We start from the raw sequence: 57,671 nt of genomic DNA, 5'->3' as shown, positions 1-57,671 counted from the left end.
TAGTCCCCGACCAAATAGTTGAGCCCATACGCGATTAACTAAGGTTCGCGCTGTCAAGGGGTTTTCCTTGCTGACAATCCACTGCGCAAACCCCAGACGGTTGCGCGGAGCGCCTTTCGGGAAACTATTCAGTGAAGCCGGAACTGTAGGCTGTACTTCCGCCCCCAGAGACAGACGGTTACCACGTATAAATACATTTGTTTTACGATGCATGTCTTTGGGATTTTCAATCATGATTGGCACACCTTCGGGTTGCATGTTGACCAACTGGAGAAAAGTCTTTTGAAAATTCATATTATCCAGTGACTTTTCATGTGGAAAGTTCTCACGAAATGCAAACCATTCAATCATGCAGATCGGCTGCCCATGCGCCACAGATGGATTTTTGAAAACCAGATATAAGTCATGTACACCGCGAGTCGGGAGTATGGGAGACTGAATAACCTGTCTTCCATTTGTACTCGGCAAATCAATAACGGCGAGAATTGGTCCTGTAGGTTTATCCACGTGAATTTCTAATTTTCCACCTAACGCGCCTGTCCAGAAATTCATAAAAAATTGCTGTTTATTATCCAAGTTTATTGCCCTTAACCGAGCCGATCCTCCAGTTCTAACCCCCAACCATTTCGTATCATAAAGCGCACCATCTACTATTTGATCGCTGTAATGCGCATGTATTTTGGGTTCAAGAGTGTGAAGGAATAGATCTGTTGATTTTACCAAGCTTGCATTTCCTGTCGTCGACAACCACCTTTTTATACTGTCAATTCGCTTTTCATCTTGTGCCGTATAAAAACGAAGTTTAGGATGGTCACCTTGGGTGTCTTCATCTCTGGTGTTGTTAAAAAAAGCTAACGATTTATAATACTCTTCAAATTTAAAGGGATCATAAGTATGACTATGGCATTGCACGCATTCGAAGGTTGTACTCAACCATACTTGATAGGTTGTATTTAAGCGATCCAAAACCGCAGCCATCCGAAATTCCTCACTATCGGTCCCCCCTTCATCATTATTCATGGTATTGCGATGGAAGGCGGTTGCGATAAGTTGATCCTTGGTTGGCTCCGGGAGCAAATCCCCAGCGAGCTGTTCAATCGTAAATTCATCATAAGGCATATCCTTGTTCAAGGCCTTAATGACCCAATCCCGATAGGACCATATCGTGCGCGAACCATCCTTCTCGTAACCCTTCGTATCTGCATATCGCGCCATATCCAACCACCAACTCGCCCACTTTTCGCCATATTTCTGCGACGCTAGCAAACTATCTACACGCAAGGTATAAGCATCATCACGCTGATCTGCTTCAAAGGCTTGAATTTCTGCCAACGTGGGTGGAATACCAATCAGATCTAAATACACTCTCCGTAGCAACAGTGCTTTATCGGCCTCATCAGCAAAGGATAATTTCTTCTCTTTCATTTTATCCAAAACAAAAAAATCAATCGTATTATTCACCCCTTTAGGTTTGACACCAAATATACCGAGCAATGAAAAAGGTTTAGGTACCTCAGTCTCCTTGGGCGTTGTATATGCCCAATGCTCTCCCCATTTGGCACCTTCATCAATCCATCTTTTGAGTATATCAATTTCATCATCGTTCAGTTTAGGGGCATTGTAAGGCATACGCAATTCAGGGTCATCGGAAATCAGTCTCTTCACCAATTCACTATGTTCGCCATCGCCACGAATAATTGCTGGTTTGCCAGACTCGGCTTTGGCGAAGGCCTCATTTTCAAAAAGAAAACTCAGTCCGCCATTTTTTTTAACCCCACCATGGCATGTGATACAATGTTTATTCAATATCGGTTTAACATCAGCGCTAAAATCAATTGGCTCTTTCTTTCCAAAGGTCAAAATGCTCGTACCAATAAGCACAAGCGCCAATAATGTTAGCACCACAATCTTTTTTCTCATAGCATTGGGATATATCTACTCTATAATATTTTAGGTTTATGCACTACAACGAAATAAATAATGATTGTTTTTTTCGTTAAGTGGAGCCGAAACTATCCGATAAATGTGCTAGTTTCGAGTAGGATAAAATTAGATAACAACACTGGATTATACTAAAACTGGATTAACAGAAACATAAACAATATTACCCTTTGCTCTTGCAAGATTTTCTGGATACTATATTCCCACTTGCTCAAAAGATTGATTTAAAACAGCATGATGTACTTTTTTCGGTTAAACTGCAGACCCTAAAAACGGTACTTTTATACCATATTCTTTTGTCTCAAAAAGTATAACAATTTCGATACGAACTCACTTTTTTGATTTCATACACTGTATACATCTCAATTAAATTTGCTTAAACGTGATTCCAGGATCAGGGCCATCGCTTTGCTAAAATAGTATGCAAAAAAGTAACAATAGTGTCAGTACCTCCCCATCCAGAGTTTTAAATTTACAAGCTAACCCTTTCAATTATGAAATATCTTTATTTAATACTATGCTGTTCGTTTACCCTGTTCTCTTTCGGGCAACCAACACCTGACAACAACCTCCATTTCGATCACTTGGCTTCGCGATGGGATGAAGCCATTCCCTTGGGAAATGGTCAATTGGGTGCACTGATCTGGAAAAAAGACAATACGATTCGATTTTCACTTGATCGCGCAGATCTATGGGACGAAAGAAAGGCCTTTGCAATAGAAAACCACAATTTCAATTGGGTCCAACAACAAATAAAAAACAACAGCTACGGCATTGTACAACAGTGGGGAGACGCTCCTTATGACAGATCCCCCTATCCCACCAAGCTTCCAGCAGCGTCGCTGTTCTTTGACTTGGCGAAATTTGGCACTGTCGTTTCAAACGTACTTGATCTGGAACAGGCCACCAATATTCTTAGATTTAAAGATGGTAGGATATTAAAAACCTTCATACATGCCTATAAACAATTTGGCTATTTTGAAATCACAGGAAACAATGTTAGTGACCTTTTACCTCAATTAATTCCACATCAATATGAAAATAACGCAAACAAAGACGAAAACAAAAGCGTTGTCGAAGGTCAAGATTTAGCAAGATTAGGGTATAAGCAAGGAAATATAATCCGCACCAGCAACTATGAAGTGCTGCACCAAAAAACGTATGATGATCATTTTTTTGAAGTTGTATTGAGGTGGGAAAAAATATCAGCTAAAAAGCTGATTGGTTATTGGACAATCGTCAATGATCAAAAGGCAAGCCCTTCTGCACTTTCTCTCAAAAAATACACCGAAGAAAAAGCAAGCCATTTGCAGTGGTGGTCAAACTATTGGTCCAAATCAAGTATAACCATTCCTGATAAAAATCTTGAAAAACAATATTATCTTGATATGTATAAACTCGGTGCTGTCGCAAGAGAAGGTGCTCCAGCAATTACGCTTCAGGCCGTGTGGACGGCGGATAATGGTGGTCTTCCTCCTTGGAAAGGCGACTTTCACAATGACCTTAATACACAATTAAGCTACTGGCCAGCCTATTCGGGAAATAGATTGGCCGAAGCCAAAAGCTATACGGATTGGCTCTGGAAGATCCGCAAAAAAAACAAGGACTTTACAAAGCAATATTTTGGTGTCGATGGGCTGAATGTACCCGGTGTCCTCACATTAAATGGAGACCCTATGGGTGGATGGATTCAGTATTCTCTTTCTCCTACTATTGGTGCATGGGCGGCCCAGCATTTTTATTGGCAATGGAAATATAGCATGGATAAAACCTTTCTAAAAGAACAAGCCTATCCCTATATCATGGAATCTGCAACTTACCTTAAAAATATAACCACACTAAAAAATGAACGCCGTTACCTGCCCTTGAGCAGCAGTCCCGAATACAACGACAATAGTGTATCAGCATGGTTTGACAATTGGACTAATTTCGATCTTAGTTTAGCGCATTTTCTTTTCCAAGCTGCTACAGAGGTGAGTACAGCAATGGGCAAACCGCAAGAAGCAGAGAATTGGTTAAAATGCAAGGCGCAACTACCTCACTATGCGACCGATGAAACTGGGCTACAAGTTGCTGTAAATCTTCCAATGAAACATTCCCACCGTCATATGTCTCCCTATATGGCAATTTATCCATTGGATTTATTAGACATCAATAATCCGCAGGAAAAAGAGCTCATTGAGAGCTCCCTAAATCACATTGAAAAACTGGGTACACGAGCGTGGGTTGGTTATTCCTTTGCATGGATGGCTTGTTTACACGCGCGCGCTAAACAAGGAAAGGAAGCCGTAACCAATCTTCGAAAATTTGCGCAGAACTTTTGTTCCTCGAATTCCTTTCATTTGAATGGCGACCAAAAAGGCGGGCAATTTTCAGACTTTACGTATCGACCATTTACCTTAGAAGGTAACTTTGCATTTGCACAAGGAATACACGAATTGCTCATTCAGAGCAAAAATAACTATGTAGAAGTTTTTCCGGCTTTACCTGCTGAATGGGCAACAGCATCTTTCAAAAATTTGAGAACGATGGGTGGATTTATCGTAAGCGCTGAAAAAAAAGAAGATAAAATTGTTCTGCTGAAAATAACTGCTACCGAAGACGGTACCTTTCGAATTTTTGAACCCAAGGCACTCATGCACATCAGCACTAGGAAGCTCATACAGAGAGATAACACCATACAATATGTGAAATTAAAAAAGGGACAAACAGTCAACTTATGTAGCCTATAAAAACAATGGATTTGCCTTACCAAATTAAAAAAACACATTACACAGTACCGATACAATCAATTTAAGTCAACTGATAGCGTGCAAACAATGCAAAGAGCCCAAATCATCCAAAGCGATAATTTGGGCTCTTTGCATTGTTACATTACATTATTTAGAATGATTATAAAAAATAATAGATAATCCTTTGAAAAATGCAATAGGACCAATAACTTTACCTCTGTTTATAATTAATCTAAATAAAATATTCAATGAATCGCATCATCATCTACCTTATGTTGCTTGTACCAGGAGCTCTACTTGCGCAAGCACAGCACAAAGCAGAAATACTGGGTAAAATCCTTTCGTCCGACGGAAAGCCCATTGAAGGGATAACCGTCAGACTACAACCGCAAAACATAACAACTTCTACACGATCTAATGGTTCATATCAATTTAAATCACTTAAGCCGGGTCAGGCAAAATTAGCCATCTCAGCCATAGGTATTCAACCACATGAGCAGGAAGTCGAAATTACGGATGGTAAAAATAGGGTTCCTGATATTTACTTAATTGAAAATCAATCGACACTGCAAGAGATCGTTATTAATGGTAAAGGAAATAACAAATTCACACGGAAACAGAGTTTATATGTTTCCAAAATGCCACTGAAAAATATGGAGAACGCACAGTCGTATGCTGTCGTTACCAAAGAGTTGCTAAAAAGTCAGGTGAATACAAATTATGATGATGCATTAGCCAACGTTTCAGGAATTGATAAGCTTTGGTCGGCGACTGGACGGCCCGGAGACGGTGTTAGTTACTACACGTTGCGCGGTTTTAGTACGCAGGCTGCCATGATTAATGGTGTAGTCGGTATTTCCAGTACAAGTCCAGACCCTGCGAATCTCGAAACAATTGAAGTGATTAAAGGGCCCTCTGGTTCATTATATGGCGGTGCGGCTGTTGGTTTCGGTGGATTAATCAATAATATCACGAAAAAACCTTTAGATACCGTGGGCGGTCGGGTAAATTATATTTTTGGAAGTTTCGCACAACATCGCCTTACGGCAGATATATATGGCCCATTAACAGCAGATAAAAAATTGCTCGGACGAATCAATACAGCATTATCCCATACAGGTACCTATCAAGACGCAGGATTTAATAAGTCGGTGTTTATTACACCTTCACTAACCTATAAACCAAACGAGAAACTGGATATCCAACTCGATGTTGAACTTTACCAAAACAAGGCTACTAATCCACTGATGGTTTTTCTCAATCGTTCACGTCAATTATTTGCCAGAACCCCCGAGACACTCCAATTCGATTTTGATAAGTCCTATACTGCTAACGACGTCACATTCAAAAACCCAACCACCAACCTCCGCGGAAATGTAGTGTACCGGTTTAATGAGCGGTGGACGTCCAATACCACTGTAAACTGGAACAACCGGAAGGCCGATGGCTACTTTCAATATGTGATGTACCTACAAAACAGCAATGACACACTTATTAACAGATATGCTGGTAAACAAAATTATGCTGCAAAAAATATCAATGCTCAACAGAACTTTATTGGTGATTTTCATATCGGTGAGCTTCGCAATAGACTACTTGTCGGTCTGGATTATTTATACCAGCAAACAGAAACACATAATTCGCCCTATGTCCTTGTAGACCAGATCAACACAGCAATAGATGATCCAGATTACTATAAATTTAATGCAGGAACCATTGACGCAGCCATAAGCGCTTCAACGGCAGCCAAAACGAACAATAGAGGTCGAAATCAAGTATTGGGAGCCTATGTTTCAAATGTATTGGATCTCACATCGCAGCTACATCTAAACCTAGCGTTGCGTATGGATTATTTTGATAATAAAGGAACCTACAACTTCGATAAAGACACAACGACTGGGACTTACCATCAGACTGCTTTCTCACCCCGTTTTGGCTTGGTTTATGAAGCTGTAAAAGGTCAGGTATCACTATTCGCCAATTATCAAAATGGGTTTAAAAATGTATCTCCAGTTGTACAGCCACATCCCAGCATCTCGGGAGACTTCAAGCCCCAACAAGCCAAACAATGGGAAGCCGGAGTCAAATTAGACCTTTTAAACAACAAATTAGGCCTGACAGCAAGTTACTATGACATTTCAGTAGATAATATGCTTCGTCCTGACATAGTCACCATTGACGGACAAACCTATAATATTAGTGTACAGGACGGCACGCGCTTGAGCCGGGGAGTTGACTTTGATGTAACATTGGCCCCTATTCAAGGTCTAAACCTCGTTATGAGCTATAGTTATAACAATAGTAAGATGACTAAAGCAGACAAGAATGTCAACAACCTACGTCCGACAGAAGCTGGGCCTAAACATCTTTCCAACATCTGGGCAAACTATAGCTTACAGCAAGGAAAACTAAAAGGACTAGGATTTGGTATCGGCATGAATTATGCAAGTGAAAATGTAATTACCAATAGTGTTGCAACTGGCACATTTACCCTTCCGTCTTACACACTCCTGAACGCGAGTCTATCTTATGGATTTAAACATTTTGAATTCGCCTTCAAAGCAAACAATTTAGGAAATCAAACTTATTTCAAAGGATGGACAACGGTAAACCCGCAAATGCCTAGAAATGTACTTGGAAGTGTTGCCTATCAATTTTAAAAATATTTTCTATAAAAAAAGCGTTTCGACAATGGTGGAAACGCTTTTTTTAACGTGAACTACAATTTATGCGAGCTCAATCAAAAATTCCTCTTTTGGAAGTCTAAATTTTTTCAGCTTCAACAACCAATCTTGTTCTTCCATCCGATAACCCAACGGAAGCATAACCGCACTCTTCAATCCTAGCTTATCTAAACCAAGTAATTCATCCAATTCGGCATTTGAAAAACCCTCCATAGGCGTTGCATCAACGCCTAGTTCTGCTGCCTGTGCAATTGCCAAACCAAAAGCAATATAAGCTTGCTTCGCCGCATGTGCCGCTTGTTGTTCTTCTGTAAAACTTGCTAATTGGCCTTTCAGCCTATTTTTATACTCGTCAGTGGTGTCTAAAGGTAAACCTCTCAAGGTATTCATCTTGTCGAAGGTTTTATCAATGCGTTCGTCGGTGTATCTATCCCATCCTGCAAACACCAATAGATGTGAACTATCAGCCACTATTTGTTGCCCCCAAGCCACAGGCACAATTTTTTCTTTTAATTCCTGATTCGTAATCACAATTACACGGAACTGTTGAAGTCCAGAAGAGCTAGGTGCCATCCGTGCTGCCTCCAAAATCTTATCCAAGTCTTCCTGAGCGACCTTTTTTGTGGGGTCGTATTTTTTTGTGGCATAACGCCATTCTAGGGTATCCAATAAAGCCATTTTGTTCTAGTTTAAATGATCAATAGCAACTTTATAAAGTTATGTAAAGATACATAAAAAAATAAATGTCTAAACATCAAAATCAAGAACTAAGGCAATAAAATTAGGACAAAACAGATTGTTATTTAGCACTTGCTACTAAACTTTTAAGGCTAAAATACTGTACATTTACTTCTAATCGCAAACAAATGCCTATTTTATTCAATTTTATTAGGACCTTTGTATTAGTTTGCATCGGGTATAACAAAATGACCTTGAACCATTTGTTCTCGGTGGTAATACCTTAACAAAATAGAAAACAGGGCTTACGTGCTCCACAATAAAAACATCAGCAATGTCTATAACGAATGAAACTGAGCTAACAGGCATACAAAAAGCGAGCGATGCTGTTGCCATCACCTTAAAAGCTATGATAGAACATGCTCAAGTGGGCATGTCCACGAAGGAGCTTGACGAATATGGAGCCGAAATATTAAAAAGCATGGGTGCAAAATCTGCTCCCGCTCTCACTTATGGTTTCCCAGGTTACACGTGTATCAGTATAAACAACGAATTTTGCCACGGAATACCTACGGCGGAAAGGATATTGCAAGAAGGCGATTTGATCAATATCGATGTATCTGCCGAATTAGATGGATATTGGGCTGATAATGGTTGTTCCTTTGTTATAGGAAAGGACATCTTTGAACACGAAAAATTGGTCAATGCATCGAAAGAAATTCTTCAAAAGGCAATCAATAATATTCGTGGTGGTGTGAAAATAGCGGATATTGGGCATCTAATCGAAACTGAGGCGAAAAAAAGAGGGTATAAAGTCATCAAGAACCTTGGCGGACATGGTGTAGGAAAAAGTCTGCACGAGGAGCCCGACGAACTGCTTAACTATAAAAACCGCTTCGACCAACGAAGATTTCGAAAAAATACCGTTGTTGCTATTGAAACCTTTATTTCAACGACCTCCACATACGCAACCGAACTCAACGATGGCTGGACAATGGTTGGTGACAAGGGTGGATTCATGGCACAACACGAACATACGATTCTCGTTACCGATGGCTATCCCGTTATATTAACTGCACAGAATGCAATTTACTAGCCCGTAATAAGAAAATCCTTATAGATCTTTTCGAACAAGTTATTGAAAGCTATCGAAAAGACCTATTTTCTTTAAATAAGACTCCAAACTTGTGGTATAGTGCATCAACCCTTTACATCAGGATAGAGGTTGTTAAAAAAATTAAGGGGCCTCTCATAACGAGAAAACCCCCAAATAATATATTTTTATGGCTAAATAATCTTTGTCAAACCCAAAGATTAATCTCACTGGATAACTGACTACAGCAGTAAAAATAGCTTATTCTTCTCAGCAAAAAAGTGATGAAAATCATTTTTCATAAAAATTTTATTCTCCTATTCAAAATTCAGCTTCACTCGTCTTCACATGCCCCTCAACTATTGTCTTTTAACTGTTTTGAAAACTATTTTGAAAAACACCAAACATTAGAAAACCTCTGTTCCAAACTCTTCGCTTCCAACCCTTACTCCTTGCTCAGCTGCCTGAATAAACATGTGGGATAAAACGCTACGATAATATTTGTATTTAGGCTGGTGTAACTTATAAAGTTTAGTATTTTTGATCGATTAAAGTAATCTAGATTGAGAACAATAAAATTCCATAAGGGAGAATGCGGTGTTGACTTCTTGTTGAATGTCCTCAACGAAATAGAAACGGATTATACACATCAAGAAACTTACCATAAAGACTTTTTTGAAATTCTATTTTTCAAAAAAGCGAAAGGCAGATTGATATTGGGGCAAGAGATCCTCTCCTTGTCCGACAATTCAATTATCTTTATTTCAGCTTTTCAGAAACATACCTGGGAACTGGATCCTGAACACCTTGAGTTTACAACATTGATTTTTCAGGAAGACTTTTTAAATGATTTCTTTTCGGATAAATTATTCACATACAAACTATTATATTTCTACCAGCTTAGTTATGTACCCCAGATTATAGCAGATGACACACATATGTCAAAATTCTTAGGTCTTCTCGCCGAAATTAAACTTGAACTCATGGAAACCCAAGCAGATAGTGTCCATATTATTCGTTCTTTACTTTATTACCTATTGCAAACTTTAAACCGAAAATATGCACGCTTAAATATGCTTCCGAACCAAAAAGCGGAAAATAACTTCGCCTATCAATTCAAAGAGCTTATGGAACAGTTCATTCGGGAGAAACAACGGGTAAACGAATATGCAACACTTATGGGAATAAGTAGGATTACACTAAATCAGGCCGTTAAGGCACAGTTTAATACCACAGCAGCCCACTTACTTCGACAACGGTTACTATTCGAGATTCAGGATCTGCTGATCCACTCTGACCATTCCGTTAATCAAATTGCTTTTGATCTTAACTTTTCAGAACCCAATCATTTAATGCGTTTTTTTAAAACTCAAACTGGAAAAACCATAAGTGCATTTATTCAGGAATTCAAATAAATGTTGAATTATCTATTATACAAATTGTCGCTATGGAAATCGGGCAATGCAGATCGGCCTCCCCATGGCCCGATTTCCCTATAAATCAATAGCGTGCCAAGTACGTCTCGGTATCCTGAACCTGCGCATAAAAGAACGCCAAAGCAGCAAGAAAGGCATGCTGAACATCCAGTGCAGCAACTACGGAACCATTAATCTCAAGATCGCGCGTTGCACAGGCATCAGCAATTACAGTACATGAAAAACCTAAATCGACAGCGGCGCGTACCGTAGCGTCGATACACATATGGGTCATCATGCCTACGACAACAAGTTTCTCGACCTTATTGCTGCGAAGGTAATCCAATAATTCTGTCTCTCTAAAGCTGTTGGGAAAATGTTTACGTATTACTAGCTCGTTTGGCATTGGACTCACGCTTTCATGAATTTCGGCAGCTCTTGTGCCATCAATAAAGAATGGCATTGCTTTTGGATCTGAGGAAATATGTTGGATATGGACCACCGGCAATTTTTCTCGCCTAAATTGGTCGATCACTCTTCTGGCGTTCATCCCTGCCTTTAAGGGATCCACAAGTTCCATTCCGCCATCTTCAAAATACTCGTTTTGAATATCAATGACTATTAATGCGCTATTTCTCATCTATTTTATGAATTAAGTTTAATACAAAATTAAGCTGGATTTAGCGGCGATGACCTACCAATAAATCACCAAATACTACCATTTTGATAAGAGCGATAAGACGGGATGGATAGAAAGTTATGTAATGTTTTACATAATTTCGATCAAAAAATCACCAACAAAAGCTAACTTCGCTGCATATAAACGTCACATACAGGTGATAAATCGTAATAATAGATATCATGGCATTGAAAGAATTACAACACAGCAAAATATATGGCGCAGATAACGGTGGCACTCCATTAATTGTCCTACATGGGCTTTTTGGTATGGCAGACAACTGGGGATCCTTTGGTCGTAGTTTTGGCGAGAAAAGACAGGTACATCTACTCGATCTTCGTAATCACGGACGAAGTTTCCATAGTGAAGATATGTCGGTGGAAGTTATGGTAGACGATCTGCTATCCTATATTGCATCCATTGGAGCAGATAAAGTATTGCTATTGGGCCATTCTCTAGGCGGAAAAGTAGCGATGCAATTTGCTATTGACCATCCTGAAAAGATTGAAAAACTGATCATCGCTGATATAGCCCCGAAAGCTTATCCTCCACATCATGAGGACATATTCGACGCGCTATCTGCTGTAGATATTACAACACTAGAAAACAGGAAAGATGTACAAGTAAAGATTGAACACTACTTGAGTGATCCGGGTGTTATCCAATTTTTATTAAAAAATGTATATATCAGAGAAGATCGAAAATTAGATTGGCGCTTTAATCTGGATGTTTTAAAAAATAAATATACGGAGTTTATTACTGTCGGGGTAAAATCAGGAATATTCAACGGCCCCACATTATTTCTACCAGGAGAAAAATCAAGATATATATTACCTGAAGATAAGATTAAGATCAGGGAACAATTTCCAAATGCCGTATTTAAAACAATTCCTAATGCTGGTCACTGGGTTCAAGCTGAAAATCCACAGGCATTCGACGCATTCGTTGCCGAGTTTTTAGATCGATAAAAATGAGATACATTGAATGTCTACTCCGACTTGCTGGTCCTTAAAACCTCTCGTAAGATGTAGACATTCAAGACTATTATTTCAACGCCTTTGCGTAGGTCTTTATCGCACGATCACGGGCAATCTGATGGTCAACCATAGGCTCACAATAGGCTGGAGTACCTAATTCAGGAACCCATTTTTTTATATATTCCTGATTTTTATCGAACTTCTCAGCCTGTAGCGTCGGATTAAAAACCCTGAAATACGGGGCTGCGTCACAGCCACTGCCTGAGGCCCATTGCCAGTTACCATTGTTGGCCGACAGATCATAATCATTTAATTTTTGCGCAAAGTAGGCCTCCCCCCATCTCCAGTCAATCAAAAGGTGTTTACAAAGAAAACTGGCTACGACCATTCGTACGCGATTGTGCATATAACCGGAAGTATTCAATTGGCGCATACCCGCATCTACTAAAGGATATCCGGTCTGTCCTTCACACCATTGCTGGAATTCTACCTCATCGTTCCGCCATTGTATGGCGTCGTATTGCTTTCTAAAGGATTCGGTAACAACATGCGGATAGTGATAGAGAATCTGCATAAAAAATTCACGCCAGATCAATTCAGACAACCAGGTCGCATTGTGTTTGAAAGCAAAGGTAACACACCGACGCACACTGATTGTTCCAAAACGAAGTGCTATCCCCAAATGAGTAGTGCCCATTAACGCTGGATAATCGCGGGTTTTATCATAGTGATCAATGATAGTAGCATCCAGGTGTGGTTCTTTAAAGCTAAGATCGGTCTCTAAAAAACCTAAGTTCTCCAAAGAAATAATCTGCTGATGCTTTTGCTGAACGAAGGATTCCATTGCGTAGGTATAGGAACGATGGTCCTCAGGACGTAATTTCTCACGCCATTTTTTTGCATAAGGCGTATAAACCGTATATGGTGTCCCATCATTCTTTAAGATATCTGCTTTATCAAAAATAACCTGATCTTTCACAGCTTTGAAGGGAATTCCCTTAGCTTGACAGAACTCAAAAATTTCTTTGTCCCGCGCAATTGCCATTGGCTCATAGTCCCGATTACAATAGACGCCCTGCACATCAAATTTTTCAACCAAGTGCCTGTAGATAGCGATAGGTTTACCATAGAACGTATTCAACGTTGCACCACTTTCCCCTAGTATAGTATTGATACGGGTTAAAGCCTCATGGATGTAATGAAGACGTCGATCCCTTTTATCCTCCAATTGCTTCAAAATTTCCTCGTCAAATATGAAGATAGGTAATACGGGATAACCCAAAGCCAACGCGCGAGCAAGCCCGGCATTATCATCCAGCCGTAAATCACGACGAAACCAAAACACAATAATTTTATTTTTTTCCATAAAAACGACCAATATTTACCATCATTACCCATGTTAACAATTTTAAAGGGTAAAAGGTTAACTCAATAATTAGGTAAAAATACCTCTATAAACAGACTGAACCATCAAAGGTACTTGAAATTCCCCTTGATGGTTCAGCATTGAATAATTTAATTGTGCTAGTTCTTCAAACTTGCCATGTCAATAACAAACCGGTATTTAACATCACTTTTCAATAGTCTATCATAAGCATGATTGATATCCTGCATTTTAATCAGCTCTATGTCGGATATAATATTGTGTTTACCACAAAAATCAAGCATCTCCTGTGTTTCGGCTATCCCCCCGATCATCGAACCTGAAAAACTCTTTCGTGTTGGAATCAGGCTAAAAGGAGCCACAGGAAGTGGATGCTCCGGAGCACCAACAAGAGTAAGGGAACCATCTCGTTTCAATAAACTTAAATAGGCATTGATGTCATGCTGTGCCGAAACACAATCTAAAATGAAATGTAAAGTTCCCGCATGCGCTTTCATTTGTTCTGCATCAGTTGACAAGATCACTTCATCGGCACCTAAACGTTTGGCGTCATCCACTTTAGACGCAGACGTTGTAATGACAACAACTTGTGCTCCCATTGCTTTCGCTATTTTTACCCCCATGTGTCCCAAGCCGCCGATACCTACGATACCTACTTTTTTTCCTGTTCCCACATTCCAATGCCTCAAAGGCGAATAAGTGGTAATTCCAGCACATAATAAAGGCGCTGTTGCTGCAAGATCCAAATTTTCAGGAATGTGGAGCACAAAATCCTGGTCTACTACAACGCGTTCGGAATAACCGCCGAATGTCTGTTTATTAAGGTGCTTATCGTGTCCATTGTAGGTTTGAATATTTCCATTTTCACAATATTGTTCCAGTCCTTCCTTACAACTTTCACATTCGCGACAACTATCTACCATACAGCCTACACCAGCCAAATCGCCGACTTTAAACTTGGTCACCGCTGAGCCAACTTGGGTAATTCGCCCCACAATTTCATGGCCGGGCACATTCGGATAAACGGTCCCACCCCATTCGTTTCGCGCTGTATGTAAATCCGAATGGCAAACTCCACAAAATAAGATATCAATCTCGACATCTTTCTCCGTCACTTCGCGACGTTCAATATCCATCTGTTTTAGATCGGCCGTTGGTGCACTTGTTCCAAAAGCTCTAATTGAAAATGTACTCATACTTGATAAAATTGTTGTTTTCTGTTTTAAATGACTGCATAAAATTCCTATGTACAACACAGATTCCATCCGCACGATAAAATTAACCAATGGATGGAAAAAATGTTTTGAAGGAACGATAACAAAAGTAAAAAGCAACTTTCAGAATTATGTTGCCATAAAGCTCAAGTTGCTGTTTCTTTACGGCTCATCGCATCATGCTTGAACATCTGTGATAAGCTAAGCTTTGTAAACCGCACGGGTTCGTCAGGATTTTCTACCTGTTCAAACGAACTAATCAGCATCTTCTACCTGTACAGACGGATTAATCAGTATCTTCTACCTGTACAAATTGCATTGCCAACCCCTGTTTCTGGCAGATGTTCAGAATAGAAAATTCCAATCGGGTACTAATCCGCAGGACAAGCAAAAATTGCTGATCATCCAACAATAAATCAATATTTTTTATCTCCGGGAAACTCTGATAGAGAAAATGATAAATCTCGCTGGCTTTCCACTTCAGCTTACGAGATAAAGAATAAACAACTTTATACATATTTAGATTATTTCAAAATTTTAACGGCAATTTGTTGTAATTGGTGGTTCAAAAAAGGCATCTGTTTCAGTTCCTCAAAATCTCGGGCTAGTCGAACCCTTTTATTTTCATTTTCCAGCGCAAGAGCGAGGCTATCCAAGCGCTCCACATCATTGTGTATCAATAAATAACAATCGATATCGGGATCCAGTACCCCCATCATTTCAGGGCGGATCGTTTCCTCTGTCTCCACCATGACCAAAACGCATCTTTCTGATGCAAAGCTATCCACCGACTTGCCTACTTTCGCATTTAACACCATAGTTGTCATCCTGTTTATTGTCTGTATAAAAAGAATCGATCAATCAAAATAGACATATTTTGTATTTTTGTCGAAACCACCTCCTAAAAAAAGAACGATATACGTCCCTACTATTTACAATAACTTATTCTCGTTATCCTGTCGAATGGCTAGCGCAGCCCCTTAACACATATACTTGTCAACCAGGAAAGCCTCGCTTCAAAATCCGGAAAACGATCAAAAAGTAAAACTTCCTGCTCAAAACAACGTGATGTTGTCACTAACATTTCCGATAAAAACAGGATATCCTTTTCCTCCAAGGCCTGAATTTCTTCTTTCCTAACGGCTAATTCAATCATTTCACGAATCAGCTTAATCTCGTCATCCAGCATGTATCGTGTTTTTGAAACCATCAAGGCTGGGTCGGATTTCATATCTTCGAATGCGAGATGAAAGCGTTTCGTAATTAAATTAATCTGACGTAGTTTTGCTTGTAAAAAACCAACTAAATTATCTTCCAGTGAAGCTTCCCTGTTATAAGTTCTACTCGCGACCTCAAACACTTGCTGACATAAGTACTCCGCAATCGCATCAAAGACATCCATCTTACTGGTAAAATAGTAATACAACGTGCTCCGCCCCTTTCCACAAGCTTTTGAAATATCCTGCATGGAAACCCTTGCAAATCCATAGGTTTCAAACACTTTCATGGATGATAAGATAATTTCCTCTTTAATATTTTCTTGTTGACCTGTCATTACTCGACAAATCTACAAAAAATGTCGAAAAATCAATTCACCCAGCCAACTTTTTTTCGCCACTCATTATAGGTGTCGTTCTCCTGATCCAGAAATGGAATTCGCTCCACATCTTCAATTTTATTCATTTCTTTAGGATTAAGGGGTAAAAGGTTCATTGTGCTCCTTAAGCTGTTTATTGCATTTTTATCTTCCACGGGATAAATACTGCCACAGCTGCTTAACTGTGTCCCATAACGTTGCGGCTTACTTTTGAAAACCTGAATTCGATCGTGCAAATAAGCCAGGTTTGCGAGATTGATGTCCATGATATTATCAAGAAGCAACTGATAACAATCTTGCATAAATTGAGGTTCTCCTATCGCATGCTGAACAATCAGCCAAGCTGAATTGCTAGCTGCTTCGCCGACTTTAGAAATAGTTGGATAACCTATTTCGGCAATGATTTCACGTAATCTTTTTGCATTCCGTCGGTGAATTGTTTCCATCTCCACATGATATCCACCATGAAGCTCTCCCCTCTGCAATAACTTTTCCCGCATTGATTCGTCGTCCTGCGCTAATCGGATAATCTCTTCCGCAATATTTCTATATAACATCTCAATTTTCTAAAATTTTTAATACGTATTTTACTTCTCTAAATCCTTTCCGACTCGGCCGGTAACCTATTACATTCATAAGCTATTTTGCTCAACTATTGCTAGATTACATTTGATTTGAATACATCGACGGAAATACACTACGTTTTATGTATAATCTTATTCAGGTGACTTACATCAGTCAGCCCAAATTCAGCGACAATTTCCTTTAAGGTAACTCTTCCTGTTGCTATTCTTTGACGTATTAATGTATTGCGGTAGTTTTGAATATATTCGCGTAAGGTAATTCCTGCCTGACGTTTAAAGTAAATACCGAGATAATCGTTGGCAATGTTAAAATGCTCCGCCATTATTTGTATCCGTAAACGATTGGGATCGTAAATATTTTTATGGATATAACAAAACATGGCCTGCAGGTCACGGCTTTTAAAACTATTGCTACGCAATTCGGGCATATTCCGCTGCAAAACATGTACAACACTGAATAATTGGAACCAAATAAGCTCCTGATTTCCAATTTGATCTTTTCTTAATAAGAGAAGGGTATCAAAGATCAGTGTTATTATCGCATTATCTTCTCCAACTAATTGAAACCCCATCTGATGAGTTTCTCTACTTTTTATAAGATATTCCAGCTGTTGTATAGCGGACGTAGAACCCGAACTGTTACGACCAAGGTAGGCGTCGGTGAACTTAAGATATACAAAATGGGTGAGTTGTTCGATTTCAAAATAATGTTGGTCATCTGGCCCTAGTAGAAAGATCGACCCTGCTTTGTAAGGAAATGAATGCCCATTAACAATATGTCGCCCTGTCCCCTCACGAATAAAAATGAACTCGTAATGATTGTGATTGTGTTCCGGATGAGTCCATTCAAGTATCTTAAACCCTGAAATAAGCACCGGTTCAAACTGACGATAACGTTTCATTTCAGAAATATACCTAATTATATTGGATTTTTACATTAAAACCCACTAAGCTTCCAACTAACTTTGGCCCTATAAGTAATATAGAAAGATGAAGACTAGAAAAAACACCGCTTTAGTTGTTGGCGCCAATGGCGTTATTGGCAACAATCTCATAGACTATCTTGAAAAGATGGAGGAATGGGAAATTATAGGTTTATCACGACGAGCAAATGCCGATCGGGCTAACGTTCGTTTTATCGCTGTAGATTTATTGGATATAGCCGATTGTCTCAAAAAGCTAGGCAACTTGGATACCGTAACCCATATTTACTACGTTGCTTATCAGGATAGACCGACCTGGGCTGAGCTCGTGGAGCCCAATATGAAAATGCTAAGCAATGTTTTAACCGCGGTGGAACCGGTAGCAAGTGATCTTCAGCACATCAGCTTAATGCAAGGGTATAAAGTATATGGTGCTCATCTGGGCCCTTTCAAGACACCAGCCAAAGAATCAGATGCCGGACATATGCCGCCGGAATTCAATACCAGCCAACAGCAATACCTCGAACAATTGCAAAAGGGTAAGAAATGGACTTGGTCAGCGATGCGTCCGTCTGTTGTTGGTGGAACGGCCCCCAATAATCCCATGAATCTAGCGATGCTCATTGCTGTATATGCATCTATCTCAAAAGAACTCGGTATTCCACTTCGATTTCCAGGAAAAATTGGCGCTTTTCAGACATTGATGGAAATGACCGATGCAACACTATTAGCCAAAGCAACGGTATGGGCCTCGACCAATCCACAAGCGGCCAATCAAGCCTTCAACATTAACAACGGCGATCTCTTCCGCTGGAACGAACTATGGCCCAAATTAGCGGCCTATTTTGATATGGAAAGCGCTGATCCTATTCCGCTATCACTCAACACAATGATGGCAGATAAGGAGCCTATATGGCAAAAATTAAGAGAAAAGCATTTATTAAGCTATAGCTATGATCAAGTTTCAGCTTGGCCTTTTGGCGATTTTGTATTTTCTTGGGATTATGATTTTTTTGCCGATGGCACAAAGGCAAGGCGTCTCGGCTTTCATGAATTTATTGACACCGAACAAATGTTTTATCAGCTCTTTGACGAAATGCGTAAAAAAAGAATAATTCCATAATAGCAAAGATTAAATTTTACCGTCTATTTTTGTAACTTACCCGGCTCAAGCATAACCTTTACTTCATTGCAATTTCATCCGGTATCATTTTATCGTTTCATAGTCAAAAGGATAGCGGATGTTTTGATAAAACAAACAATATGAGTACAAAAAAAGCCTTTGTAGTTGGATCAGGAAAACTGGCAAACGCGATATTGGAAGCCGATTATTCCATCCCCAATGTAGAAATTCTACCTTGGCAGCCATCCATTACAACGTCGTCGCCATCGATCATTATACATGCCGGATCGGGTCGGGAGTTGCAAGATTGTCTTGATTTTTGTGCACGTACGGATTCGGTATTCATTGAATTGTCTACAGGGCTAGAGACCGAAAAGCTCGAGACAGCGTTTCCACTTGTCATTTGCCCAAATACCTCCATACTTTTGCTAAAAACACTCCATATGCTTCAACAATTTGGTCATAATTTCAAAGACTACGAAATATCTATTATGGAGTCTCATCAGTCCTCCAAGCTTACTGAACCAGGTACAGCTTATCATATAGCCAATTCTTTACATGTCGCTCATGAACGCGTTATCTCTATTCGCGATGCAAAAACGCAAGCTTATAAAATCAATATTCCCGTTGCCTACTTAGAAAAGCATGCCTACCATCAGATTGTGATCAAAGATAAAAATGATGAAATTAAAATTGAGACCAAGGTCCTCGGACATGATTCTTATTCAAATGGTGTCAAAAAAATCCTTGAAGCATGTGTCAACAATAAATTAGCCAATAGAAGGCATACTGTGTTGGATTTGGTAGCTATGGGCTACTTTAATTAAACTTTCAATTTAGAAAGGAGCTTTCTACAAGAGGAGTAAGAGGAAAATCCATTTGATTTTCTACTAAGGCCACAACGTCTAAAAATATGGGATTTGGAGTATTTATCTTTATACCGTTGCTGATAATTCTGCTGTTATGCGGGGTTATCACAAAAAGACGATTTTTCGGGTATGCAATTTTATCTCTGATCGGTGGCGCAATTATACTTTTTTCTTTGTCTCAATTTTTTCAATGGATCACGAGCCCAAAAATCCTAAAAAAAGAAGATTATTATGGTACCTACCACATAAAGCGTGACCTGTTCCCAGGAAAACAAGCTGACTGGCAATATAATAGCTACAATTTTGTCATAAAGGATAACGATTCGATTTATTTCAACGTCGTAAGTGAGGGTAAAGTATCCAAAGTTTACAAAGGCAAGATCGAAACAGTCTGTCCTTACCAATCCGCACGCTTAAAACTGTGGATGGACTTCCCCACTCATCATATTCTTGCTTCGGATCCAACGGTATACCGAAGCCCTTTAGGCTTCTATTTGGTATTTTATTCGTCGAAATATAACAACGTTTTTTTTGAAAAAGACTGACATTGAAGCGTTATTTAACATGACAAGATATTTTCTCTATGTACAGATCACTGTCCTAGGTAACATGCATAAAAAAACACCAAAAAATGGTGTTTTCTTATTTTATAATAAATAATAGGATTAGTTTGCTAGCATCTATTTCCCTTTTGATCTTAGAAATCGTTTTGACAAATATTGCCGTACGGGTATATCGTATAACTTCAAACAGCCATATGCAAGCACAATACTTCCGATCACAACAGCCGCTGCTCCGGGCAAGGACTCTTCAAAACTCAGATTTTCATTCTTAACCCAAGCATAGTATAGATAGATAAAGGGATAATGTACCATATACAAAGGATAGGATATATCGCCTAAAAACTTGCAAAGCCAACTTGTAATACCGCTTTCTCCCTTGCCAGATGCTCCTAAAACAACAAGCAAAGGGAAAACAACAACACAACATAACGTGTCGTACAGACCATTCATCCATAAATGCTCGGCCCCACCAATGCGCGGTATGGCCAAAAGTGGCACTAGGATCAAACTACAAATCCAAAATGCGCCCTTGATCTGTAAAGACTTAAATACTCTAGATAAGAATAAGCCAGCTGTAAATGAAAACAAAAGACGAAGTGAACCCGCCGTAAATTCCGTTTCTGTGAGTGAAAAACCAGCACAGATATCTCCCAAAGGTCCCAATATCGCAAAGGCCGCCAACCCTATCCCGAATAAAGCAACGAGCCCAGCCAATACTTTGGTTGAAAATCTACGAATAATCAATGCATACAGAATATTACCGATGTATTCGAAAAACAACGACCAGCTCGGCCCATTTAATGGAAACATCTCCCCAAGCCCTCTCACTTCTTGTCCTGGAATGGCAGGAATCAACAAGGCATTCAAAAGGGTCGCGATTGCCAGCGAAGAAAATGTCACCTTAGTCACATCCCAAACAGAACATCCCTGAAAATAAAATATGACTGCTCCAATGATCGCACCCATTACAACCATCGGATGTAAACGTATTATCCGACGCTTGATAAATTCTTTTATTGTCATTGTCTTCCAACGATCGTCATAAGCATAGCCCACGACAAAACCTGAAAGCATAAAGAAAAAGTCAACGGCCAAATAACCGTGATTAATACGCTGGTCTAAATGGCTCGTCGCAAAGGCTTCAAAAATATGAAAGCAAACAACAGTTATAGCTGCTACACCGCGTAACCCGTCAAGTACTGCATAATGTGGTTTGGTATCTGCATAAACGGAAGTCGGTATTTGAGTATCGGACATAAAAACAAAACGATTTGATTGATTTTTTTACAAGGACGTAAATATAAACAAAATCGTCCATGCAGATTTGTAACAAGTTTACCGGTGCCCCATTTTTAAAGGCTGTTAATTAACACTGGGAATATAATCCGGTAAGTAAACCTGCTCTTTTTGCATATTTTGGATGTAAATTTTAGAATAAATTTCCAAACGGATATCGGCGATGTCTGTAGTAGTCGGTTTGTCGTCTTCATCTTCTCCAAATGAAAAAATCTGTTCTTCCCTTCTATTTTTTTTATGCAAAAAATAGTAAAAGTCTTTATTTTCCCAACCTTTTATATCACTTCCCGCATCATCTTGAACCTTCAATTTTGTAAACGTCTTCTGTAGATAGTTGTAAATATTTTGAAAATCATCTTTATTTTTTGAAGTCTTCAGTGCATATAGATAAGCAAATTCACCATTTTTATCCTCTGCCACTGTCAACGCTGGAAAAGGAACTCCGTCTAATATGGCTATGGTGTCCTTATCTTCATTGTAAGAAACCGTGGTGTAACGATAACCGAAATCTCTGACCGGCTTTAATTTTCGTGTTCCCCAGACTGCAGTAGACTCGATATAAAATGGTGTTGGCAAACTCCCTTCTGAATTAAAAACAGCAAGCGTATCCTTTTTAAATATGGCGGTTTCAAAAACTACTTTCAACTCTTTCTTATCCATACTTTTAACGTCCGCATGCAGCAACTCTTCGCTCCTTTTTATCTTGGGGCCATAAAATTTGGATGCATTAAAGGTTCTATCCAATTTTTCAAGTATCACCCTGTCTGGATCTTGCGATTGACAGGAATACAGCATACCCGATAAAAGGATCAGACAGCATACACTATTATATAGAAAATGAAACGGCTTCATCGGAATTGTCATTTAAATTATTTTTTGGGTTATGATCTTTACTTTGCCATAAAGATCTTCAAACTAAAATAAATTTGTACTCATTTGCAAATGAAATTATGCGGGATTAGATCCTGTGAACTTATAAGGCGTGTAGCGAGATCTAAAAGGACATCGTTCGTGGTCGCCTGCTATTTGGGAGTCCTTCTGCTCAAATTTAGAAACATCAGTAAGTAAATTGGGCTTCCAAGCTACTAGTCAGACTATAAAACGTATTCTTGCATATAAAAATCAATTTATCTATGTTTGAAATATACAAATTGTGTTAATTTAAATAGATCAAGAACAAGCAAGCTCATATGATGTTCAATAAGGTATTTTCTTTCGTTTTCTGCTGTTTGTTTACAGCCATTTTTTTCAACGTATCTGCACAAGATTTCAAGCTTTCCTCGTTGCCAAGTCAGTATCAAAAAGCGGTCAAAAATGCACTAAAAGCTGCCGGCATGAATCGCACTGAATTAGAGAAAGTACTAGCGAAACTACCCAAAGAAATGCGTGAAGGGGCGGCTTTTCTCATAGCTTATATGCCCAAGAATGATTTAACGACTATTAAGAGTGATCATCTTATCCATAATATTGAAAAGGCTTACCAAGCAAGATCAACGTTTTCCTGGGCAAAGGAAATTCCAGATTCAATTTTTCTAAATGAGGTATTGCCCTATCGGGTATTTTCTGAAGATCTCGACGATTGGCGTGGTGACTTCTACGATCGTTTCTCAAAATATGTGACAAATAGCAAAACGATAAAAGATGCCATTGTAGCCATAAATAAGAATATCAGAGATGAAGTGAAAGTCGATTACAATACGCAACGAAAAAAAGCAGATCAAAATCCATCTGAATCGATAAGCCAAGGAATGGCTTCTTGTACCGGATTATCCATTTTATTGATCGACGCATTGCGATCAGTAGGTATACCGGCTCGGATTGCGGGAACGCCAAACTGGCATGACAACCGTGGTAACCACAGTTGGGTCGAGGTGTGGATTAATGGTAAATGGTATTTTACTGAATATTATCCGGACAAAGACCTGAATTACAGCTGGTTTTTAGCAGACGCGGGTAAAGCCGATCCGAATAGCAAGGAACATTCTATTTATGCGGCTTCCTACAAACCGGCAGCTACCTCATTCCCGGCGTGGAGTGAAACAGAAGTGTATGCCGATAATGTTTCTCAGCGCTATATTGATCTATTCAATCAGCAATATAGCCAACAATTGAAGGACAAATCTTACACCCGTCTAAACGTAACCATGTATCTCAGTAAGGATCAATGTCAACCGGAAGGAAGAACAAAATGCAATGTAGATATCTTCCAAGGAAATGATCAAATTGGCGGAGGCTCGACTGCTACTAAACTGCAGGATGCGAATGATCATTTAACATTTATTGTGAAAAAAAATCAGTCTTATACATTGAGGTACAGCAATAAAAATGGGCCTACCGAAAAGAAAGTAACTGTAAACGATGAGCCTTTAAATGTGATATTATACTTCAATTAATGTAGATTATTATTTCGTAAATTGAAATTATGAAAAATATTTTTGACCAAACAGTGAGTGATGAAGTGATAGCACGGATTCAAAATCTTAATCCAGGCAGCAGTGCCCAATGGGGTAAAATGACTGTCGATGCCGTCTAACTAATCTCAGTTACCAATTGGATCGCCAGGCGCGGGAGTGCACTGACGATCCAATTAAAGTTATCGCCACCAATGATAATAGTTATGCATGCCGTCGTATTCAAATCCACACCTCGGATAAAGACTATTACCGATAACATTTGTTTTCTCGGTCTCAAGCATCAGACCACAAGCTCCAGTCTCTTCACACCAAGCTTTACTTCGATCTATAAGCCGAACCGAAAGACCTTTACTCCGATGATCAGGATGCACAAATAGATCACTCAACAACCACTGCCGCTGCAATTTAGTATAATGAAACAATTTATAAAGCTGAACAAAACCAACAGCATGTTCGCCCTGAATTGCCAAAAAGATTTCTGACTCTCCGTTCAAAAATCGCTCCCTCAAAAATTCTTTGGCTTTTTCCAAATCCGATTCTTGTCTGTAGAAAATTCGATAAAGATTGAATAACGCTGCTGCTTGATCAAGATGCTCAAGACTTGCCTTTCTAATGTTATAATTCATTTCATTAAATAGTTTGATTTATAGTGCAAATGTATCCTAACTCTTTCGTATCAACCTCATCCAGATAGCAGATGTACAGTGGTCCAATCTTCGGTGGCATGGATTTCGATGCGACCATAAACAAGTTCATAATAATTTCAAAAACAGACTTCATGCCTTTATAACTAATAGTTGTCGAATTATAAATGCTTCTGAACGAATTGTAATTCTTCGATGCAGTCAATTTATAAGGTCCCTATATTTAGATATGAAAAGGAGAAAATTAGCAGCTACAGACAGTGAAACCTTTATCAATTATTACCTACCAAATTGGCGATCCATTATCATTGGCAGTATTTTGATTTTAATGGGGATATCGACTTGTTTTATCGGTTATCATCCTCATAATTCACTTAAAGAGAATTTCAGCGCCATGGTACTTGACTTTAAAGATGTATTTCGCTTTTTAGTCTCATTATTTATGCTGTTACTCCACTTATCTTTTATTATCGGCGGCTTCCTTCTTCTAAAAAACAGCAGGAAAGTTATCCGAGCCCGGACAGATAAAAAAGGATTGTATTTTAAACGGATCGAAAAAAAGACCGGGAGTGTCTGGGCTTTGGCAGATTTGGATGCGCTGGTATTCGTGCCCTACATTCAAATCGTTAATATCCGCATTATTGAAAGCAATTGGTTGGGTCCGAGACTTGAGCTTGAGACTTTTCAAGGTAAAGAAATCCTGACCATGTTGAACGTATTAAGCCGAAAACAAAAAGAGCAAATTTGCCAAACCGTGAAAGAATATGGTATTTAATGGAGATATGGTCTGTCCCCCCTGTTTAAACAAGTAAAGGTTACTAAAATCAGAAAAATTTGATTTTAGTAACCTTTTAATTTGATTTACTTGTTCGTATAATTTTATAATCAATCGTTGGGTAACAACTGATCGACATATTCTCTGATCTCTTGGGGTAACATCAGATAAACTGAGGTTTTCAAATTTGCTTTACTTGGTTCCCCATCGATGAAAATATTCTTAAATCCTTCATTGAGCCATTTCCCCTCATCTTCTAGATATCCATGATATTTGCTGTTTAAATTCTCAATAATATTATTATCGTTTCCCATGTTTTCCGTCATTTATTATATGTAATCTGCATCTAAAATATTCAACAGGGAAACATCAACTTTGGTGCCACTCCTCCTTAAAATTTTTAAATTTGGCTATCCAATAGCATGTTTTAAGTTTTCTTAACATTTACATAAACTAACTGGACAAAACCACTAAGCGTTATATATCAACACATTACAATTATAAAAAAAACTACTTATTTTGCTTAAATTGATATTATTTGCAATTTTTAGTAGTGAATACCGTAATTTTGTATTTTAATGTTTATAAACCTTTTACTTATGATACTAATAGCAGTTTTACTTCCTTGGTTATCGTTTTTTTTACGTGGTAAAATTCTAAGTGGCATTCTCTGTTTGATCCTTCAGATAACTATACTTGGTTGGATACCCGCAGCCATATGGGCGGTTGCATCGCGTGTTGACGGGAAAAATGAACAGCGCATGCGTAAATTGGAACGCAATATGCGTAATTACCGATAAATCATTAGGGCTCCATTATTCGATAACCCGAACATCATTTAGATTCCAAAAATTGTTGTACTTGTTTTAATGTAAAATCAATCAGTTCAACGTTGACATCGCCATTAAAATCAGCCATCATATAGTTGCCATGATTTGCCGGTAGAATAAGTAATCGTGCAGCAGGAATCTGCTGTTGCATAGCGGCTAAATGTGTCGTTTTCACAACATCTTGGTCTCCGCCTAGCAAAAATACGGGGCAGGTCAAACGCGTTAAGGATTCGGCGTCAAAATCCTGAAAGTGTATCATCCGCTGACTGTCTTTTTCATACATATTTCTAAACTTCTCCGGATCTGGGTTCAGCTTCATAAAATTCTCCTTCAGAAACGGCGGCATATCGTTAATAGTTGACGCTTCCATACTTTCAAAAAAACCATCCAGAAGCCCCTCTCTTTTGGTATTTCCAGATGCTGCTATCAGCTTTTCGACCTTGTCTGGATACATCGTCGCAAATTTCAAAAGGGTTGTCGCTCCATTACTAAAGCCAAAAAACGAAGCTTTTCCGATGGAAAGAAAATCTAGAACAGCCAAAATATCTTTGGCATCCTGCTCGAATGTTTCAGCTGAGGATCGATGATCGGATCTTCCATGATTTTGGAGATCTATCAAAATCAACTGATACTGATCATGCAACCTTTTTACAGTCTCCTCAAAATCCGAAAAACCGGAGGAGCCACCACCATGAATCAGTACGAGAGGTTTTCCTGTGCCAAATATTTCGTAGTAAAGTTTTATCCCGTTAGCAGGTGCATAACCGCTTTTCGATTCTATTTCACGCATAATTTATATTAAATGGTCTATATTTTTATCATTAGCAACACGCTTCTACAGCGATTTGTTTTCTATAAATTTTTTAAAACTTAACAATACCCCATCGGTAAAAGACTGTTGCAGGTCCAAACTTGTAAACGGATCAGGATCGAAAGTTTCGCGAATAATTGTATTATTGTCAATCGCCTGAAATTCCACAATACACTTTCTTCCCCCACTGTTACTTTCAATAGACTCCATCCAAATAATCTCATCGTACACACCCACATAATCAAATCCTTCGCAACTATTTTTTTGTTCCATTCTAAAATTAAACATCCCTCCGTCCCTAAAATCGATACCAGCAGCCGGACAGTGCCAATCGTCAAATGGAATATTCCATTGCATAATGGCATCAGCATCACTCCAGTATTTCCAAACATCGGCTAGCTGCTTTTCAACTAAAATAACCGAAACCAATTTTTTTACAGGTTGATCTTTATGTTTCATAGGATGTTTTAAATGATAAGAATCCTTTTATCTATCTACACCGGTTTAAAATCATTCCGTTTAATGTACTGAGATAAAAGGCTACATTGAACGACATCACAATATTAATAAACTATACAGAAATTCGACTTGTCCTATGACAATATTGACGTACGCTACACATTTTTCTGCGATACTGTAGAGATACACTTTATAGCTAATTAAAGGATGAAAATCTAACGTAGTGGGTCGATTAAAGAATAAACAGATGACTGTGGTATATTTATTGTACGAACCTCATGGAACATATAAAAACCGATTCAAATGAGAAAATTAGCATTTATAGCAATGAGTCTTGTTACTTTCACGGCCTGTAATAATACTCCCAAGAGCAATGAATCCAAAGAAGCAGTTGATCAAAGCAAGGAAGAAGCAACCCCGTCGATCGGCGGCAACAAGGATGAGCACGGTTGTTTGGTCGCGGCAGGACAAACTTGGAGTGAGATCAAACAAGGATGTATCCAGGTCTTTAATGTTGGCTTACGCCTAAATCCAACGGAGAAAGAAGAAGGAAAAGCTGTCATCAGTGCCTTTGTTGTCCTTAGCGAGGATAAATCAAAGCTAGAATTATTCTTACCCGATGACAGTAAAAAAAACGTTATCCTAGATAAAGTTGAAAACGATATTTACCAAAAGGATAACTATAAATATGATGCTAAAAAATCAGCACTTTATGTAAATAATACGATTAAATACAAAGGTGATGTCGAATAGCCTAGAAAGATTGAACTATTGGCACAATTTGCACCAGATATGGCCCTGAATAATGATTCCCTATCATTTTATTCTCATTCACAGTAATATGATATTGGCCAATATCTTTAAATCTATAGGTAAACTCTTTGCCAAAAGGACCATCAGAAGAACCATCGGGCAGAAAAAGCTGACTAATTCGTACATTGGCTGTATCCATGGGAGTTTTTATTTTGATAAGAACCGAATCTGCCTGATGGACTGAAATGAAAATAGTATCTGTTTTCCCTGATACCATATTCATTTCCTTAGATCTTCCACCACCAAAAAAGGTTACGTTAGAAGGTAATTCCTGTGCCTTGTGCTTAGATTCATTTGTACTGGATTGTGGTGGGCGCTGAGAAAATTGACAAGCTCCATAAATAAAAATTGCCAACACATTCATGATCAATAATCGTAATTTGCCCATAACGTTTTACTTAAAATAACAAAAGTTATTAGATTACGGTTTTAGTTACGCCAACTTTTTCTGTACAAAACAAACGCTGAAATTGAATTTGTTACATCCTCCACAAACTCCATTTTGATTTGATTGCATGTGGATTTAGTTCCCGTATTTTTTGATAAAAAGCATAGAAATTCCTATTCCAGAGGGAATAGTTATGCGTAAAACTGAAAATGGACTGTCCCTTACTATCCAATTGAACGACGACTTGCCAGATATAGTGATTATTAATTTGAGTCGATGTCCTACGAAGCTCAATGATATCCACTAACCTAAAGGATCTACCTGCCCCGCCTCTTCGACCGACAGCATAGAAATAATTTTCATCAAAAAAATAATCTTCGTCAGTTAGCAGATTATCTTCTATACCAAATAAAAAGGGACGTGATGACAGTTTTCTTAATTTACCTTTCTCAAAATGATCATTCATTTCATAGCTTTTTTTAACACCGTATAAATAATTCTTAGCTACATTTTTCCTATAGACTTCTATGAACACGACAACGATCAACACACAACTGATAACCAAAATGATGCCTTTAGAATTCATTTGTTCCACAAAAAGAAATTAACTTCCACAAGTCAGATAGAACGTCGGAATTCCCCCTTCATCTTTCTCGATAGCATCTAATCCTTCGAAATAGCTATGGTCACCGAGTTGTTTCTGAGCGATTTGTTGTTCAAATTGATAAAGCAAATCCAAAGCTGTAAAATGTAGTGGATGTGAAGGCCACGTTAAACAACACTCAGACGGAATGATTACCATTCTACCATGCGATATTATTCCAAGGACTTCCTTTCTTTTCTTTAAGATACCCAATATACCTTTTCAAGTAAGATTTCCCAATTTTACTGTTTACACCAACTTGATCTTCTCCTTCCAGGAAATAATCGGAAAATTGCAACCAATCAATAAAATGCTTTCTCGCATATAGTGACAAACTCTTGAGAACATTTAATGCCACAGGTTTTGGTAAATATCCAACGTCCGTTGCGGATGTCGTAATATGACTTACTACAGCAACAACAAAGGCATTTACCCCTGATTTGGAGATATCCCAAATGGATGTATCAATTTTGCCGTTTTTTCCCTCCAATGCGGTCCCTGTCTTTTCTATCCCAAGTAACGTAAAGTATGAACTCAACATTTGAAGACAAGTTTCTCTATCCGTTATACTAAAATCTTTCTTTAGCAATTTGATAAAATCACTTCTATATTGATCAATTCTTGGATAACTACCAAATTGATATAAGTGAATCGGATAACTACCATCATCTCCGGTACTTCCGAATACTGTAAACCAATCCCCAAAAACAATCACTCTAAATGCGGCTCCTAGCGCATTACCAAACTGTTCTTCATAAGGAATATTCAGAAGTATAGTGTTATCAGGTACTAAACTTCCCGTCCTTTTTTCCTCTTCGGCTTTCAAAGTAAGTTCATCTTTGGCTTCATTTACACCTTCCTTTGCCGCATTCAATAATTCTTTCAAAAACTTAAACATAACGGTATTGATATTAACTACTTAAAAGAAATCTTACTTACTATATTTTGCTACCAGCGCATAATCGTACGGGATTCTCATGGACAGCTCGCGTGCTTGCCAAATATCCCCTTCGGACGCCTGGTAGAAATCATAGGCGTTTTTCAAGAAATTCTCGCCGTTTGGAGCTTCAACCCAATCTTTCTTCTCTCGATTGTAAAGTAAAATCATACAACTTACACAGCGATAATTACCTACTGTTTTTGGGTTTTCAAAACAAGTTCCAACTTTAATATTAATCTTCTGATTGATTATCACATCGGTCAATTTACGATCTGTGAGATGAATTAATGCAATTTGTGCATCCTCATGATCGGGTCGTAACTTTGCTATTACTAATCGCCCAAAATCTGCCTTTTTAATTTTTTCGATTTCTAAAGCCCTAAATTCCGGCGATATGCGATTCGTATCGACCGGATATAGATCATCTTCGGCAGCCGTCACTTCTGTCGTCGTTACTTCGGTGGCTCCGGAAGCCAATAGCTGCTTATTTTTTTCGTAATTTTCCCAATCTGCTGCATCGTAGGTAACCCACTGCTGTATCTTATAGAGTAGGGTTTCCCTCTTGTTGACTTTTATAAAAAACGCTGCAATTAAAAACGAAACCAGCAATATGAACAGGATAATAAGGACTCTTTTCAAACTAAAAATATTTAATGAAGTATTTAAATCTGTAAAATCGTGAAAACATACCCCATGTTTTCATTGATCACCGTAAATCTGCACATAATTATTCACCCCTTAAATCTGGATTCCATATTAGGTCAAAACTTAGCGATATTTGTAGCTTAACAATCAATATTTGAAAACAACATGATAATTGTTAATTTCAAATATTTTAACCAATTAAATACAAGTAGACTGTATGATTTCCTTATTTACTAGAGTAGGTCATAGACATCAAGGATAAAACTGAAATACATTGATACCAAATTGTATCTAATAACAGTTTTAAATCAATTTTTAGACAGTAGTCAATCATTGTTTATTCAGTCTACACTGAATGATCACTGAACAAGCACTGAGTAATCACTGAACAAGCACTGACTAAGCACTGTCGAAAGTTAGAATCCGAGTACTGTCTGATCTTCCCTTTGTTGCCCTTGAAAATGATAAGAAAAAAATGACCAGCATATTGCATCCGAATACGTCAGCAAGCCCTTGATTAAGTAAACATAACCATAGATAACCTCTTTGACATCAATAAACTTAATTTGCTCAAATAATAGTCTGTTCAGATCACTGAAGATAAGTATGAGTTAGATCAGACAAATAGTTTAAAAAAAATATCGAACAAAGCTGTCAATATATTCATAAAATGCTTCATAAAAAAGAAGTTACAGGGATCAATCCAACTTTATTGTTTAGCCAGAATGAGCTTTACAACTTTTTCAATAGGTCGACCAATTACGGCGACACCATCCTTTACAACGATAGGTCGCTCAATTAAGACCGGATACGTTAACATCGCATCGATCCATTCCTCATCGGTCAAATGAAGATTTTTGAATTTTTCCTGAAAAACAGATTCTCCTTTTCTAATAAGTTCCAAAGGTTTTAAATTGAGTTGCCCCAATAATTCAATCAACTGGTCTCTGGTTGGAACATCATTTAAGTACTCCTGCACTTCTATATCTACAGCTTGATGCTGTAGCACTTCCAATGCATTACAACTCTTGCTACAATTTTTATTATGATAAATTTTAATCATCGCCATAACATGTAAAGGGTATCTTTGTGATAAAGAAAAACAATTATTGGATAACGCAAAAATACGAACAAGATCACAAACAGTTTAAATAAAATACCATTAGCTAACCAAAAATTGGAATTCATTTTTGAGAAACTGATCCATTTATGACCTAGGATTGTTTCACTTTTTTTAATTTAGTGATATGAAATCAGCCGAAAGTGTAACAGATTTTTACAAAAGGCAACCAGGTTTAACTAATTTGGATTTGCCGCTAAATAACACAGGAATTGGGCATTTCAATGTTTTCAGTAGAGAATCCTGTACTGTCGTATCTCCGTACAATCGCCGTGATTTTTATAAAACTTCCCTTATTATAGGGCGTGGAAAGCTATATTACGCAGATAAGTGGATACAAATCGATAAACCAGCCATGTTATTTGCGAATCCAGTTGTCCCCTATGCTTGGGAACCGGAATCCTCAGAACAATCAGGATGGTATTGTGTTTTTACAGAGGAATTTATACAGCATAGTGAACGGATAGAGAGTCTAAAAGACTCCCCGCTGTTCAAGATAGGCAGCAATCCGATCTATTTTCCGGATGAAACACAATTAGTAGAAATTTCTGCAATCTTCCAAAAGATGATGGTTGAAATGAACTCAAGCTACGTTCATAAAGATGATATGTTGCGAAGTTATCTGCATCTTCTAATTCATGAAACGATGAAATCGAGTCCCGCAGCGAGTTTTGGATCTTATACCAACGCCTCAACCAGGGTATCGGGACTATTTCTTGAGCTGCTAGAAAGACAATTTCCAATCAATACCCTTCAGCTTAGCCTACAGTTGAAAAGCCCTGCAGATTATGCTCATGCGCTTTCGGTTCATATCAATCACCTCAACAGGTCGGTAAAAGAAGCCACAGGCAAAACCACCAGTACACACATTGCAAACCGTGTGGCCCAAGAAGCCAAAGCTTTGTTGTTGCATACCAATTGGAATATATCGGATATTGCCTACAGCCTAGGATTTGAATATCCTTCCTATTTCACCAATTTCTTCAAAAAGCAAACGGGAATGTCCCCAAACCAAGTCCGAAGCGGTACTGTTTGAATTGTATAACAATCTGTTTGATTGTCTTAACTCCCTTCGTTTATTCCATGTGTACTTTTGTATTAAACAAAATATCATTATTATGAAATATAGAAATCTTGGAACAACAAATGAAAAACTCTCTGCGATTGGATTAGGTTGTATGGGAATGAGCTTTGCATACGGACCTACGGACGAGAAAGAGAGCATTGCTACATTGGAAAGAGCATTGGACCTAGGCATTAATTTTTGGGATACCGCAGATATGTACGGCAACGGTGCCAATGAGGAGCTTATTTCAAAAGTACTTGTTCCCAACCGTGACAAAGTTTTTATTGCAACAAAATTTGGGTTTCGCTTTAAAGATGAAGTAGCAGGTCCAAGTGGTACGGCAAACACCTATTTCGATGGCTCGCCCGAATGGATAAAATTAGCGGTGGAAAAAAGTTTAAAACGCCTTGGAATAGATACCATAGATCTTTATTATGCACATCGCGTAGATCCCAATATTCCCATCGAAGAGACCGTAGGCGCTATGGCGGAATTGGTTAAAGAAGGAAAAGTGAGGTATCTTGGCTTAAGCGAAGCATCCCCTGCGTCAATCATCAAAGCAAATGCCGTACACCCTATAGCTGCTTTACAGAGCGAATATTCGCTCCTTACACGCGATGTAGAAAAAGAAATCCTAAAGACTGTACGTCAATTGGGAATAAGTTTAATTCCTTATGCACCGCTAGCGCGTGGATTATTTTCAAATTCTTTAAATCTAGAAAATCTCGCTTCGGACGACTTTAGAAGAACCTTACCGCGTAATCAAGGCGAACATGCTCTGAACAATGCACAATTGGTCGCCGACTTCTCTCTACTGGCAAAAGATAAAAACTGTAGTCCTATACAGCTCGCTTTAGCGTGGGTACTGGCACAGGGAAATGACATCATTCCCATTCCAGGAACTAAAAAAAGAAAATACCTGGAAGAAAATGTGGGCGCCCTTGACATACAATTATCGAATGATGATTTAAAAACAATCGATGAAATACTCCATAAATACCCTAATATCGGAGCTCGATACAGCGAAGGTGCTATGGCTTTAGTTAACCATTAATCCATTTTTGAGATTATGAGTGGCTCGCCGGCACCACTTATAATCTCAAAAACTGTTCTCACCTGATCCAACTTTGTCGTGTTGTCATAATGCACTATAGGAACAGATACGATCCGATTAGTATGTATTAATTATCGGGAATAGCAGTACGTAATGAAAAATAGAAAGAACTTCCTGCGCCATAATCACTTTCAACACCAATCTCGCCTCCTTGCGCTTCTATAAACTCTTTACTAATACTTAAACCAAGTCCTGTTCCACCTTTTTTGGACCCTGGTACACGGAAGTAGCGTGCAAATATTTTATCCAGATATTTAGGCTCGATCCCTTGCCCGCTGTCGGTAACGATAAATTTTGTTTTAAGTTCGTTATTTTCCACCCCTATACGAATGACCGAATCTTCATGCGAGTAACGTATCGCATTGGAAAGAAAATTGGTAAGAACCCAGGCAGTTTTCTCATTGTCAGCAAATATAGCTTTCACTTTGGGATCTACCTCGATAACAAAGTGTATATTTTTTTGATTCGCAGCAAATTGATTCGCCATGATAGCATATTCAATAATAGGCTGTATTTCTGTCGTATGTAAGTTAATTTGGATGGAACCACTTTCAACCTGGGTCATATTTAACAGTTCACCGGTTATTTGAAGCAGTCGGTTAGAATCCTCTTTTATTCCGTTTAACAAGGTGAGCTGTTCGGTATTCAGATGGCCTATTTGTTCATTTTCCAACAATTGAACCCCCATCTGAATTGCAGCAATAGGTGTTTTGAACTCGTGAGAAACGGTGCCGATAAAGTTTGTTTTTGCAAGATCGAGTTCCTTAAATGGCGTAATATTCTTTAGGATAACCACCTGCCCAATAAACTTTGATTCCAGTTCACCTGTCGGCAAAACATTGATATCGATAACATCTTTCTCAAAATAGCTTTCTCTATCGTCCGCATAAATTTTAACAGCATTCTTTTCACGTTGCTCCACAGGAAGGAACAGGTCTTTAAAAATATCTTTAGCAAGATCATTTTCATCTGAAACCGCCAAAGCAGATCTTCCGAGAAGTTGATCTTTATGTAGATTGGTGATGCGAAGCGCTTCCTCGTTGACAAAAATAACACGTCGCTCTTCGTCGAAGCCTATCACCGGATCATGCATATGATCCACAAGAGACTCGATTCGACTTTTTTCCTTTAAAATTTTTTCAAGTTTACTTTCAGCGTATTCTTCAAGTTTCTCTGCCATGGAATTGAATGAAGCGACGAGTTCAGCAAACTCACCTCCGCTCTGTACCTGAATTCGTTCTTTGTAGTTCTGTCCTGCAATCTGTCGAATACTCGCTGTCAATTTTGCTATGGGATCAGCTATATTGGACGGCAAATTGACCAGCAATATAAAAGCAATAATAAAACAGAGTGCCCCAGCAAATGAAATGACCAAAATTGCATGTTCTGCGGTGCGATCCGCAACAATACTCTTCCGAGAAATTGCCGTCATATTTTGCTCCATTAACAAAGCAATATCCTTTCTGATGGACGAGATGATAGTGATGTCTAAGGGCTTATATTTCAGTTTTAAAAAATGTTCAGCAATCGCGTTCGTTGTTTGTTGCTCTCCGACTTCAGTAACATTTCTCCGTTGTTTGTCAAGGTTGACCTCGAAGTTCTTAAAAGCAGTTTTTTCAACAGGAATTTCCTCCAAAGCCAATAACATATTCTTGGCATACAGCAGCGTGTTGTAATTTGCTGTCAATATATTTGCGGTATCCTTTTTTAACCGGTTTACATACCAGCCGCTTAAAGCGGCGAGTAGAAAGATCATGAGAAAAAGTGATCCTACACCAAAGGTAAGTTTCGTTTTTATTTTCATCTTATTCACAATTTACCTTTATCATTATGACAATATAATCAGGTCGATGTCTTCGGTCGACAGTTGCGTCAGCAATTTGCTAAATGTATCCTTAGCAAGTAACATCCTTAAAAGAGATAATCGTGGTTTACCAATACAAACTGTGGTGATCTTGCGGAGCTCGCACAAAGCGAGAATCTCTTTTGCCACACTATGACTTTCCACTTTGATAATTTCACCACCAAGTTCTGTCGCCAGCTTAAAGTTATTGATCAGGTGCCGCTGTTTATTTAAGGCTATCCGATCGCCACGCTCTTTTGGCAACTGTACATACAGCAGAAACCAACTGCTATTGTAATATCCTGCTAAGCGCGCTGTTTTTCTGATCACGTTTTTTGCTTTTATTTCATTGGAACTTATACAAGCCAGAAAACGCTCCTTTCGTACCCATCGTTGAGGTTGAACTTCGATCTCCACTTTACGTTGAACCTGGGAAGCCACTTCTTTCAACGCCATTTCCCGCAATTGCAAGATATGTTCGCTTTTAAAGAAGTTTTGAAGCGCTGCCTGAATTTTTGAAGCGTCATAGATCTTGCCCTCTTTTAGGCGGATGATAAGTTCTTCTGCAGTAAGGTCAATGTTAACGACTTCATCGGCGGAATCAATAACACTGTCAGGGACACGTTCTTGCACTTCAACCCCTGTAATCGCTTTAACCTCCTCGTTTAAACTCTCAATATGCTGGATATTTACAGCGCTGATCACATTAATCCCGGCTTCCAGAATCTCCATAACATCCTGCCACCTTTTGGTATTTTTGCTGCCTTCAATATTGGTATGTGCCAGCTCATCGATAATGACGACCTCAGGATGTGAATTCAAAACAGCATAAAGATCCAGTTCCTCTAACTGTTTGCCTTTATAAAAAAGATGGCGTCGGGCTATAACGGGTAAACCATCCAGCAATTGATGGGTTTCCTTCCGATTATGTGTCTCAATATAGCCAATACGTACATCGATTCCTCCCTGTAAAAGTGTATGGGCATCCTGTAACATGCGGTAAGTTTTTCCGACGCCTGCACTCATGCCGATATAAAGTTTGAAGCGACCTCTTCTCGATTTTCGGATAAGGTCCAAAAAGTGTTCAGCGCTTTTCCTTTCTTCCATTTTTATTGCCTTTCATTTCAGAAAGTTCCTGCCGATCCAACACACGGCAGGAACGATTGTTTTAAAAACTAACTGTAAGTGCTGTGACAGCCGTCAAACTATTTTTCACCAACTCATTTGTCCGATCAAGGAAAATAGCATCTTTATTGGTGAGATTACGTAGTTCCGTGCGCCAAAGGACATTGGGAAGAATTGCATAATCTGCATTTAAAGAATAGCCAAACGTTTGAAAACCTTGATCTGTCGTAGTCGAAACGATTACACCATGCTTATCGTTGTAATATTCTCCTCTTGCTGTTAAGCTAAATTTTTCGGTCGTCGCATATCGTGCAATTAACACAGGCGTGTACCATACATTGTACGTTGAGCTGCCTTTTGCTTTTTGTTCCGCTCCAATATCAAATCCGAATGTAATTCCCAGCTTTTCATTCATTTGATAAATGGCATATAGATTATGAAAATAGCGCATCTGTCTGACGCTATCCGCTTTATCACTGCCGATAAAAGAACCACTATTGATAGTCCATTTAGCTGTCGGTTTATAGACTAATTGATGTCCAAATGCAGGTAAACTGCTAGCATCCACACGTTGAATCCGCTGCCATCCGTTTAAAATAAGCCCGCTTAAAAATAGTTTTCCCGATGCGGATGTATAGGATATTTTTGCGCCGGTTTCAAAATAAGGGGAATTATCAGCAAAAATACTCCTTGTTACAGTCCAATTATCCTTTCCTATAGCGCTTTCAAAGCCCAAATGGGAAGAAAATATTCCAGCATCGATCCATAAATTATGTTTTTTCGAGATACGAACACCGGCATTCGCTTCGTAAATATTTTTTAAGACACCGGGTTCCGCACTGTAGTTCGCATTCATATATGTACCGACACCTAAAGCAAGATTTGCACGGGTATTTGTTGTTTCGTACGCAGCTTTTAAAAGTGCCAAGTTTATGTTTACTTCATTTGTTCTGTTGTGACTATATACAAAGCCTGGGCGTGTATTTCCAATTGGGTTGTTAAAGTCCCGAAGGTAATATGCTTCAAGGTAACCACTGATAGACAATTGGGTATTTTGAGTTGTATCTTGCTGTGCAAATAATTGTGTTGCTCCTGCGAGTAAACAGGCCAACATCGCTAGTTTTTTCATGTATATCGTTCTTGTAAAGTGTAAATCAATGACCCATCAGGTCAATTTTATTTTTCGACCATCTTGTCCACAGCAATATTTAGTTCAAGGACATTGATTTTGCGAGGTCCAAACATATTCCATAGAGGGGTCTGAACGTGAGCATCAACGAGAGACTGTAAGCTATTTACCGATATACCTCTTGCTTTCGCAACACGATCGATTTGTATTTTTGCGGCCTCTACCGAGATATCTGGATCCAAACCACTGCCACTGGCTGTAACAATGTCTACCGGTACCTGTTCGCGTTTTACGGTGGGATTGTGGACTAAGAACGTATCAATACGGGCCTTAACTTCCGAAAGATATTCCCCATTAGAGGGTCCTTTGTTACTTCCTCCCGATCCTGCTGCATTATAACCAACAGCGGAAGGACGCGACCAGAAGTAATCATCACGCGTAAAGGCCTGTCCAATATTTCTGTAATACTTTTGCCCGTTGTACGCTAGCATTTCCCCTTTTCCATGATTAGGTGCTATCTGAGCTATTGCCCAAACAAGGGCCGGATATACAACTGACAGCAGGAGCAATAAAACTATTGTAATCTTTATTGCTGGATATATATGTGTTTTCATCTTTGTTTTAATTATTAAAAATGTATTAGATAAATAGCGAAACCAGCAGGTCTATGACCTTGATACCAATAAATGGAACGAGAACTCCACCAAGTCCAAAAACGAGCAGGTTTCTCCGTAATAATGCGCTTGCGCCTATAGGTTTGTATGCGACTCCCTTTAATGCCAAAGGAATCAGTAATGGGATAATAATTGCGTTGAAGATGACAGCCGATAGTATGGCGCTTTGTGGACTACTGAGCTGCATAATATTTAAACCTTGAAGTGCCGGTATTGCCGCAATAAACAGGGCCGGAATAATCGCAAAATATTTGGCAACATCGTTTGCAATACTGAATGTTGTCAGCGTACCCCGGGTCATCAACAATTGCTTACCTATCTCCACAACCTCGATCAATTTGGTCGGATCATTGTCGAGATCGACCATATTTCCAGCCTCTTTTGCAGCTTGCGTACCGCTATTCATTGCTACACCAACATCCGCTTGTGCAAGTGCCGGAGCATCGTTTGTACCATCCCCCATCATGGCGACCAATCGCCCGTCAAGCTGTTCTTTTTTGATATAGTTCATCTTGTCTTCGGGTTTCGCTTCGGCGATGAAATCATCCACCCCCGCTTTTTCGGCAATATATTTGGCCGTTAACGGATTGTCTCCTGTCACCATAACAGTCTTAATACCCATTTTTCGCAACCTTTCAAAGCGTTCATGAATCCCGGGTTTTATCACATCCTGCAATTCTATGACACCGAGTACTTGTTCATTCTCGGCTACGACCAATGGGGTCCCCCCATTTTGAGAGATAAGCTTTACGCGCTCATCTATTTCCTGAGGAAATAGATTTCCAGCCTTTACAATGATATTTCGAATAGCATCTGTTGCACCTTTACGAATACGTGTCTGTTCAAAGTCTATTCCCGAGCTACGGGTTTCGGCGGTAAACTTAATGAATGCCGGGTTTTCGACCTTATAGCTCGATGGGTTGACACCAGCCAATTCGACAATTGATTTCCCTTCTGGTGTTTCATCCGCCATGGAGCTCAATGTTGCTGCACGTACCAGCGCTTCTTTCATGACACCATCGGCAGGGTAAAAATTTGTCGCCTTACGATTTCCGATCGTAATGGTTCCAGTTTTATCAAGCAACAAGACATCAATGTCACCAGCCGTTTCAACTGCCTTGCCACTTTTTGTAATAACATTCGCTCGAAGTGCGCGATCCATTCCCGCGATACCAATCGCCGATAAAAGACCACCTATTGTCGTTGGAATCAGACAGACAAAAAGTGAAATAAACGAAGCAATGGTGATACCGACATTGGCATAATCCGCAAATGGTTTTAAGGTCACCGTTACGATAATAAAAACAAGTGTAAAACCTGCCAAAAGGATGGTTAAGGCAATCTCGTTAGGTGTTTTTTGGCGGCTTGCGCCTTCGACCAATGCGATCATCTTATCCAGAAAGCTTTCACCCGGTTCTGTCGTTACCTGCACGACAATTCGATCGGATAAAACCTTGGTGCCACCTGTAACTGAACTTTTATCGCCCCCAGCCTCGCGGATCACCGGTGCTGATTCACCGGTAATTGCACTTTCATCTATTGTCGCCAACCCCTCGATAATTTCCCCATCCAATGGAATTACATCACCAGCCTGACAAACAAAAACATCATTTTTTTTCAATTGAGCGGATGAAACGACCCGACCATCGCGCAGGGTTGCAGGAGTTTCCTCCCGAGTTTTCCGAAGACTATCTGCTTGCGCCTTCCCGCGGGCTTCGGCAATTGCCTCCGCAAAATTGCCAAACAGCAAGGTTAAAAATAGAATAAGAAATACCGTAAAATTATAACCGAGTGTACCCTGTGACTTTTCTCCGGTCATTATCCAAAGACAAACCACGGCCATAATCAACGTCCCGATTTCCACGGTAAACATCACTGGATTACGGAACATTATTTTAGGATTTAGCTTCACGAAAGATTGCTTTAACGCTTGTTGTACAAGCTCTTTCTGAAACAATGTTTGTTGATTGCTCATTTTTAGAATTCTTTAATTTTTACGTATTACATGGAAAAATATTCCGCAATTGGACCCAATGCCAACGCAGGGAAGAAAGAGAGTGCTGCAATAATCGCGATTACAGCGAATACCATTAAACCGAATGTACTTGTATCAGTTTTTAGCGTTCCCTCGCTTTCAGGTATAAATTTCTTCTCAGCCAATAACCCCGCAATAGCAATTGGGCCTATAATCGGTATAAATCGGCCGAGTAACAATACGATACCTGTCGAAATGTTCCACCAAATGGTATTATCTCCAAGACCTTCAAAACCACTTCCATTGTTAGCTGCGGATGAAGTATATTCGTACAATATTTCACTAAAACCATGGAATCCAGGGTTGTTCAATGTAGAAGCACCTTGGGCTGGAAACGCTGTCGCAAGTGCTGTACCGACAAGGATTAGAAAAGGATGGGCAAGAGCAACAATCATGGCGATTTTCATTTCGCGCGCTTCAACTTTCTTACCCATAAACTCTGGTGTGCGCCCCACCATCAAGCCACTAATGAAAACGGCGAGTATAATAAAAATGAAGAAATTGAGTATCCCCGCGCCCACACCGCCATAAAAAGCATTCACCATCATGGCTATCAGTTCGTTCATACCAGATAAGGGCATGTAACTATCATGCATAGAATTGACAGAACCCGTCGAAATCATCGTTGTGACAATACTCCAAAAACCGGATGCTGCGGCACCAATGCGTACTTCCTTTCCCTCCATAGCACCCATAGACGTATCAATACCCATCTGTGCGATCGCTGGATTTCCAGCCATTTCCATTTTTATATTTGGAATCGTCAGGATGATAAACCCAATGGTCATCACGCCAAACATCATCCATGAAAATTTACGCTTGCGAATAAAAAAGCCGAATGCAAATATCATCGCCATCGGGATAATAAACTGGGCAATCATTTCCACCATGTTGGTCAAATAATTGGGATTTTCGAATGGATGCGCACTGTTCGCACCAAAAAAACCACCTCCATTTGTTCCCAGATGTTTAATTGGGACAAAGGCAGCTACTGGTCCTCGACTTACCTGTACGGTATCGCCAGCGACAGTAATCATCCTGTCCTTACCTTCGAAAGTCATCGGCATGCCTTGGAACACGAAAATGGCAGCAACCAGGACCGAGATAGGGAGTAAAATGCGGGTGCAAGATTTCACAAAGAAATAGTAAAAATTGCCCAATTGCGTTGTTGTTTTATCCCTAAAAGCTTTAAAAATAACCACTGCAGCAGCCATTCCCACGCCTGCAGTCACGAATTGAAGAAACATGAGCCAAATTTGTCCCAGATAACTCACGCCCGACTCCCCAGAATAGTGTTGGAGATTACAGTTAACCAAAAAGGATATACTGGTATTAAAAGCCAAATCAGCAGTCATTCCAGGATTTCCATCTGGATTTAAAGGCAAACTTCCCATATTCATCAGGATAGCCATACTCAACAGGAACCACACTAGATTAATTGTCAGAAGAGCAACGAGGTGCTGTTGCCAAGTCATCTGAACATTCGGATTAATTCCTGTCACTCGATAAAAAAAACGTTCCAATGGTTGAAACAATGGATCTAACCAGGTCTTTTCGTTACCATATACCTTAGCTATATATTTCCCGAGGGGAAGTCCGAGTAGTAATGTTACGATGAACATCACTATGATTCCAAGAATCTCTGTATTCATTTCTTTAATTGATTTGTATAAAAAGTGTATCATGATCAATCGTCAGCTAATTTTAAGCCCTTCTTTTGACTTCGTAATGCCAAAAGGACTGACTGAAAGCGCAGTTTCATCGCTGACAATGACGAATGAGTAATCTTGTTATTAAAATTTTTCCGGCCTTAAGAGTACATAACAGATGTATGTAAAAACCAGTAGTGCTACAATAAATAAAGCTGTCATTTACTTTGATATTAGAAGATTATGGATTTGTTGTCCTTTGAGGACCTCTAAAAATGGTGTTGGTAGCTGGGCTTCGATTTCTGCCCATGCATTGACCGAACTTATACGTCGAAGGCCTCCTAAAGATCTAACAAAAAGATTTTCCAAAATGTATTTTACATAATTGTTTCCTCGTCCATAAATCATTCCGAGGAAATGAATATGCTGGCAAATTTTGTCCGTGCTTTGCAGTACTATTAAGCTCCGAAGATGATTAATAACGGCCTGTAAAGCTCCTGCAAAATTGTGCTTCCGTAATAGGAAACTAATCTCTGATCGGATTTCTTTATAATGGAGCGCCATATACAAACCTGCACCGTATTGATTTAATTTTTTCATGTTATACGTAAAACTATGCTTCAAAATCTAACCTATATAGAGTTGAAAAATCATTGCAATAATCAATACCACTACGATGAACTTCGCTATACGGTCGCCCGACACATTATGAGCGGAACCTCTGCCTTTATTTTCTTGCTTCTCTTTCATATTATTTATTTTATATTTTGCCGAAAAAGTCGACCATTTTATAGAATAACCAGAAGAAAAATAGTCCAGTTATGATGAGTATGATTGTTATTACCATTGTTAAACTTTATTAGTGACTTGCGATTTCATTTTTTAAACTTGAATTTAATGCTAGTAGCTTTGCCGATTGTCCCCTCGGTGGACTCTTATCACATACTTTTCTTTTCCGTCCTGTTTTCATATTTACATTCATTTGTCCCAATAAGCCAAATCCTGTTCCACTGCGCCAAAAAACATCATAAAACACTACTAATCAGATGATATAAAAAAATAAGTCACAAAATAGAATTGGAGAATCCTATCATTTTGATAAGGTTATTTTATCAAAATGAGAATGACTATGCTGAAAATGTGATCAAAACATTATAATGTGTACCTTGTCATCTATGCTTGAAAGGTGACCAAAAAAGTATAGACGGCTTGAGCCGATTTATCTTTTAAAATGATGGGCCAGCACATTTTAGAACTTCATGAATGAATGGGAGAATATGTGAACCTCCGGATGGGTATTAGCAGAAGCACTATGTAACAAATTTGCAAAGGAATATGAAATTGTCTCCAAAAGTTCACATTAAAAATTATTTTAGGGAATACATATTAGTTGGGAAACGTATTAAAGAGACACTTATACAAATAAAAACAATGATAAACTTAAACTTTTTCAAAAAAATCACCCTATGGGCCTTTCTGGGCTGTATTTTACTCTCCTGTCAAAATGAAAAAAGCAATTCCAATACATTGACAGAAGAAGAGCAAAGTAACGGCTGGCAACTTTTATTTGATGGTACCACGCTCAACAATTGGCATACGTACAATAATAGCAAAAATGCGCCTACGGCCTGGATTGTAAAAAATGGAACAATTTACTGTGACCCCAACAGTGAAAGCCAAAAATACGACTTGGTATCGGACAAAGAGTATAAAAATTATGAGTTTAAGTTTGAATGGAAGCTGGAAAAAGAGGGAAATAGTGGCGTTTTTGTCAACGTACAGGAAAGACCCGATATTAATGCGACCTACCATTCTGGGCCGGAGTACCAACTGTTGGCAGATTCCCATCCTGATTTTGATAAACCGCTAAAGCGTTCGGGCTGTCTTTATACATTTCTACCGCAACAAAACTTTGTGAACATTAAAACGCAAGATGATTGGAATGAATCCAGTATCATTCAGAAAGATGGAAAAATAACATTCTTCCTAAATGGTAAAATCACTGCTGAAATGGATTTTAATTCAGCTAAATGGAAAGATTTAGTAAAGCATAGCAATTTCAAAGATTATCCGGAGTTTGGTAAGCATATCAATGGGAAATTAGCACTGCAGGATTGGTCGAGAGGCGTATCGTTTAGAAATCTAAAAATAAAGCTTTTATAAAAAAAGTTCTTCACATATGCGAAGGACTTGGACGCTAAAACAAAAAATTGTTTTAGCGTCTCGATAATAAAAAATATCGCAAGAAGTATTCATTATAAAAGGAGATAATGCTTGGGAAACAGCATCAAGATGAGCTGCAAACTACCTCCATTCAATTCTTGTATCTATCCAAAAACAATCCCTATTCCGCCGAAATAGATCTTCTGGTCTTTGGTGATTGTAGATGAGTTCTTCCAACGCATTAAAATTATAGCGAAACATATCTTCATCCTTTGACTGAATAGGGCGCAAAATTGAATCTTCATCATCGATAAAAATATCGGATTCGAAAATATTGATTTGATGCGTATTCACCCAAGCAATTGCCATTTCCTTACTCATTCGTTCCAATGCTTTGGTCGTTTCCTGATATTGTTTCATTTCCCAGGGAAGATCTTCCGGATAATGAGAAGCAATATAGTCTTGGTACGCTTTTATATCACCTTCACGGAGACATTCATTGCGAAGCAATAGTCTTGTCGTGTCCCGAGCAAAGCTAATATACTCTGGCCGCATAAATAGGCCGTACCTTTTACTATACAATTCTATTTTTTCTGCTAGTTCTTGCCTCATAATTTGATTATCAAGCAAAAATCATCCCAACCTACTCTTTTATAAGGAGTTTTGATTAAAAAAGTGCGTTTCAAACGACGTTGAACATTTTAGTCAAGCAAATTGAGCTCACCTATATAATTTATTTAAATCTTCCCTAACATAAATAGCATTTCCTGTGGCTTTTTAGAATATTTTTAAACCGATAATTCCAGCGACGATCAATGTTGCTGAAAGGAGCCTAAATATATTGGCAGAATCTCCGAAAAAAAAGATTCCAACAATCAATGTTCCCACAGCTCCCAAACCTGTCCATACGGCATAAGCTGTACCGATAGGAATTGCCTTTTGAGCGTAAAACAATAATCCTCCACTAATGCTCATAGAAACAATAGCCAATATGATCCAACCCAATTTATTTGAATCTGGCTGTTGAGCCATTTTTAATCCGAGCGGCCAGCCAATTTCAAAAATGCCAGCGATGATCAATGCAATCCAATTCATTTTCAATAGTTTAAATTTCTACAGCAAAGATAATCGCTAAATGAGGGGCATTTTTTGACTTATATCAAAATCGTACCTTATCGCCGGATCCGACTTAGTGTTTCTTGTGTAATCCCCAAATATGATGCAATATGACCGAGATTAATTCTATTTAACAAATTGGGCTGTAAGCGTATGAGCGATTGATATCGTTCTACTGCAGATTCGGTATGCAGCGACATAATCCGTTCTTCAAGAATAATACAAACCTCCTCGGCAATCTTCCGACCGATAAGATTTAGTTCAGGATAAATTCTATACAATTCATTCAAATCGTCTACAGAAATAGCATAGATCTCGGAATCTTCAAGAAGCTGAATATTTTCAAAAGAGGGTTTTTCAGTATAAACGGGTAAAATCGATCCAAAAATCTGGTTTTCCTCACCAAACCAGCTGTTCATTTCACGTCCGTTTTTAAAAAAATAAGCTCGTAGTAATCCTGTACTTAAAACAAAATAGCTTGATAAATGCTGCCCTTCTCTCAAAAAATGCTCGCCCTTTTTCTTAAAGAAATAACGCGTTCTATTTTCTACCGCTTTCTCAATTGCTTCATTGAGATAGCCATATTTTTTGAACTGTTCAATTAGGGGATTCATTCTATTATAGATTAAAATCATTCATAGTTCATCGTGTTATCTGCTGGATTATACTTTAGAAGTTCTGTATATGCATCGCCTTCAATTCCCAATAGCTGACAAAATGCAGGCTCAGTTTTTATCCCACTCCTCTTGAGCTGTCTGACCTGTTCAGCGAATTCTCCACCCCTCAATTGAATAATTTCATGCTCTTTAAGCATATGTAAGTATCCATTCTGAATTTCAGTTGCTTCATCCGTTGCATAAATTTCAAAAAGCTGCTCTTCAATCGTGAAACGGCAGACGATTACGCGATCGGCCGGCCGCCGTAACCGAAAATGTGCATGCTTCGAAAAATTAAGAGACAGCATTTCTTCAAGAGCATCAAAATCGTCGACACACAGAATAATGTCTATATCACTCCCACCCACATCCAGCTGAATCGGTATCGTACCAACTACAATCGGATCATAAGCATCAAGAAGGGTAGTAATGTGATAATCAGTCAATAACCGATAGGCTTTTTTCTGCACGTCGTTTCCAGACTTCAAATAATCTATGTTTTTAAAATTTATGGTCATAAGTAACGATAAAATCCAATCCGGTTAAATAGGTTTGAATATACTAAACAACAAAAGAAAAAACGTAAACATAATCAAAATTAAAAAATAGCCGCAAACAAGATTGGACTGAATTATCAACAGTAAAAAACGGTTTATACCTACGACAGTGGAAACCGTTAAATAATATTTACTTAACACAAAATCAACACTACTCTCCTACCTTTATCGCGGTTTAAAAATCACCTAGTCATTTAAACAGCTACAAAACAAATGAGAAAACATTTGATTACCAGTATTTTGCTAAGCACAATCGGTACCTCACTTACCTATGCGCAAAATGAAACCACCTCTGCTCTGAATGGAACCGTCAGAGCGGGAAATTCGCCAATCAATGGGGCGACAATCGAAGCCATACATTTGCCCTCCGGGACAAAGTACGTTACTTCATCACGAAGTGACGGTCGCTATAATCTCCCCAATATGAGAATCGGTGGTCCTTATCAAATCACGGTAACTTATCTTGGGCATTCACCCAATATCAAGCAGATCGAGAAACTGGCTTTGGGACAAAGCTCAACATTAGATATTCAGATGCAGTCCGCATCGCAGGTATTGGATGAAGCTGTCGTTGTAGGTACGAGACAGGGCAAAGTCTTCAACTCCGGCCGAACAGGTGCTGCACAAAACATTTCCCGCACAGCGATTCAAAATCTACCTACACTCAATCGAAGCTTTACAGACTTTGTCAAACTGACCCCTCAATTTTCGATGCAGTACGGTAATCCTTCTTTTGCAGGAAGAAGCAACCTTGCCAATAACTTTACCATCGATGGCGCGCTATTTAACAACGCGTTTGGACTACAGGGAACCATCGGAAGCCAAACAAACTCGCAACCTATCAATATGGATGCCTTTGAGGAGATTTCAGTAAACATTGCTCCTTATGACGTAAGACAAAATGGTTTTACCGGTGCTGCAATCAATGCCGTAACAAGAAGTGGTACCAACGAAGTACAAGGTTCGTTAAATTATTATTTCAGAAATCAGAATTTAGTCAACAAATACAATTCGGCCGGACTAAGAGCACCAGTCAACAACTTCAGCTTAAAAGGCTATGGTTTTACCGTGGGGGGACCAATTATCAAAAACAAGCTATTCTTTTTTGCAAGCGGCGAGCTTGAGCGAAGAACAGACCCAGGAACAAATTTTATAGCTTCACGCGGAGGAAATACGGGGCCGAATGTTTCAACCGTATCTGCGGAGAAACTTGATGAGCTAGCCAACTACCTTAAATCGATCGGGTATAATCCTGGATCTTATCAAGATTATCCTTTGGATACACGCAGTGACAAATTTTCCGTTAAATTAGATTACAATATCGATCAAAAAAATACCTTAAGCGCTAAATATTTCTACTTTCGTTCCTATCGCGACATCTTACCGTCCAATAGCGGCGCGCCCAAAAATAATCGGCAACCGTCCAACCTTGGCCTACCTTTCAGCTCAGCAGGCTACGGTATAAACAACAACATGGACAATGTGAATTTAGAATTACGTACGCGTATCAGTAGCAAATATTCTAATTCATTGACCGTAGGCTACAATGTCATGAACGACTATAGAGAGTCGAAAGGTGGCCAACCATTTCCTTTGGTAGACATCATGAACCCCGACGGTAGTAGCATGACAGCATTTGGTTACGAACCATTTACAGCATTTAATAGCTTAAAGACGAAGGTATTTCAAGCAACCAACAACTTTAATATTTATGCCGGAAAGCATGAGATTACCTTGGGAGCCAATTTTGAAAATTACAAAACCACCAATGGATTTGCACCGAACTATTATGGATCCTATACATTTGCCAGTTTAGATGACTTCTACAACTCTGCAAAAAATAATGTTTCTAACGCAACCAAATACCAAATCCAATATTCTGTTTCACCTGATGGGTCATTTCCTTATGCAGAAATTTCAGCACGTATGTTTGGTCTATATGCACAGGATGCCTATGCTGTAAATGATCATTTTAAATTGACTGCTGGATTGAGAGCCGATTTGACTAACATATCATCCCCCAATGAACTGAAAAATGATAATGTAACCAAGTTGAATTTTGATCAAGGTGAAAAGATTGACGTCTCAAAATATCCAAAGAGTGCAATTCTTTGGTCGCCACGAATTGGATTTAATTGGAATGTCAATGGAACAAATCAAACGCAGGTACGTGGTGGATCGGGAATCTTTACGGGTCGTCCGCCATTAGTATGGATTTCTAATCAGGCCGGAAACAATGGTGTCATGTTTGGTTCTGAATCCATTAATAATCCTACAAACCGCCCATTTACACCTGATGTAGATGCTTATCGCAATGTAAACCACCAAACTGCAGCCAACAACTCGAGTTATAACTTGGCGGTAACGGATAATAAGTTCAAATTTATGCAGCTTTGGAGAACGAACCTTGCCGTTGACCAAAAATTACCGGGCGGTGTTATTGGAACTTTTGAAGCCATGTATTCAAAAGATATCAATTCGGTCTACTTCCGTAATGTCAATCTAAATACAACGGAAGGCGAAGCTTTGGTTGGTGCGGATAACCGTATGCGTTACAGTACTCCTCGTATTTATGGTGCTGCTAAACCTACTCCCGAAAACCCTAATATTTCGGACGCTATTGTCATGTCCAATACATCAAAAGGTTATAGTTATACCTTGACAGGAACATTGTCGAAAGAGTTCAAAGGTGGATTTTTTGCAAATATCGGTTATACCTATACAGATTCAAGATCTGTGAACGATGGAGGATCTATTGCGCAGTCAATGTGGCGCGATCGCTATGTGTCGGATAATCCAAATAGCGCTGACCTATCTTATTCAACTTATTTGGTTAAAAATAGATTTATTGCCAACTTCTCTTACCGTAAAGAATACCTGGATCATTTAGGAACGACATTCTCCTTATTTTATCAACTGCAGGACGGGCCTCGCTACTCTTATACTTATGGCGGTGACCTGAACAATGATGGTTTGTCGGGTAATGACTTGATCTACATTCCGAATAGTAAAGCTGAAATTGCACTTGTTGGCGACAATGCGCAAGACACTCGGACAGCTGATCAATTATGGTCTCAATTGAACGGATACATTAATCAGGACAATTACCTAAACGCGCACAGAGGCCAATACGCGAAACGTAACGGATTGGTAGGAAAAATGATCGGAACACTGGATATCCGCATCGCACAAGATGTATTTTTAAATACCAGCGGTAAGAAACATCAATTGCAGATTACTTTTGATGTATTTAATTTCGGTAATATGATCAACAAAAGCTGGGGAGTTGCCCAATTTGCCAACAAAGCAAACGGTATCTTAAATTACAAAGGATTGAATGCGCAGGGACAGCCAACATTCTCCTTCCCTTATTTAGATGCTACCAATCAGATTCCACTGACCAATACATTCTCAAATAGTGTGGATGAAACTTCACGCTGGAGAATTCAGCTGGGTGTACGTTACCGATTCAACCAATAAACAAAAAAAAACGTAAATTTGAACCCATCCTATAACAATGGATGGGTTTTTAGTTTAATAATCATGAAAAAACTAGCGCTTTCCATTTTTACATTTCTTGTGACCATGACCTGCCATGCCCAACATTTTGACCTTGTCCCGCTGGGAATATATGGTGGCGAACAAGAAGACAATCTTTCTGCTTATTTAGTAGGCACTCCAAGAGATACGGCCTTCCTTTGCCTCGATGCCGGAACCATAAATACGGGGATTAGAAAAGCTATTGTGTTGAAAAGTCTAAATGGATCGGTCGAAACAATTTTGCATAACCAAATAAAGGGATATTTCATTTCCCACGGACATCTCGATCATCTATCGGGTCTTATTATTAATTCTCCTGCCGATAGCAAAAAGAACATTTTCGCTATTGATCCGGTCCTTCAAATTCTACAAAATCACTATTTTATCACGGATACCTGGATCAATTTTGGGGATCAGGGCCAAAAACCCATACTAGGAAAGTATCATTACAACAGTTTACAGGAGGGGCTGGAAATGCAAGTACCAAATACAGCATTATCTTTGACGGCATATGAGCTGAGCCATGTAAATCCATATAAAAGCAGTGCAGCACTTGTCCGCCATGATAATCACTACCTCCTTTACCTCGGCGATACTGGCGCGGACCGGGTGGAAAAATCCGATCAGCTGGATAAGCTCTGGAATACGATTACCCCACTGATCAAAAATAAACAATTAAACAGCATATTGATTGAAGTCTCCTTCCCAAATAATCAGCCAGAAAATTTACTCTTCGGTCACCTAACCCCCAATTTGCTGCTAGAAGAACTCCTAAAGCTCAAAGAAAAAACGGGACTGAAAAACTTGGAAGGGCTAAGCATAGTGGTCACACACCGAAAACCAACTGGTGATAACCCTGAAATCATTAAAAACGAATTGCTCAAGAATAATCCACTTAAAATAAATTATGTTTTCCCCGAACAGGGCAAAAAGATAAGTTTAAACTAATGTAAAAAAGATGAAACCACTTTTGGTTTCATCTTTTTTACCTAGAACTCTTCAATTATATCTGCAATTGTCAAGCGTGATTTTGCGGTAATGGCAGGCTGATTTGCATCCTCCACATGTCGATAGCCAATAGCAACTGCAAACAACGTCTGATAACCCTCGAGTTCCAGTATTTCATCATAGACGGTATTTTCAATTCCTTCCATTGGGGTTGCGTCAATATGATTTGCAGCACAGGCTGCAAGGAAAAATCCCAAAGAAAGATATACCTGTTGCTTCATCCAGGATTGAACATGAACCTCCCCTTTCGACTGCAAAAATTGCTTATAGTAATTAATCGATCCCTCTGGAAGCGTGTTTGCGATTTGCTCTTCAAAGCGATCAACATCGGTAAGTGCGCTAAAGACAACCAGATGGCTTGCCTCATTTATCTTCTGTGCGTTCCAATAGGATGCGGCAGCGAGTTTTTGTTTCATCTCCCCAGAAGAGACAAAGAAGAACTTCCATGGCTGGCTATTGATGGAAGATGGACTCAATCGGATTATTTCCTTTAATTCAGCGATTTTCTCCTCCGGAATTAGCGCTTCTGAATTATACTTTTTCGTTGTGTAACGTTGCTTTGCAGTTTCTAAAAAAGCCATAACATACAAGATTAAATTAACTATATATTTTATAGTTGCAAACTTAAATATAGTGTTATATATTTGCAATAACGGTCAAACTTGATAGTAACAGATGTATTTGATAGACAACAAACAATACCCATGCAGTACCAGCCTGACTATGAAATACATAGGCGGAAAATGGAAAGCAGTAATTTTGATTCATCTAATTGAAAAAAAACGTTATAATGAATTAAGAAAAGAATGTACACTAATTACCGAGCGAACTTTGAGCTTACAATTAAAGGAACTTGAGGCTGATGGTTTAGTAAAGCGTACAGTACATACCGATAAAGCCCCTTTAAAAGTAGATTATGAACTTACACCATTCGGCAAGACGCTTATTCCGCTATTAGAATCTATTGCAGAATGGGGACGGGAAACGGCTAGTCGGACCGAACGTATTCAACAAATGTAGAGAAGGGACCGTCGACTTTTAAAACGATTATCCATCATAAAGGATCACTTCCTAGTGTCGGTTTATCTTATCGACAGCTATTATTTTAGCAAAATTTGGACAAAAAAATTTAAGAACGGTCCATTTGAATTTCTTTTAAGACAAGCATCGAACTAGGGACACGTTTAAAGACAACATTTACGGATCAGGAAGTTTTTGTAAAAACTTCCTGATGAATTAACAAAGTGCGACCACTGCCAGAAAACAGATCAATATGGCCATTAAAAAACCTCATCAACAAGTTCTTTATTAACCATTGCTCCAGCTAGGTTTCCTGCAGCAACAGCATTCGCCACCGAACGCATCATACTGGAATTATCTCCACAGGCAAAAACTCCTGCAAGTGAAGTTTTTTGAAAATTATCTATTTTGATATGTCCCTGTTCCGTTATTTCACAACCTAAGGCGGCAGGAATAGCCGAATGTTGCCTAAAAGGAATGGCAGCATAAACAGCATCGAAGGTAAGTTCACGACCGTCTTTTAATTCTACCTGTTGGACCCATCCATTCTTGTGCTGGATTTTACTTATTTCTTCTTCAATAATCGAAATACCGTGTAACTTTAGTTTTGCTTTCTGCTTAACATCAAAACTAGCCTTACCCGAAGTCAATAGCGTTAAGTCGTTCGAGAGATTATTGACCAATCCCGCTACATGAAGTGCACGCTCTCCATTGGCCATAATAGCAGTTTTTCCTTTTCGAAATTCATAACCGTGACAATATGGGCAATGGATAACCGAAATTCCCCAACAGGCTGAAAATCCTTGTATACTAGGCATAATATCTTCCACACCGGTCGCAAAAATGAGCTTTTTAGCGTGAAAGACGTCCCCATTTTCGGTGGTTATTTCATACCCTGTGGCTGTCTTCGTGCCGCTCACAGCAAGCCCTTTCTGGAACTTGACACTCGGGTAGTTCAGAACTTCCTCCCTCGCTTTTTTCGCTATACTAAGCGGCTTTTCACCATCATGCGTAATGAAATTATGAGAGTGCGGCGTCTGTCGATTACAAGGTAGCCCACTATCGATAATCAACACATTCCGTAAGGAACGTCCCAATGCCATCGCTGCAGAAAGCCCCGCATAACTTCCCCCAACAATAATTACCTCATAGCTTCTATCATCTTTCATAAATATATATATTTAAATATTAATCCTCTTCTGACAAATGATGAAGTAGAATGGAAAATTTTCCTCTACCTCCCTAATTTCCATTAATCCATAGGGATCAAATTCAGCATGAATGGAATCAACATCGTAAAAGAACATATGTACTCCACCAAACATTGCAAATCGATCAGTGTCTATGGCCTCCCCCTTTCCGTAAATGCTTGCTTGCTTTGATACGGCTGTAAAAATCATGTAACCTCCTTCAGCTAATTGGTCAAAGCAATGCTGGATTAACGCATTACGTTCATCAGCGTCCAATAGATGAATAAGCCCGTAACAAAATATACCGTCATATATATCCTGATCAAAAGGCATTTCATTAACCGAACCATGATGGATTATCGTATCGGTTCCAATGTATTTCCTTGCAAGCTCTATTGCTGTTTTTGAAATCTCAATTCCTGTAATTTTTATTCCGTTTTCCAAAAAAGGACGACCGTTGCGACCGTAGCCGAATCCAGGAATCAGTATATTTTTGATATTGTGTTCCAAAAAAAAGCCTACTGCTAACGTTGTAGACTTTGCGGCTTCATCCCCCCACATTTCTTGCTTCTCTATAAAATTACGTTCCCAAAATTCCATACTGCTGTTGCTTATATTGTTTAAAATTGAAATCGATCTTGTTTGCTATACCGATTCGGTACTACAGTGGATTAAAAGTCAACTCAGCGAAGATAGTATTTTTCACTATTGCAACTATGTAGCAAAAATATTAAATGCAATTAAATTGCAAATAAATTACAATGGGATGAATTATTGAAATCATGGTTATTTATCAGTATTGAAAACCTGGGCTATGCTTAAATATCTTTGCTGATGAAAATGAATATCATCACAAAAACAAAAACATGAAAACTATAAAGACATTTTTAGCAGCTTCATTATTTCCATTGCTTACGATACATGCCAGCGCACAAAAATTGGATAAGATGCTTTGGTTTAACGAACCAACAGAATGGAACATCAAAGACAATTCTCTGTCGATGTTTGTTACGCCTAAAAGCGATTATTGGCGTATCTCTCATTATGGATTTACAGTAGATGACGCCCCCTTTTTCTATACGCTACGCGGGGGAGAGTTTGAAGTCAAGGCAAAGATCTCGGCGAACTACCAAACCCGCTTTGACCAAGCAGGTCTCATGTTGCGCATTGATCAGGAGAATTATATAAAAGCAGGGATAGAATTTGTGGATGGAAAATACAATTTGAGTACAGTCGTTACGCATAAAACGAGTGATTGGAGCATTATTCCAATAGATAAGGAAATCCCTTCTATTTGGATCAAAGCAATACGTCGATTAGATGCTGTCGAATTTTTCTATTCTTTTGATGACAAGGAGTATATCATGATGAGGAATGCCTGGCTGCAGGATAATCACCCTGTTATGGTTGGTTTAATGGCAGCTTCACCAGACGGCAATGGCTTTCAGACGAAATTTGACTATTTTACGATCAAACACCTTGCAGATCAACGTCGAAGCAAATGGCTGAAAGAGAATAATTGAAACTAAAAAATATCGACGCCCGTCTTAGACAGCCCCATAGGCGGGCGTCATCTTAAGTCAGTATGTCCTGCTGCATTTTGTTAAACACACTCACTGCTTCATATGAATTTCGTACACGAAGCTTTTGGAGTATATTTTGCCGATGCCTGTTAACGGTATTAATGCTCAACCCTAATTTTTCGGCAATTCGTTTACTAATCATCCCCTCCTTGATGCAGCTTAAAATTTCTTTCTCTCGTGTACTAATCGAAGTTTTCGCACCATAGCCATCTAAGTGATGGACTACGCCTGTTACCTGATTGAGGATATAATTTCGAAGATTAATTGAAGTTTCAGTTTCTGGTAGTAAGGTATAACAGCATAAAGCCAGCTGGGGGAATTCCGGTCCTGGGGTGTCTAAGTAAAAAATTTGATGGAACAGCTGGATGATTTGCCCCTCTCTCCCTTCGACCCGAAGTATACTGTTTGCTTGATAATTGAATCGCTCCGCTAGATCCATTTTTTTGACCAAGTTGAGAAATTGAAGCTCCAAAGCATGCTTAATGGCCAAATCATCGGGGTAAACACGTTCGAGAAGAAAATCTTCCCAAATACCGTTTATTTCCAGCTTCTTTTCATCTGAAGGAAGGTAAAGTCGTTCTGCAATTGTCCCCATATAGGTATAACTCCAGTTCGCCGTCAGGTCACTCAGTACGACTATACCGTTATGAATGTCGGCAAAAGTTTTTGCGTAACTTTTATAGTGTTTTAGCACAGATAAATCGATGCTGCTATTTCGTAATCTACGCTCAGCAAAATTTCTATCTAATTTTTTTTTGATCTCCGATTTCATTTTATACTTAAAAGCTTCGTTTTAGGTCTTTAAAAAGAAAGTCCAATTCGGAGATAAGGCAAGGTTGCTTCTTTACTGAACCCTATTACTCCTTGAATAGTTAATAGATCTCCTGGCATAAAATAAATTCCGCCACCATATCCCATATGCCAATTATTGGAATTTTCATGACTCATCCAGACTCGACCGACATCATAAAAACCAATTGCCCCTACTGTTCCAGGAACAATGTAAGAAGAATAGCTAAATAATTTTAATCGCATGTCAAAATTATTATAAAGCGCTGTTTTGCCCGTAAATCGACGAGAATTATACCCTCTTAAGCTCATTTCCCCTCCAATTTGTGCGTGCTGATAAAAATAGGGATCTCCCCATACCGCATCAAATCCGACACGATTGGCAAAAGTGACGTAGTTGTCGGCAACCGTTTTATAAAAACTCATGGAATGCTGCAATTTTGTATAGTTGCGGCCCTCCCCTCCAATTTCAGCATTCCACCCCAATCTAGTGTGAAAATGTACTCCCGATTTTGGATTACTGATATTATCGCGGGTATCGTAATCTATACCAGTGGTGACCCCAGTGAAAAAATTACTACCGTAGATAGGCTCCGAAGGATATTTTTCATGAAACTCTTCAAAGTATCGTCCAACATTATTTAATTCTTTACTGTTATAATATTCGGAGGAGGGTCCATAGAAAACCTTGAATTTGGGGGCTAGGTATCTTTCTAGAAAAATATCACCATTCACAAGATCAAATCGATTTCGGTAATAGGAAATGCGCTTTGAATCCGATTTATCAAAAATGGTATTATTTCCATACCCAAAGAAGTTGCTCAAGTTTTTGGGCCCAAGGGATGAAAGATGAATGTAAAGATCATGCCCTGCAATGAGTTTCTTATAATTACCTTTGTAATCAAACATAAATGATTCGCGACCGGTCAAATAACTGGCAAGAAACTGATGCCTATACGCATAAGGTTTCTTTCTGAATCCTTGATTTTCGATCATATACCCCAGTCCAAAAATAAGTCCGCGGTCAACGCCATAGTCCAAATTAAAAACAACTCCTTTACGATCATAGACAAAATTGTCATAGTCAAACGTATGGACAGCGCTATCTTTGCTCAATTTCAGATGAATAGCATCATCAACCTGGATAGTACCCTGAACCTGGTCTTTACCATCATAGATA

Annotated in this window: 59 protein-coding genes and 1 pseudogene (2 of these 60 running past the window's edge); 20 read left to right on the top strand and 40 right to left on the bottom strand. The window is 38.9% G+C overall.

From position 1 onward, the window contains the following. Positions 1–1,920, bottom strand: partial view of a DUF1553 domain-containing protein gene (locus AAW12_RS15825; protein ID WP_046674606.1) — the 5' portion only. 837 nt of this gene lie to the left of the window's left edge; 1,920 of the gene's 2,757 nt are visible here — the first part of the coding sequence; the start codon lies at positions 1,918–1,920; the stop codon falls past the left edge of the window. A gap of 515 nt (positions 1,921–2,435) precedes the next feature. Here AAW12_RS15825 and AAW12_RS15820 point away from each other — a divergent pair. Then, the gene (locus tag AAW12_RS15820; protein ID WP_046674605.1) at positions 2,436–4,673 is read left to right on the top strand and encodes a glycosyl hydrolase family 95 catalytic domain-containing protein; all 2,238 of its coding nucleotides are present in this window, start codon (positions 2,436–2,438) and stop codon (positions 4,671–4,673) included. Between the two features lie 248 nt (positions 4,674–4,921). Beyond that, entirely contained in the window at positions 4,922–7,333 is a 2,412-nt protein-coding gene (locus tag AAW12_RS15815) for a TonB-dependent siderophore receptor (protein ID WP_046674604.1), read from the top strand. Positions 7,334–7,399: 66 nt separating this feature from the next. Here the strand turns inward: AAW12_RS15815 and AAW12_RS15810 are convergent, their stop codons facing one another. After that, on the bottom strand, positions 7,400–8,035 hold the full coding sequence (locus AAW12_RS15810; protein WP_046674603.1) for an NAD(P)H-dependent oxidoreductase: 636 nt from the start codon (positions 8,033–8,035) through the stop codon (positions 7,400–7,402). 334 nt (positions 8,036–8,369) lie between these two features. On the opposite strand from AAW12_RS15810, the gene map reads away from it, so the two are divergent. Continuing rightward, the gene (map, locus tag AAW12_RS15805) at positions 8,370–9,131 is read left to right on the top strand and encodes a type I methionyl aminopeptidase (RefSeq protein ID WP_046674602.1); all 762 of its coding nucleotides are present in this window, start codon (positions 8,370–8,372) and stop codon (positions 9,129–9,131) included. A gap of 560 nt (positions 9,132–9,691) precedes the next feature. After that, entirely contained in the window at positions 9,692–10,543 is an 852-nt protein-coding gene (locus tag AAW12_RS15800; protein WP_046674601.1) for a helix-turn-helix domain-containing protein, read from the top strand. A gap of 85 nt (positions 10,544–10,628) precedes the next feature. Here AAW12_RS15800 and AAW12_RS15795 read toward each other — a convergent pair whose 3' ends face one another. Beyond that, positions 10,629–11,183, bottom strand: a complete 555-nt coding sequence (locus AAW12_RS15795) for a cysteine hydrolase family protein (RefSeq protein WP_046674600.1) — start codon at positions 11,181–11,183, stop codon at positions 10,629–10,631. A gap of 221 nt (positions 11,184–11,404) precedes the next feature. Here AAW12_RS15795 and AAW12_RS15790 point away from each other — a divergent pair, with 221 nt between their 5' ends. Then, entirely contained in the window at positions 11,405–12,190 is a 786-nt protein-coding gene (locus tag AAW12_RS15790; protein WP_046674599.1) for an alpha/beta fold hydrolase, read from the top strand. A gap of 76 nt (positions 12,191–12,266) precedes the next feature. Here the strand turns inward: AAW12_RS15790 and AAW12_RS15785 are convergent, their stop codons facing one another. From AAW12_RS15785 to AAW12_RS15755, 7 genes are all read right to left on the bottom strand, one after another. Then, positions 12,267–13,565 carry a cryptochrome/photolyase family protein gene (locus AAW12_RS15785; protein WP_046674598.1) on the bottom strand — a complete coding sequence of 433 codons (1,299 nt, stop codon included), beginning with the start codon at positions 13,563–13,565 and terminating at the stop codon, positions 12,267–12,269. 158 nt (positions 13,566–13,723) lie between these two features. After that, positions 13,724–14,779, bottom strand: a complete 1,056-nt coding sequence (locus AAW12_RS15780; protein WP_046674597.1) for an NAD(P)-dependent alcohol dehydrogenase — start codon at positions 14,777–14,779, stop codon at positions 13,724–13,726. A gap of 304 nt (positions 14,780–15,083) precedes the next feature. After that, positions 15,084–15,314: a hypothetical protein gene (locus AAW12_RS15775; protein WP_046674596.1), complete on the bottom strand. Its 231-nt coding sequence runs from the start codon at positions 15,312–15,314 to the stop codon at positions 15,084–15,086. A 7-nt stretch (positions 15,315–15,321) separates the two neighbouring features. Then, on the bottom strand, positions 15,322–15,624 hold the full coding sequence (locus AAW12_RS15770) for a hypothetical protein (RefSeq protein WP_147282053.1): 303 nt from the start codon (positions 15,622–15,624) through the stop codon (positions 15,322–15,324). A gap of 140 nt (positions 15,625–15,764) precedes the next feature. Further along, positions 15,765–16,352, bottom strand: a complete 588-nt coding sequence (locus tag AAW12_RS15765) for a TetR/AcrR family transcriptional regulator (protein WP_046674594.1) — start codon at positions 16,350–16,352, stop codon at positions 15,765–15,767. Positions 16,353–16,384: 32 nt separating this feature from the next. Further along, entirely contained in the window at positions 16,385–16,951 is a 567-nt protein-coding gene (locus AAW12_RS15760) for a DUF6624 domain-containing protein (RefSeq protein WP_046674593.1), read from the bottom strand. Between the two features lie 140 nt (positions 16,952–17,091). Further along, a complete protein-coding gene (locus AAW12_RS15755; protein ID WP_046674592.1) occupies positions 17,092–17,880 on the bottom strand; it encodes an AraC family transcriptional regulator in 789 nt (262 codons plus the stop codon). A gap of 88 nt (positions 17,881–17,968) precedes the next feature. On the opposite strand from AAW12_RS15755, the gene AAW12_RS15750 reads away from it, so the two are divergent. The 3 genes from AAW12_RS15750 to AAW12_RS15740 all read left to right on the top strand — a co-directional run bounded on the left by AAW12_RS15750 (position 17,969) and on the right by AAW12_RS15740 (position 20,438). Next, positions 17,969–19,024, top strand: coding sequence for an SDR family oxidoreductase (locus AAW12_RS15750; protein WP_046674591.1), 1,056 nt, complete (start codon positions 17,969–17,971; stop codon positions 19,022–19,024). A 140-nt stretch (positions 19,025–19,164) separates the two neighbouring features. Continuing rightward, entirely contained in the window at positions 19,165–19,851 is a 687-nt protein-coding gene (locus tag AAW12_RS15745; RefSeq protein WP_046674590.1) for a dihydrodipicolinate reductase C-terminal domain-containing protein, read from the top strand. Between the two features lie 86 nt (positions 19,852–19,937). Continuing rightward, a complete protein-coding gene (locus tag AAW12_RS15740) occupies positions 19,938–20,438 on the top strand; it encodes a hypothetical protein (protein WP_046674589.1) in 501 nt (166 codons plus the stop codon). Positions 20,439–20,573: 135 nt separating this feature from the next. On the opposite strand, the gene AAW12_RS15735 is transcribed toward AAW12_RS15740, so the two are convergent. Both AAW12_RS15735 and AAW12_RS15730 read right to left on the bottom strand, forming a co-directional pair. Then, positions 20,574–21,713, bottom strand: coding sequence for an acyltransferase family protein (locus AAW12_RS15735; protein ID WP_046674588.1), 1,140 nt, complete (start codon positions 21,711–21,713; stop codon positions 20,574–20,576). A gap of 105 nt (positions 21,714–21,818) precedes the next feature. Continuing rightward, positions 21,819–22,604, bottom strand: a complete 786-nt coding sequence (locus AAW12_RS15730) for a hypothetical protein (protein WP_156167671.1) — start codon at positions 22,602–22,604, stop codon at positions 21,819–21,821. A gap of 338 nt (positions 22,605–22,942) precedes the next feature. On the opposite strand from AAW12_RS15730, the gene AAW12_RS15725 reads away from it, so the two are divergent. Beyond that, a complete protein-coding gene (locus AAW12_RS15725; protein WP_084823204.1) occupies positions 22,943–24,145 on the top strand; it encodes a transglutaminase-like domain-containing protein in 1,203 nt (400 codons plus the stop codon). Between the two features lie 200 nt (positions 24,146–24,345). On the opposite strand, the gene AAW12_RS15720 is transcribed toward AAW12_RS15725, so the two are convergent. Continuing rightward, a complete protein-coding gene (locus AAW12_RS15720) occupies positions 24,346–24,792 on the bottom strand; it encodes a GNAT family N-acetyltransferase (RefSeq protein ID WP_046674586.1) in 447 nt (148 codons plus the stop codon). A gap of 247 nt (positions 24,793–25,039) precedes the next feature. On the opposite strand from AAW12_RS15720, the gene AAW12_RS15715 reads away from it, so the two are divergent. After that, positions 25,040–25,585, top strand: coding sequence for a hypothetical protein (locus AAW12_RS15715; protein WP_046674585.1), 546 nt, complete (start codon positions 25,040–25,042; stop codon positions 25,583–25,585). Positions 25,586–25,695: 110 nt separating this feature from the next. Here the strand turns inward: AAW12_RS15715 and AAW12_RS15710 are convergent, their stop codons facing one another. Next, positions 25,696–25,899, bottom strand: coding sequence for a hypothetical protein (locus AAW12_RS15710; RefSeq protein ID WP_139144971.1), 204 nt, complete (start codon positions 25,897–25,899; stop codon positions 25,696–25,698). A 285-nt stretch (positions 25,900–26,184) separates the two neighbouring features. On the opposite strand from AAW12_RS15710, the gene AAW12_RS15705 reads away from it, so the two are divergent. Next, positions 26,185–26,385, top strand: coding sequence for a YqaE/Pmp3 family membrane protein (locus AAW12_RS15705; RefSeq protein WP_046674694.1), 201 nt, complete (start codon positions 26,185–26,187; stop codon positions 26,383–26,385). Positions 26,386–26,419: 34 nt separating this feature from the next. On the opposite strand, the gene AAW12_RS15700 is transcribed toward AAW12_RS15705, so the two are convergent. Beyond that, positions 26,420–27,205 (bottom strand): alpha/beta fold hydrolase, encoded by a 786-nt coding sequence (locus AAW12_RS15700; protein WP_046674583.1) that lies wholly within the window; start codon positions 27,203–27,205, stop codon positions 26,420–26,422. Between the two features lie 45 nt (positions 27,206–27,250). Further along, a complete protein-coding gene (locus AAW12_RS15695) occupies positions 27,251–27,685 on the bottom strand; it encodes an SRPBCC domain-containing protein (RefSeq protein WP_053003745.1) in 435 nt (144 codons plus the stop codon). A gap of 303 nt (positions 27,686–27,988) precedes the next feature. On the opposite strand from AAW12_RS15695, the gene AAW12_RS15690 reads away from it, so the two are divergent. After that, a complete protein-coding gene (locus AAW12_RS15690) occupies positions 27,989–28,438 on the top strand; it encodes a hypothetical protein (protein ID WP_046674582.1) in 450 nt (149 codons plus the stop codon). Position 28,439: 1 nt separating this feature from the next. Here AAW12_RS15690 and AAW12_RS15685 read toward each other — a convergent pair whose 3' ends face one another. The 6 genes from AAW12_RS15685 to AAW12_RS15660 form a co-directional block, all read right to left on the bottom strand. Then, complete coding sequence (locus AAW12_RS15685; RefSeq protein ID WP_046674581.1) at positions 28,440–28,886, bottom strand: hypothetical protein; 447 nt, start codon at positions 28,884–28,886, stop codon at positions 28,440–28,442. A gap of 91 nt (positions 28,887–28,977) precedes the next feature. Further along, complete coding sequence (locus AAW12_RS15680; protein WP_156167670.1) at positions 28,978–29,352, bottom strand: hypothetical protein; 375 nt, start codon at positions 29,350–29,352, stop codon at positions 28,978–28,980. 138 nt (positions 29,353–29,490) lie between these two features. Next, positions 29,491–29,688 carry a hypothetical protein gene (locus AAW12_RS15675; protein ID WP_046674579.1) on the bottom strand — a complete coding sequence of 66 codons (198 nt, stop codon included), beginning with the start codon at positions 29,686–29,688 and terminating at the stop codon, positions 29,491–29,493. Position 29,689: 1 nt separating this feature from the next. Continuing rightward, positions 29,690–30,427 (bottom strand): DUF1266 domain-containing protein, encoded by a 738-nt coding sequence (locus AAW12_RS15670; protein ID WP_046674578.1) that lies wholly within the window; start codon positions 30,425–30,427, stop codon positions 29,690–29,692. 33 nt (positions 30,428–30,460) lie between these two features. Then, positions 30,461–31,108: a hypothetical protein gene (locus tag AAW12_RS15665; protein ID WP_197084058.1), complete on the bottom strand. Its 648-nt coding sequence runs from the start codon at positions 31,106–31,108 to the stop codon at positions 30,461–30,463. 715 nt (positions 31,109–31,823) lie between these two features. After that, positions 31,824–32,177 (bottom strand): arsenate reductase family protein, encoded by a 354-nt coding sequence (locus tag AAW12_RS15660; protein WP_046674692.1) that lies wholly within the window; start codon positions 32,175–32,177, stop codon positions 31,824–31,826. 184 nt (positions 32,178–32,361) lie between these two features. On the opposite strand from AAW12_RS15660, the gene AAW12_RS15655 reads away from it, so the two are divergent. Both AAW12_RS15655 and AAW12_RS15650 read left to right on the top strand, forming a co-directional pair. Continuing rightward, on the top strand, positions 32,362–33,270 hold the full coding sequence (locus tag AAW12_RS15655; protein ID WP_046674576.1) for a helix-turn-helix domain-containing protein: 909 nt from the start codon (positions 32,362–32,364) through the stop codon (positions 33,268–33,270). Between the two features lie 82 nt (positions 33,271–33,352). Continuing rightward, positions 33,353–34,354, top strand: coding sequence for an aldo/keto reductase (locus tag AAW12_RS15650; RefSeq protein ID WP_046674575.1), 1,002 nt, complete (start codon positions 33,353–33,355; stop codon positions 34,352–34,354). A gap of 127 nt (positions 34,355–34,481) precedes the next feature. Here the strand turns inward: AAW12_RS15650 and AAW12_RS15645 are convergent, their stop codons facing one another. From AAW12_RS15645 to AAW12_RS26740, 9 genes are all read right to left on the bottom strand, one after another. Next, positions 34,482–36,218 carry an ATP-binding protein gene (locus tag AAW12_RS15645; protein WP_046674574.1) on the bottom strand — a complete coding sequence of 579 codons (1,737 nt, stop codon included), beginning with the start codon at positions 36,216–36,218 and terminating at the stop codon, positions 34,482–34,484. A 24-nt stretch (positions 36,219–36,242) separates the two neighbouring features. Beyond that, complete coding sequence (locus AAW12_RS15640) at positions 36,243–37,364, bottom strand: histidine kinase (protein WP_046674573.1); 1,122 nt, start codon at positions 37,362–37,364, stop codon at positions 36,243–36,245. A 61-nt stretch (positions 37,365–37,425) separates the two neighbouring features. Then, entirely contained in the window at positions 37,426–38,511 is a 1,086-nt protein-coding gene (locus tag AAW12_RS15635) for a porin (RefSeq protein WP_046674572.1), read from the bottom strand. Between the two features lie 47 nt (positions 38,512–38,558). Beyond that, entirely contained in the window at positions 38,559–39,125 is a 567-nt protein-coding gene (locus AAW12_RS15630; protein ID WP_046674571.1) for a K(+)-transporting ATPase subunit C, read from the bottom strand. A 25-nt stretch (positions 39,126–39,150) separates the two neighbouring features. Then, a complete protein-coding gene (gene kdpB, locus AAW12_RS15625) occupies positions 39,151–41,160 on the bottom strand; it encodes a potassium-transporting ATPase subunit KdpB (protein ID WP_046674570.1) in 2,010 nt (669 codons plus the stop codon). Positions 41,161–41,186: 26 nt separating this feature from the next. Beyond that, positions 41,187–42,872, bottom strand: a complete 1,686-nt coding sequence (kdpA, locus tag AAW12_RS15620; protein WP_046674569.1) for a potassium-transporting ATPase subunit KdpA — start codon at positions 42,870–42,872, stop codon at positions 41,187–41,189. Between the two features lie 141 nt (positions 42,873–43,013). Further along, the gene (locus tag AAW12_RS26835) at positions 43,014–43,091 is read right to left on the bottom strand and encodes a potassium-transporting ATPase subunit F (protein WP_084823209.1); all 78 of its coding nucleotides are present in this window, start codon (positions 43,089–43,091) and stop codon (positions 43,014–43,016) included. Continuing rightward, on the bottom strand, positions 43,092–43,469 hold the full coding sequence (locus AAW12_RS15615) for a hypothetical protein (RefSeq protein WP_053003743.1): 378 nt from the start codon (positions 43,467–43,469) through the stop codon (positions 43,092–43,094). It lies immediately after the preceding gene. Between the two features lie 27 nt (positions 43,470–43,496). Beyond that, on the bottom strand, positions 43,497–43,619 hold the full coding sequence (locus AAW12_RS26740) for a hypothetical protein (RefSeq protein WP_262506868.1): 123 nt from the start codon (positions 43,617–43,619) through the stop codon (positions 43,497–43,499). Positions 43,620–44,300: 681 nt separating this feature from the next. Between AAW12_RS26740 and AAW12_RS15610 the strand changes: the two genes are divergently transcribed. Further along, positions 44,301–45,032, top strand: coding sequence for a DUF1080 domain-containing protein (locus tag AAW12_RS15610; RefSeq protein WP_084823208.1), 732 nt, complete (start codon positions 44,301–44,303; stop codon positions 45,030–45,032). Positions 45,033–45,173: 141 nt separating this feature from the next. On the opposite strand, the gene AAW12_RS15605 is transcribed toward AAW12_RS15610, so the two are convergent. The 4 genes from AAW12_RS15605 to AAW12_RS15590 form a co-directional block, all read right to left on the bottom strand. Further along, positions 45,174–45,644, bottom strand: a complete 471-nt coding sequence (locus AAW12_RS15605; protein ID WP_046674568.1) for a hypothetical protein — start codon at positions 45,642–45,644, stop codon at positions 45,174–45,176. Between the two features lie 165 nt (positions 45,645–45,809). Continuing rightward, positions 45,810–46,127: a DMT family transporter gene (locus tag AAW12_RS15600; protein WP_046674567.1), complete on the bottom strand. Its 318-nt coding sequence runs from the start codon at positions 46,125–46,127 to the stop codon at positions 45,810–45,812. Between the two features lie 77 nt (positions 46,128–46,204). Further along, entirely contained in the window at positions 46,205–46,762 is a 558-nt protein-coding gene (locus AAW12_RS15595; protein ID WP_046674566.1) for a Crp/Fnr family transcriptional regulator, read from the bottom strand. 17 nt (positions 46,763–46,779) lie between these two features. After that, a complete protein-coding gene (locus tag AAW12_RS15590) occupies positions 46,780–47,292 on the bottom strand; it encodes a DUF4269 domain-containing protein (protein WP_197084057.1) in 513 nt (170 codons plus the stop codon). A 282-nt stretch (positions 47,293–47,574) separates the two neighbouring features. On the opposite strand from AAW12_RS15590, the gene AAW12_RS15585 reads away from it, so the two are divergent. After that, complete coding sequence (locus AAW12_RS15585) at positions 47,575–50,841, top strand: carboxypeptidase regulatory-like domain-containing protein (protein WP_046674564.1); 3,267 nt, start codon at positions 47,575–47,577, stop codon at positions 50,839–50,841. A 63-nt stretch (positions 50,842–50,904) separates the two neighbouring features. Next, entirely contained in the window at positions 50,905–51,849 is a 945-nt protein-coding gene (locus tag AAW12_RS15580; protein ID WP_046674563.1) for an MBL fold metallo-hydrolase, read from the top strand. 41 nt (positions 51,850–51,890) lie between these two features. Here AAW12_RS15580 and AAW12_RS15575 read toward each other — a convergent pair whose 3' ends face one another. Next, positions 51,891–52,490 carry a nitroreductase family protein gene (locus AAW12_RS15575; RefSeq protein WP_046674562.1) on the bottom strand — a complete coding sequence of 200 codons (600 nt, stop codon included), beginning with the start codon at positions 52,488–52,490 and terminating at the stop codon, positions 51,891–51,893. 142 nt (positions 52,491–52,632) lie between these two features. Here AAW12_RS15575 and AAW12_RS15570 point away from each other — a divergent pair, with 142 nt between their 5' ends. Further along, positions 52,633–52,929, top strand: coding sequence for a winged helix-turn-helix transcriptional regulator (locus AAW12_RS15570; protein ID WP_197084056.1), 297 nt, complete (start codon positions 52,633–52,635; stop codon positions 52,927–52,929). Positions 52,930–52,956: 27 nt separating this feature from the next. Beyond that, positions 52,957–53,085: pseudogene (locus AAW12_RS26830) on the top strand (DUF418 domain-containing protein); the annotation flags it as partial. A 104-nt stretch (positions 53,086–53,189) separates the two neighbouring features. Here AAW12_RS26830 and AAW12_RS15565 read toward each other — a convergent pair. Beyond that, the gene (locus AAW12_RS15565) at positions 53,190–54,098 is read right to left on the bottom strand and encodes an NAD(P)/FAD-dependent oxidoreductase (RefSeq protein ID WP_046674560.1); all 909 of its coding nucleotides are present in this window, start codon (positions 54,096–54,098) and stop codon (positions 53,190–53,192) included. A 12-nt stretch (positions 54,099–54,110) separates the two neighbouring features. After that, positions 54,111–54,719 (bottom strand): class I SAM-dependent methyltransferase, encoded by a 609-nt coding sequence (locus AAW12_RS15560; RefSeq protein WP_046674559.1) that lies wholly within the window; start codon positions 54,717–54,719, stop codon positions 54,111–54,113. Between the two features lie 266 nt (positions 54,720–54,985). On the opposite strand from AAW12_RS15560, the gene AAW12_RS15555 reads away from it, so the two are divergent. Beyond that, on the top strand, positions 54,986–55,642 hold the full coding sequence (locus AAW12_RS15555) for a DUF1349 domain-containing protein (RefSeq protein WP_046674558.1): 657 nt from the start codon (positions 54,986–54,988) through the stop codon (positions 55,640–55,642). A 52-nt stretch (positions 55,643–55,694) separates the two neighbouring features. On the opposite strand, the gene AAW12_RS15550 is transcribed toward AAW12_RS15555, so the two are convergent. Together AAW12_RS15550 and AAW12_RS15545 are read right to left on the bottom strand one after the other, a co-directional pair. Next, the gene (locus tag AAW12_RS15550) at positions 55,695–56,474 is read right to left on the bottom strand and encodes a helix-turn-helix domain-containing protein (RefSeq protein ID WP_053003742.1); all 780 of its coding nucleotides are present in this window, start codon (positions 56,472–56,474) and stop codon (positions 55,695–55,697) included. Between the two features lie 29 nt (positions 56,475–56,503). After that, positions 56,504–57,671: the 3' end of a BamA/TamA family outer membrane protein gene (locus AAW12_RS15545; RefSeq protein WP_046674557.1), read on the bottom strand. 1,388 nt of this gene lie beyond the right edge of the window; 1,168 of the gene's 2,556 nt are visible here — the last part of the coding sequence; its start codon lies off the right edge, out of view — the gene reads right to left on this strand; it ends in the stop codon at positions 56,504–56,506.

Source organism: Sphingobacterium sp. Ag1 (assembly GCF_000988325.1).
Classification (GTDB): Bacteria; Bacteroidota; Bacteroidia; order Sphingobacteriales; family Sphingobacteriaceae; genus Sphingobacterium.
Note: the sequence above shows the minus strand (reverse complement) of the source record. Positions and strands in the feature narration are given on the sequence as shown.

Excerpts from the sequence above, each read along its gene's own strand:
- AAW12_RS26740 (WP_262506868.1), bottom strand. The coding sequence starts at position 43,619 with ATGAAAGAGAAGCAAGAAAATAAAGGCAGAGGTTCCGCTCATAATGTG.
- AAW12_RS15585 (WP_046674564.1), top strand. The coding sequence starts at position 47,575 with ATGAGAAAACATTTGATTACCAGTATTTTGCTAAGCACAATCGGTACC.
- AAW12_RS15650 (WP_046674575.1), top strand. The coding sequence starts at position 33,353 with ATGAAATATAGAAATCTTGGAACAACAAATGAAAAACTCTCTGCGATT.
- AAW12_RS15690 (WP_046674582.1), top strand. The coding sequence starts at position 27,989 with ATGAGAAAATTAGCATTTATAGCAATGAGTCTTGTTACTTTCACGGCC.
- AAW12_RS15630 (WP_046674571.1), bottom strand. The coding sequence starts at position 39,125 with ATGAAAACACATATATATCCAGCAATAAAGATTACAATAGTTTTATTG.
- AAW12_RS15685 (WP_046674581.1), bottom strand. The coding sequence starts at position 28,886 with ATGGGCAAATTACGATTATTGATCATGAATGTGTTGGCAATTTTTATT.
- AAW12_RS15720 (WP_046674586.1), bottom strand. The coding sequence starts at position 24,792 with ATGAATTATAACATTAGAAAGGCAAGTCTTGAGCATCTTGATCAAGCA.
- AAW12_RS15655 (WP_046674576.1), top strand. The coding sequence starts at position 32,362 with ATGAAATCAGCCGAAAGTGTAACAGATTTTTACAAAAGGCAACCAGGT.
- AAW12_RS15570 (WP_197084056.1), top strand. The coding sequence starts at position 52,633 with ATGAAATACATAGGCGGAAAATGGAAAGCAGTAATTTTGATTCATCTA.
- AAW12_RS26835 (WP_084823209.1), bottom strand. The coding sequence starts at position 43,091 with ATGACAGCTTTATTTATTGTAGCACTACTGGTTTTTACATACATCTGT.
- AAW12_RS15820 (WP_046674605.1), top strand. The coding sequence starts at position 2,436 with ATGAAATATCTTTATTTAATACTATGCTGTTCGTTTACCCTGTTCTCT.
- AAW12_RS15795 (WP_046674600.1), bottom strand. The coding sequence starts at position 11,183 with ATGAGAAATAGCGCATTAATAGTCATTGATATTCAAAACGAGTATTTT.
- AAW12_RS15705 (WP_046674694.1), top strand. The coding sequence starts at position 26,185 with ATGATACTAATAGCAGTTTTACTTCCTTGGTTATCGTTTTTTTTACGT.
- AAW12_RS15675 (WP_046674579.1), bottom strand. The coding sequence starts at position 29,688 with ATGGTAATCATTCCGTCTGAGTGTTGTTTAACGTGGCCTTCACATCCA.
- AAW12_RS15640 (WP_046674573.1), bottom strand. The coding sequence starts at position 37,364 with ATGGAAGAAAGGAAAAGCGCTGAACACTTTTTGGACCTTATCCGAAAA.
- AAW12_RS15645 (WP_046674574.1), bottom strand. The coding sequence starts at position 36,218 with ATGAAAATAAAAACGAAACTTACCTTTGGTGTAGGATCACTTTTTCTC.
- AAW12_RS15715 (WP_046674585.1), top strand. The coding sequence starts at position 25,040 with ATGAAAAGGAGAAAATTAGCAGCTACAGACAGTGAAACCTTTATCAAT.
- AAW12_RS15775 (WP_046674596.1), bottom strand. The coding sequence starts at position 15,314 with ATGTATAAAGTTGTTTATTCTTTATCTCGTAAGCTGAAGTGGAAAGCC.
- AAW12_RS15595 (WP_046674566.1), bottom strand. The coding sequence starts at position 46,762 with ATGAATCCCCTAATTGAACAGTTCAAAAAATATGGCTATCTCAATGAA.
- AAW12_RS15735 (WP_046674588.1), bottom strand. The coding sequence starts at position 21,713 with ATGTCCGATACTCAAATACCGACTTCCGTTTATGCAGATACCAAACCA.
- map (WP_046674602.1), top strand. The coding sequence starts at position 8,370 with ATGTCTATAACGAATGAAACTGAGCTAACAGGCATACAAAAAGCGAGC.
- AAW12_RS15555 (WP_046674558.1), top strand. The coding sequence starts at position 54,986 with ATGAAAACTATAAAGACATTTTTAGCAGCTTCATTATTTCCATTGCTT.
- AAW12_RS15710 (WP_139144971.1), bottom strand. The coding sequence starts at position 25,899 with ATGGGAAACGATAATAATATTATTGAGAATTTAAACAGCAAATATCAT.
- AAW12_RS15785 (WP_046674598.1), bottom strand. The coding sequence starts at position 13,565 with ATGGAAAAAAATAAAATTATTGTGTTTTGGTTTCGTCGTGATTTACGG.
- AAW12_RS15565 (WP_046674560.1), bottom strand. The coding sequence starts at position 54,098 with ATGAAAGATGATAGAAGCTATGAGGTAATTATTGTTGGGGGAAGTTAT.
- AAW12_RS15635 (WP_046674572.1), bottom strand. The coding sequence starts at position 38,511 with ATGAAAAAACTAGCGATGTTGGCCTGTTTACTCGCAGGAGCAACACAA.
- AAW12_RS15610 (WP_084823208.1), top strand. The coding sequence starts at position 44,301 with ATGATAAACTTAAACTTTTTCAAAAAAATCACCCTATGGGCCTTTCTG.
- AAW12_RS15560 (WP_046674559.1), bottom strand. The coding sequence starts at position 54,719 with ATGGAATTTTGGGAACGTAATTTTATAGAGAAGCAAGAAATGTGGGGG.
- AAW12_RS15615 (WP_053003743.1), bottom strand. The coding sequence starts at position 43,469 with ATGAAAAAATTAAATCAATACGGTGCAGGTTTGTATATGGCGCTCCAT.
- AAW12_RS15810 (WP_046674603.1), bottom strand. The coding sequence starts at position 8,035 with ATGGCTTTATTGGATACCCTAGAATGGCGTTATGCCACAAAAAAATAC.
- kdpB (WP_046674570.1), bottom strand. The coding sequence starts at position 41,160 with ATGAGCAATCAACAAACATTGTTTCAGAAAGAGCTTGTACAACAAGCG.
- AAW12_RS15725 (WP_084823204.1), top strand. The coding sequence starts at position 22,943 with ATGATGTTCAATAAGGTATTTTCTTTCGTTTTCTGCTGTTTGTTTACA.
- AAW12_RS15550 (WP_053003742.1), bottom strand. The coding sequence starts at position 56,474 with ATGAAATCGGAGATCAAAAAAAAATTAGATAGAAATTTTGCTGAGCGT.
- AAW12_RS15605 (WP_046674568.1), bottom strand. The coding sequence starts at position 45,644 with ATGAGGCAAGAACTAGCAGAAAAAATAGAATTGTATAGTAAAAGGTAC.
- AAW12_RS15695 (WP_053003745.1), bottom strand. The coding sequence starts at position 27,685 with ATGAAACATAAAGATCAACCTGTAAAAAAATTGGTTTCGGTTATTTTA.
- AAW12_RS15790 (WP_046674599.1), top strand. The coding sequence starts at position 11,405 with ATGGCATTGAAAGAATTACAACACAGCAAAATATATGGCGCAGATAAC.
- AAW12_RS15780 (WP_046674597.1), bottom strand. The coding sequence starts at position 14,779 with ATGAGTACATTTTCAATTAGAGCTTTTGGAACAAGTGCACCAACGGCC.
- AAW12_RS15575 (WP_046674562.1), bottom strand. The coding sequence starts at position 52,490 with ATGGCTTTTTTAGAAACTGCAAAGCAACGTTACACAACGAAAAAGTAT.
- AAW12_RS15680 (WP_156167670.1), bottom strand. The coding sequence starts at position 29,352 with ATGAATGATCATTTTGAGAAAGGTAAATTAAGAAAACTGTCATCACGT.
- AAW12_RS15740 (WP_046674589.1), top strand. The coding sequence starts at position 19,938 with ATGGGATTTGGAGTATTTATCTTTATACCGTTGCTGATAATTCTGCTG.
- AAW12_RS15815 (WP_046674604.1), top strand. The coding sequence starts at position 4,922 with ATGAATCGCATCATCATCTACCTTATGTTGCTTGTACCAGGAGCTCTA.
- AAW12_RS15730 (WP_156167671.1), bottom strand. The coding sequence starts at position 22,604 with ATGAAGCCGTTTCATTTTCTATATAATAGTGTATGCTGTCTGATCCTT.
- AAW12_RS15755 (WP_046674592.1), bottom strand. The coding sequence starts at position 17,880 with ATGAAACGTTATCGTCAGTTTGAACCGGTGCTTATTTCAGGGTTTAAG.
- AAW12_RS15765 (WP_046674594.1), bottom strand. The coding sequence starts at position 16,352 with ATGACAGGTCAACAAGAAAATATTAAAGAGGAAATTATCTTATCATCC.
- AAW12_RS15700 (WP_046674583.1), bottom strand. The coding sequence starts at position 27,205 with ATGCGTGAAATAGAATCGAAAAGCGGTTATGCACCTGCTAACGGGATA.
- AAW12_RS15750 (WP_046674591.1), top strand. The coding sequence starts at position 17,969 with ATGAAGACTAGAAAAAACACCGCTTTAGTTGTTGGCGCCAATGGCGTT.
- AAW12_RS15660 (WP_046674692.1), bottom strand. The coding sequence starts at position 32,177 with ATGATTAAAATTTATCATAATAAAAATTGTAGCAAGAGTTGTAATGCA.
- AAW12_RS15760 (WP_046674593.1), bottom strand. The coding sequence starts at position 16,951 with ATGTTATATAGAAATATTGCGGAAGAGATTATCCGATTAGCGCAGGAC.
- AAW12_RS15580 (WP_046674563.1), top strand. The coding sequence starts at position 50,905 with ATGAAAAAACTAGCGCTTTCCATTTTTACATTTCTTGTGACCATGACC.
- kdpA (WP_046674569.1), bottom strand. The coding sequence starts at position 42,872 with ATGAATACAGAGATTCTTGGAATCATAGTGATGTTCATCGTAACATTA.
- AAW12_RS15745 (WP_046674590.1), top strand. The coding sequence starts at position 19,165 with ATGAGTACAAAAAAAGCCTTTGTAGTTGGATCAGGAAAACTGGCAAAC.
- AAW12_RS15770 (WP_147282053.1), bottom strand. The coding sequence starts at position 15,624 with ATGACAACTATGGTGTTAAATGCGAAAGTAGGCAAGTCGGTGGATAGC.
- AAW12_RS15670 (WP_046674578.1), bottom strand. The coding sequence starts at position 30,427 with ATGTTTAAGTTTTTGAAAGAATTATTGAATGCGGCAAAGGAAGGTGTA.
- AAW12_RS15600 (WP_046674567.1), bottom strand. The coding sequence starts at position 46,127 with ATGAATTGGATTGCATTGATCATCGCTGGCATTTTTGAAATTGGCTGG.